Source organism: Streptomyces sp. P6-2-1 (assembly GCF_050613165.1).
In the GTDB taxonomy this organism is placed as follows: domain Bacteria; phylum Actinomycetota; class Actinomycetes; order Streptomycetales; family Streptomycetaceae; genus Streptomyces.
Genome location: NZ_CP192513.1, coordinates 5,217,075 through 5,274,745, shown reverse-complemented (window position 1 = coordinate 5,274,745; position 57,671 = coordinate 5,217,075). Strand labels below are relative to the sequence as shown.

The window sequence follows — 57,671 nt, the reverse complement described above, 5'->3', positions numbered from 1 at the left end:
GATCTCGCCCCGAGCGGCACCGAACAGCTGTGGATCTACGACGTCTACGGCTTCCTGCTCGCCGGGCTCCTCCTCACGATGGGGTCGCTCGGCGACCGCATCGGGCGCCGCAGGCTCCTGCTGTGCGGCGCCACGGCGTTCGGCGCGGCGAGCGCGGCGGCCGCGTACGCGACGACCCCCGAGATGCTCATCGCCGCGCGTGCCGTGCTCGGCGTCGGCGGCGCCACGCTCATGCCCTCGACGATGGGCCTCGTCCGCGTCCTCTTCGAGGACGCGAAGCAGCGGGCCCGCGCGATCGGCGCGTGGACCGCCGTCCTGACGGGCGGTATCGCGCTCGGCTCCGTCGTGAGCGGCGTCCTGGTCGAGCACTACTGGTGGGGCTCCGTCTTCCTCGTGAACCTGCCCGCGATGCTCCTGCTGCTCGTCCTCGCGCCGCTCCTCATCCCCGAGTACCGCGACCCCGACGGCGGGAAGTTCGACCTGCTCAGCGTGCCGCTCTCCCTCGCCGCCGTCCTGCCCCTGGTGTGGGCGCTCAAGGAGATCCCCGGCAACGGGATGCGCCCCTCCTACGCCCTCGCCCTGGCCGCCGGGCTCGGTTTCCTGGTCCTGTTCGTCCGCAGGCAGCGCACCGTCGAGCGGCCGATGGTGCCGCCCGCGCTCCTGAGGGTGCGCGGCTACCGCGGCGCGCTTCTCCTCGGCACGATCGGCGCCTTCGGGATGCTGGGCTCCTCGTTCTTCACGACGCAGTACCTCCAGTCGGTCCTCGGACTCAGCGCCCTCCAGGCCGCGTTGTGGAGCCTCGTGCCCTCGGTCCCGATCGGTGCGGCGGCCCCCGTCGTGACGGCGCTCGTGCAGCGCGGCGTACCGCGCGGACGCGTCGTCGCCTCAGGCTTCGTCCTGAGCGCGAGCGGCATGGCGGTGATGGGGCTGCTGGGCACCGACTCGCTCGCGCTGATCCTGACCGCGGCGGGACTGCTCGCCGTCGGCATCGTGACCGTGCTCTCGCAGCTCACCGACCTCGCGATGGGCGCCGTGCCCGTCGAACGCGCGAGCACCGCGTCGGCGTTGTGGGAGACGGGCCAGGAGTTCGGCGGCGCGCTCGGGCTCGCGACGCTCGGCTCCCTCGCCACGACCGTCTACCGCGCCCGCGTCACCGACGCCGGGCAGGACAACCTCCCGGACAGCGCCCGCGAGACGCTCGGCGGCGCCGTGGCCCACGCGACGCGCATCGGCGGCGAACAGGGCACAGCGCTCCTGCGCACGGCGCGCGACGCCTTCGTCTCCGGGATGCACGTCGCGGCCTGGACGTGCGCCGCGCTCTTCGTCCTCTGCGCGGCGAGCGCCGTCCTCACCCTGCGCGACAAGGACAAGGACAAGGACAGGGACAGGGACAGGGACAGGGACGGGGACACGGGCCAGGCCGCGGGCAGGCACACAGGCAAGGACGCGGACGCCGCCGGGCCCGGCCCCACCCCTGCCCACCCCACGCCCGGCCCCGTCCCCACCGGGACCGCGCCCACCGCTCCCGTACCCCCACAGGCGGCCGCCCCCGCGCCCGTCCCCGCGAAGGCGCTCCCGGACGACGCGTGACCCGCGCCCCCGCGCGCCGCACCGTGCGCGCCCGCGCCCGCCCTTCCCACGCCCTCCCGCCCGGGCCGCACCCGCCCGCACCCCTCCGCCCCCGCCCCCGTACACGCCAAGAGGCCCGCTCCCCCACCGCCGTTCAGGCGGGAGGAAGCGGGCCTCTTCGCGCTCCGCGCGGGACAGCCGCACCCCCCGAGCGCTCCGTGCGGGACAGCCGCACCCCGGCGGGCGCCGTCGCCCCCGCCGGGATCAGATCAGGTTGACCGCACGCGCCGACGTCGCACCCGTCTCCTGCGCGACCTCCGCGAGGACGTCGGCGGGGACCGAGTCGTCGACCGTGAGGACCGCGAGGGCCTCGCCGCCCTCCTCGGCGCGCGAGACCTGCATGCCCGCGATGTTGATGCCCGACTCGCCGAGTACGCGGCCCACGGTGCCGACGACGCCCGGACGGTCGGCGTAGCGCAGTACGACCATGTGGTCGGCGAGGGCGAGGTCGACGGTGTGCTCACCGATGGCGACGATCTTCTGGAGGTGCTTGGGCCCGGCGAGGGTGCCCGAGACCGCGACCTCGCTTCCGTCGCCGAGCGTGCCGCGCACCGTCACGAGGTTGCGGTGGTCGGGGGACTCCGAGCTGGTCGTGAGGCGGACCTCGACGCCGCGCTCCTGCGCGAAGAGCGGCGCGTTGACGTACGACACGGTCTCCGCGACGACGTCCTCGAAGACGCCCTTGAGCGCGGAGAGTTCGAGCACCTTGACGTCGTGCTGCGTGATCTCGCCGTAGACCTCCACGTCGAGACGGACGGCGACCTCGCCCGCGAGCGCGGTGAAGATGCGGCCGAGGCGCTCGGCGAGCGGGAGGCCGGGCTTGACGTCCTCGGCGATGACGCCGCCCTGCACGTTGACCGCGTCGGGAACCAGCTCACCCGCGAGCGCGAGGCGCACGGACTTCGCGACGGCGATACCGGCCTTCTCCTGCGCCTCGTCGGTCGACGCGCCGAGGTGCGGCGTGCACACGACCTGGTCGAACTGGAAGAGCGGCGAGTCGGTGCAGGGCTCCTTGGTGTACACGTCGAGCCCGGCGCCCGCGACGCGGCCCTCCTTGAGCGCGGAGGCGAGCGCCTCCTCGTCGACGATGCCGCCGCGCGCGGCGTTGACGATGCGCACGGAGGGCTTGACCTTGTGGAGCGCCTCGTCGCCGATGAGACCGAGCGTCTCAGGGGTCTTGGGGAGGTGCACGGTGATGAAGTCGGCGACTTCGAGCAGCTCGTCGAGCGTGAGGAGCTTGACGCCCATCTGCGCGGCGCGCGCGGGCTGCACGTACGGGTCGTACGCGACGACCTTCATGCCGAACGCGGACATGCGCTGCGCGACGAGGACGCCGATGCGCCCGAGGCCCACGACGCCGAGGGTCTTCTCGGCCAGCTCGACACCCGTGTACTTCGAGCGCTTCCACTCGCCGCCCTTGAGCGCCTGGCTCGCCTGCGGGATGTTGCGCGCCGTGGCGATGAGGAGGCCGCAGGCCAGCTCGGCCGCCGTCACGATGTTCGACGTGGGGGCGTTGACGACCATGACGCCGGCCTTGGTGGCGGCGGAGACATCGACGTTGTCGAGGCCGACGCCCGCGCGGGCGACGACTTTGAGCTTCGGGGCCGCGGCCACGGCCTCGGCGTCGATCTTCGTCGCGGAGCGGATGAGCACCGCGTCGACGTCGGCGAGTGCCGGGAGGAGCTGGGCCCGGTCGGCGCCTTCGCAGTGGCGGATCTCGAAGTCGGGGCCGAGGGCGTCGACGGTGGCGGGGGAGAGTTCCTCGGCGATCAGTACGACAGGCTTGTCTTGCGCGCTCACGTGTGTCCTCACAAGTCCTATGCGGACGGCCGTCCCGACGGCCGCATGCGGTGGAGGGGGTTCTGGCCGCGTGGAAGACGCACGACACTGTGGGCCTGACGCGTATGGAAGTGCAGTGTAGTGCCGCACCAGGGGGCTCGATCCGCCCGTACGGACGGTTCACCCGTTCGGGATTGGACTACGTGTCCATAGCACGTACGTCCGTTTCGGGTACCCGCCGTGGCCGCTCTCCCCCCGTACGACGACGGGGACCGGTCGCCCGGCCCCCGTCGTCGCGCACCCCGCCCGTACGGCGGGGCGAGGGGCTCAGGCCTCTTCGTCGACCCAGCTCATGAGCTTGCGCAGCTCCTTGCCCGTGGTCTCCAGGAGGTGCTCCTCGTCGGCCTTCTTGTACTCGTTGTACTTGGGCAGGCCCGCCTCGTACTCCTTCATCCAGGTGTTGGCGAAGCTGCCGTCCTGGATCTCGCCGAGGATCTTCTTCATCTCGGCCTTGGTCTGGTCCGTGATGATGCGCGGACCGGAGACGTAGTCGCCCCACTCGGCGGTCTCGGAGATGGACCAGCGCATCTTCTCCAGGCCGCCCTCGTACATGAGGTCCACGATGAGCTTCAGCTCGTGCAGGCACTCGAAGTAGGCGATCTCCGGCTGGTAACCGGCCTCGACGAGGGTCTCGAAGCCCGCCTTGACGAGCGCCGCGGTGCCACCGCACAGCACGGCCTGCTCGCCGAAGAGGTCGGTCTCGGTCTCCTCGGTGAAGGTCGTCTTGATGACGCCCGCGCGGGTGCCGCCGATCGCCTTCGCGTACGAGAGCGCGAGGTCGAAGGCCTTGCCGGTCGCGTCCTGCTCGACGGCCGCGATACACGGAACGCCGCGGCCCTCCTCGTACTGACGGCGCACGAGGTGCCCGGGGCCCTTGGGGGCGACCATGCAGACGTCGACACCGGCCGGGGGCTTGACGAAGCCGAAGCGGATGTTGAAGCCGTGACCGAAGAAGAGGGCGTCGCCGTCGTTGAGGTTGTCCTTGACGGACTCCTCGTAGATCTTGCCCTGGATCGGGTCCGGCACGAGGATCATGATGACGTCGGCCCAGGCGCTCGCCTCGGCGGGGCTCAGGACGGTGAGGCCCTGCTCCTCGGCCTTCGCCTTGGACGTGGAGCCCTCGTGCAGACCGACCCGCACGTCGACGCCCGAGTCGCGCAGCGAGAGCGCGTGGGCGTGCCCCTGGCTGCCGTAACCGAGGACCGCGACCTTCCGGCCCTGGATGATGGACAGGTCTGCGTCGTCGTCGTAGAACAGCTCGGCCACTGGTTTATCTCCTTGTGTGCGGATGGTGCGTCCCACCGTACGGCGGGGTCCGTCTGGTGTGTGCTCGGGTCTCGGGATGCGAACGCCGGCCGGGACCGGCGCGCGCGGCGAGACGGGGTGGTGCGAAGGAGACCTGTGCGCGGGTCACGCGCGGGGGTGCGTCCTGGTGGCTCGCCGTCGTACGGGTGCGGGTCGCGCACTTTCCTTACGGGTACGAAGCCGGGCGAGGCGTCGTGCGGTCGGCACCGGGTGCGGGCCTGACCCCCTGCGCCGCCTCGTGGCCGCCGCGGCGGGTGGCCGCCGCTCAGGCGCTGCGGTCCAGGGCGCGCAGCGAACGGTCGGTGATGGACCGTCCGCCGCGCCCGACGGCGATGGTGCCGGACTGGACGAGTTCCTTGATGCCGAAGGGTTCCAGCATCTTCAGCATGGCCTCCAGCTTGTCGCTGGAGCCGGTCGCCTCGATCGTGACGGCGTCCGGCGAGACGTCCACGGTCTTCGCGCGGAAGAGCTGGACGATCTCGACGACCTGCGAACGGGTCTCGTTGTCGGCCCTGACCTTCACCAGGACCAGCTCCCGGTGGATCGCCGAACCGGGTTCCAGTTCCACGATCTTGAGGACGTTGACCAGCTTGTTGAGCTGCTTGGTGACCTGCTCCAGGGGAAGCTCGTCGACATTCACCACGATGGTGATGCGGGAGATGTCGGGGTGCTCCGTGGTGCCCACGGCGAGCGAGTCGATGTTGAACCCGCGCCGGGAGAAGAGGGAGGTGATGCGGGCGAGGACGCCCGGCTTGTTCTCCACCAGGACGGAGAGCGTGTGCTTGGACATGTTCATGTGCGTTTCTGCTCTTCCGTCTCAGTCGTCGGCGGCGTCGCCGAAGTCGGGGCGGACCCCGAGGGCGGCCATGATGTCGTCGTTGGACGTGCCTGCGGCGACCATCGGCCACACCATCGCGTCCTGGTGGACGATGAAGTCGACGACGACGGGGCGGTCGTTGATGGAGTTCGCCTTGGCGATCACCGCGTCCAGCTCGCTCGCGTCCTCGCAGCGCAGGGCGACGCAGCCCATCGCCTCGGCGAGCTTGACGAAGTCGGGGACGCGCGTGCCCGCGGGCCGGGGCTCGCCGTCGCGCTGGCCGGGCACGGTGCCGTCGGGGCCGCCGGACAGGACCGTGTTCGAGTAGCGCTGGTTGTAGAAGAGGGTCTGCCACTGCCGGACCATGCCGAGGGCGCCGTTGTTGATGATGGCGACCTTGATCGGGATGTTGTTCAGGGCGCAGGTGGTCAGTTCCTGATTGGTCATCTGGAAGCAGCCGTCGCCGTCGATCGCCCACACGGTGCGCCCGGGCTGCCCGGCCTTGGCGCCCATCGCCGCGGGGACCGCGTAGCCCATCGTCCCCGCGCCGCCGGAGTTGAGCCAGGTCGCGGGCTTCTCGTAGTTGATGAAGTGCGCGGCCCACATCTGGTGCTGGCCGACGCCCGCGGTGAAGATCGTGTCCTCGGGCGCGAGGGCGCCGATGCGCTCGATGACGGCCTGCGGCGAGAGGGTGCCGTCGGCGGGCTGCTCGTAGCCGAGCGGGTACGTCTCGCGCCAGCGGTCGAGGTCGGCCCACCACGCGGTCAGATCGGCCTTGCGCCCGGCCGCGTGCTCGCTCTGGACGGCCTGCACCAGGTCGGCGATGACCTCGCGCGCGTCCCCGACGATCGGGACGTCGGCGACGCGGTTCTTGCCGATCTCGGCGGGGTCGATGTCGGCGTGCACGACCTTCGCGAAAGGCGCGAAGCTGTCGAGCTTGCCGGTGACGCGGTCGTCGAAGCGGGCGCCGAGGGCGACGATGAGGTCGGCCTTCTGGAGTGCGGTGACGGCGGTGACGCTGCCGTGCATACCGGGCATCCCGACGTGCTGCGGGTGGCTGTCGGGGAAGGTCCCGAGGGCCATCAGGGTTGTCGTGACGGGGGCGCCGGTCAGCTCGGCGAGGACCTTCAGCTCGGCGGTCGCGCGGGCCTTCTGGACGCCGCCGCCGACGTAGAGCACGGGGCGCTTCGCCGTGGTGATGAGCCGGGCGGCCTCGCGGATCTGCTTGGCGTGCGGCTTCGTCACGGGGCGGTAGCCGGGCAGGTCCTGGGTCGGCGGCCAGCTGAAGGTGGTGTCGGCCTGGAGCGCGTCCTTGGCGATGTCGACGAGGACGGGGCCGGGGCGGCCCGTCGACGCGATGTGGAAGGCCTCGGCGATGGCGTGCGGGATGTCCTCGGCCTTGGTGATGAGGAAGCTGTGCTTCGTGACCGGCATCGTGATGCCGACGATGTCCGCCTCCTGGAAGGCGTCCGTACCGATCGCGGCCGAGGCGACCTGGCCCGTGATGGCGACGAGCGGCACCGAGTCCATGTTGGCGTCGGCGATCGGCGTGACGAGGTTGGTCGCGCCGGGGCCCGAGGTCGCCATGCAGACGCCGACCTTGCCCGTGGCCTGCGCGTAGCCGGTCGCCGCGTGGCCCGCGCCCTGCTCATGGCGCACGAGGACGTGGCGGACACGGGTCGAGTCCATCATCGGGTCGTACGCGGGGAGGATCGTGCCGCCCGGGATGCCGAAGACCGTGTCGGCCCCGACCTCTTCGAGGGAGCGGATGAGGGACTGCGCACCCGTCACGCGCTCGACGTGTCCGGACTGCTGTCCGCCGGAACGGGGCCGCGGCTGCGGATGCGGGGCCCCGGTGGCCTGCTCGGTCATCGGCATTCTCTTCTCAACCTTGAGTTCTCGGTACGGGTGGGCGGGTGCGTTTCGTGGTGGTTCGCGCGGCGGCGGGGACCGGTCCGGCGGGCACCTGTGCAACAAAAAACCCCTCGTGCCGGGTGGCAAGCGAGGGGAGCGCGTCGGTGCGGGTGCCGGAGTTCGTTCTCCGGCTTCAGCCGACGCGCTGTCCAAGTACGAGAATTCGGGTGCGCATGGCAGTGACCCTCCTCCCCGCCCCTGTCAACTGTCAAGCCGGTGGGACACAGATCTCACGATGTGGTCATCAGAGGGGTGGGGGCACGTACCGTCCGAGGCGGCTCCGAGGGGCCCGGGGAGCGGGCAGGGGCGGGGCCGGCCCTGGCGGCGGCACGGGCGTGGCGAAGGCCACGTATCAGGATGCGGACGGGCGGGCGCGCGGGACGCCGCGCAGGCGGAGGGCCGGGTCACCGCGAGGCCGGGAGGCCCCGGCGTCCGGTCACTGCGGAGGCGCGGGCGCCTCGGGGCGTCCGGTCACTGCGGGGGCGCGGGTGCCTCGGGGCGTCCGGTGCCCGCCCCTTCGGCTGCGGTACGGGGCCCGCCGCGCCGCTCGCCCGGCCTCTTGCCCAGGAGCGCGCCGAGCCCCGCTCCAGCGGCCGACACCGCCTCGGTGAGGCCGGGTGGCAGGGCCCCCGGCACGAGGACCACAGGAACCACTGGCGGCCGCGTCCCGGCGCCGGGCCACGTCCGCACGGGCTGCACGAGCCCGAGCCCCGAGGCGGTGAGCGCGGACACGGGAGCGGGCGGGGCGGCCTCGGCCCCGCCGGGACCGGAGCGTGGGACCTCCCCGGCACCGGAGGGCGGGACCCCGCCAGGGCCGGAGCGCCGCGCCTCCCCGGGCCCGGAGGGCGGGGCCCACCCGGAGCCGGACGGCTCGGCCTCCTTGGGACCGGGGTGCGGGAGTTCCCCGGGGCCGGAGGGCTGGACGGGCACGGTCCCGGCGGTGGGGGAAGCGTCGGCGCTCGCCTCGGCCAGCGCCGCGCGCAGCTCCGTCGCCCGCACGGCGATCACGTGGCCGGACGCGCCCTGTCCCGGCGGTGTCCCCCACGGCTCTCCCTGCGCCAGCGCGGCGGCACCCGCGTAGATCCCGCCCGTGTCCTGGGTCTCCTGCCCGGCCACCACCTCGGCGACGGCGGCCTCCCCTGCGGTGACGCCCCCGCCGACGGCGACCGAGCCCGTACCCGTCGGCCCCGCGGCGTGGTCCCGTGCCCCCGCGTCCGGCAGCGCCGCACGCCCCGCGTGGTCGTCCCACGGGGTCCCGCCGAGCCGGGCGGGGGCCTCCGCGAGGAGTTCGGGGAGCGGGTGCGCGGGGCGCTGCGCGCCGGGACGGGCGGCGAGCGAGGTACCGGCGGGGGGCGTGCGGCTCGTGTGGGCGGGCCGGACCTGCACGGGAACGGCGGTGGGGGCGAGGGGCACGGTGCCCGTGTGGTGCGCGGCACCCGGGTGCCGTACGGGACGCGTCGCGAGGGCGGCGGACGAGGTGCGGGCGGCAGCGGCGGCCCGTACCGGCTCGGGCCTGCGGCCGGGCAGAGGGTACGTGCCGTGTGTGAGCGCCCGCCGCAGCCGATGCTCGTCGAGCGGCCCGGAGAAGGCGAGGCCCTGCGCGTGGGTACAGCCGAGGGCCTGGAGAACAGTGACCTGCTCGGCGCGGTCGACGCCTTCGGCGACCGTGTAGAGGCCGAGGTCGGTGGCGATCCGCAGGACTCCGGCGGTGATCTTGTAGTGCCGGGCCGAGTCGACGACGCCGCCGACGAGTCCGCGGTCGAGGGTGAGCGCGTCGACGGGGAGGCGGCGCAGCGCCTCGATCGTGGCGTGCCCCGCGCCGAAGCCGTCGAGCCCGACCCGTACCCCGAGCCTGCGCAGCACGTTGAGCCGCCGCTCCAGCGTGTCGAGCGGGACGCGGGGGTCGTCGAGGCGCAGGGCGATCTGGAGGGCGCCCGAGGGCAGCGCGTAGCGCGTGAGCAGCGCTTCGACGGAGGTGAGCGGGGTGGCCCTGTCGAGCAGGGCGCGGGCCCCGAGCCGTACCGAGACGGGCGTGGTGTGGCCCTCGGCGCGGCGCTCGGCGGCCTGCGCGACGGCCTCGCCGAGCAGCCAGCGGCCGAGCGCTCCCCCGCGTTCCCCGTCGCCGGGGCCGCGCAGGAACTCCTCGGGCGTGAAGAGGATGCCCTGCGCCGAGCGCCAGCGGGCCTCGGCGGTGACGACCTCGACGGCGCCGGTGTGCAGGCACACGACGGGCTGGTGCAGGAGCGCGAACTCGCCCTCGTCGAGCGCGGTGCGCAGCCGTCCGGCGAGCGCGGTACGGCGCACGGCCTCGGTCTGGAGCTGCGGCACGTACAGCTCGACGCGGTCCTTGCCGAGCCCCTTGGCGCGGTACATCGCGAGGTCGGCGTTGCGGAGCAACTCACCGGCGCCGAGCCCGTTCTCGGCGAAGGCGACACCGATCGAAGCGGCGATGCGCACCTCGTGGCCCTCGATGGTGTACGGGAGCGAGAGGGCGACGCGGAGGCGTTCGGCGAGGTCCTTGATCTGCTGCTCGCGCGCGGCGACGTCGCGGTTGCCTTCGCCGACGATGAGTGCGGCGAACTCGTCGCCGCCGAGCCTCGCGGCGGTGTCGCCGGAGCGCACCGACTCGTGGAGCCTGCGCGCCGCCTGGACGAGGAGTTCGTCGCCCGCCTGGTGGCCGATGGAGTCGTTGACGCCCTTGAAGCCGTCGAGGTCGATGAAGAGCACGGCGACCCCGGTGTCGCCGGTGCGGCGGCCCTTGAGCGCGCGGCGCACGCGGCGCGTGAAGAGGGCGCGGTTGGGCAGGTCGGTGAGCGGGTCGTGTTCGGCGTTGTGCTGGAGCTGGGCCTGGAGGCGGACGCGTTCGGTGACGTCGCGGCTGTTGAGGATGAGGCCGCCGTGCAGACGGTTGACGGTGGACTCGACGTTGAGCCAGTCGCCGCAGCCGGACTTGAAGCGGCACTCGATGCGGGTCGTGGGCTCGGAGCCCGGATCGGCGGCGAGGAAGCGGCGGATCTCGTGGACGACCTGGCCGAGGTCCTCGGGGTGGATGAACGAGGCGAGTTCGCAGCCGAGCATGGACTCCGCCTCGCGCCCGTAGACACCGCTGGCCGCCGGGCTCACGTACCGCAGGACCCCGCTCGGCGCGACGATCATGATGACGTCGCTGGAGCCCTGGACGAGCGACCTGAAGTGCTCCTCCTTGTGCGCCAGTTCCTGGGTGAGGGAGATGTTGTCGACGAGCATGATGCCTTGGCGCAGGACGAGGGCCAGCACGACGGTGCAGGCGGTGATGAGGACGACACGGTCGACGCTCGGCGCGTTGACGGCGCTGTAGAGGAGGCCGAGGGTGCAGACGGCGGCGGCGAGGTACGGGGTGAGCGCGGCGAAGGTGCTGGTGCGCGCACGCGTCGCGGGGGGCGTCCTGACGGGTTCCTCGGCGGGAGCGCGCCGGTTGGAGCGGACCCAGGGGGCGTACGCGAGGAGGAGCGAGCCGGCGAACCACCCGGCGTCGAGCAGTTGTCCGGAGCGGTAGCTGTCGCGCAGCAGGGGCGAGGTGAAGAGCGCGTCGCACAGCACGGTGAGGGCGAAGGCGCCGACGGCCGTGTTGATCGCGAAGCGGCCGGCGGCCGAGCGCTTGAAGTGCAGCGCGAGCACCATCGAGACGAGCGCGATGTCGAGGAGCGGGTAGGCGAGCGAGAGCGCGGCGCGGGGCACGCTCTCGCCGCGGAACTGCGTCGTGTGAGCGAGCGCGAGGCTCCAGGAGAGCGTGAGCAGTGAACCGCCGATGAGCCACGAGTCGAGCGCGAGGCAGGCCCAGCCCGCACGCGTGACGGGCCGTTTGGCGAGCACGAGGAGCCCGACGATGGCGGGTGGCGCGAAGAGGAGGAAGAACAGGTCGGCGAGCCCGGGCACCGGGACGCTCTGCTGGAGGACGACCTCGTACCAGCCCCAGACCGCGTTGCCCCCTGCGGCCATCACCGAGGAGAAGGCGAAGAGCAGCCAGGCGGGCCGGAAGCGGGTGCGGCCGCGGCGCGCGTAGAGCACGCAGGAGACGCAGGCGACGAGCCCGGCGAGGCTGAGCCCGAAGTCGCCCATGAAGGCGGCGATCCGGGGGGTGCCCCAGCCGAGCACCGCGCCGGCCGCGTACCCGGCGCAGAGCAGGGCGAGCAGGATCTGGCCGACGAGACCGGGCGCGGGACGCCGGGTCCCGCGCTTCCCCGGGCTCGCACCGCTCCCCGGGCTCGCACCGCTCCCGGGGTCCGCGCTGTTCCCGGGGTCCGTTTCTTCCCCGGGGTGGGCGCCGCGCACGGCCTTGCCCGCGTTCACCGGACCGCTCCCGTGGGCGGGATCAGCACCCGTCCGGTGGGGCGGCAGGAAGCGGTGGGTCCGGGCAGCGGCTCGTGTCCGCCGCGCTGTGTGGGCCGTGCCCCGTACGTGCTCGGCTGCCGTGTCTCAAGGCCCCGCATGCCCCGTCGCCCCCTCGGTGTCCCTGTCTCCGGCGTCCTCGGCCCGGCCGTCCGGCGGCTCGTCCCCGGCACCGTCACCGTCCGCGACGGCACCCCTGCGCCGACGATACACCAGAACCGTCACAGAGCGACATAGTCTCTCTACTCTCTGTGACGATTCAGTTGCGGCGCCTACGGTACGGGGCGGGCCGTGCGCGGTACGTGCCAGTAGCCGGGTCCGCTGGTTCCGTTCCCGGCTCATGGTGGGGCGAAAACCACCCACGGGGGGCCGGAACGGAACAAGCTCGCCCGCACGGGGGCGGCACGGGCGGGAGGGGCGGCCGGGACGCGAGGGGTGTCGCCGCGCCGCCCCCGGGAGGCGGACGAGGTTTCAGCCGCCCGCGGTCAAGACGATGTTGTCGGGTTGTCCGCCCGCCGCGAAGCGGGTGAGCTGGCGGGCCAGGAGCCGCTTCGCGCGGGGTTCGAAGGCGGAGGTCGAGCCGCCGACGTGCGGGCTGACGAGTACGCCGGGCGCGTGCCACAAGGGGTGGCCGGCCGGGAGCGGTTCGGGGTCAGTGACGTCGAGCGCCGCGGTGAGACGCCCCGTACCGACCTCGGCGAGCAGCGCGTCCGTGTCGACGACGGGGCCGCGCGCGACGTTGACGAGCAGCGCGCCGTCCTTGAGGCGCGCGAGGAACCCGGCGTCGACGAGACCGCGGGTCTGTTCGGTCAGCGGCGTCGAGAGGATCACGACATCCGCCTCGGGCAGCAGCGTGGGCAGCGCGGTGAGCGGATGCACGTCACCGCGCTCCGTAGCACGTGCGGAGCGCGCGACGCGCAGGACCCGCGCACACTCGAAGGGCGTGAGCCGGTCCTCGATCGCCGCGCCGATCGATCCGTACCCGACGATGAGCACCGTCCGGTCGGCGAGCGCCGGGTAGAAACCGGACCGCCACTCCTCCACGCGCTGACCCTCGACGAAGCGCGGGATGCCGCGCAGGGAGGCGAGGGTCAGGGCGAGGGCGAGTTCGGCGGTGCTCGCCTCGTGGACGCCGCGCGCGTTGCACAGCACGACGCCCTCGCGCAGCGCCGCGACGGCAGGCGCGACGTTGTCGGTCCCCGCGGAGAGCGTCTGCACGACGCGGAGGTCCGTCATGGCGGGGAGCGGGCGCAACGCGACGTCGGTGCCGCTCAGGTAGGGCACGACGTAGAACACACAGTCGGCGGGGTCGGCGGGGAACGCCTCCTCGCCGTCCCAGCGGCGGTACGTCAGTCCCGACTCCTTCTCGCCGGGAAGGCCCGGGATCTGGTCGGCCGGATAGGGGAGCCACACATCGCCTGTCATGGTCAGGAGGCTAACGACCGCGGGAGGGCCCCGGGGAGGCCGGGGCGGGGCGCGCGCGGCGCTGCGGTTAATTTGGTGCGCGTACGTGCGGCGGGGAGGAAAGACCAGGTGGAGCGCAGGACGGTCGGCTCCGGGGCGCTGCGCGCGGGGGCTGTGGGTCTCGGCTGCATGCCGATGAGCTGGGCCTACACGCGTTCGCAGCGCTCGGGCAGCGAGTCGGAGCGGACGGTGCGGACCGCGCTCGACCACGGGGTGACGCTCTTCGACACGGCCGATATGTACGGGCCCTTCACCAATGAGCTGCTGCTCGCGCGGGCACTCGGCGCGCGACGCGAGGAGGCGCTGCTCGCGACGAAGTGCGGGCTGCTCGTGGGCGACGGGCACCTCGTCGCCAATGGCCGTCCCGACTACGTACGGCGCGCCTGCGACGCCTCGCTGCGCCGCCTGCACACCGACGTCATCGACCTCTACCAACTGCACAGGGCCGACCCCGAGGTCCCGGTCGAGGAGACGTGGGGCGCGATGGCCGAACTCGTCGCCGCGGGGAAGGTCCGCGCGCTCGGGCTGTGCGCGCACGACGCGCGGGCGGTGCGCGAGGCGACGGTACGGGGCGACGCCGTGCGCGGGGGCGCCGCCTCACGCGCGGCCACGTCGCGCGCGGGCGGCGTGACGGTGCGGACGGCGCGGGGCGTGCTCACGGCGCCGCGCGAGGCCCCGTACGCGCCGACGGTGCGGCTCCTGGAGCGGGTGCAGCAGGTCTTTCCCGTGAGCGCGGTGCAGGCCGAGCTGTCGGTGTGGTCGCCCGACGCGCTGCGGGTGCTGCTGCCGTGGTGCGTGGCGCGCGGCGTCGGCTTCCTCGCGGCCCGCCCGCTGGGCAGCGGCTACCTCACGGGGACGCTCACCCCCGGCCAGGGTTTCGAGCCGGACGACGTACGGGCCAGGCACCCGCGTTTCACGGCCGAGATGATGGCCGCCAACCAGCCCGTCGTCGCGGGCCTGCGCCGCGTCGCCGCGCGCCACGGCGCGACGGTCGCCCAGGTCGCTCTGGCCTGGGTACTCGCCGCCGACCCGCGCGTCGTCGCGCTCCCCGGCACGAAGCGCGCCCCCTTCGCCGCCGAGAACGCCGCGGCGGCAGGTCTGCGCCTCGACGAGAGCGACCTGCGCGAGATAGCGGCGCTGCCGCGGGCACGGGAGAGCTGGGACGCGTGGGGGTGACGGGTGACGGGGCGACGGGGCGACAGGTCGGACGGGGGCGGCGTCGCGTCGCGCGGGGGCGGTACGTCGCGCGGGGGCGGTACGTCGCGTAGGCGCCACGTCGCGAGCGTCGCGGGCGGCGCCGCTTCGCGTACGGGAACGTCGCGTACGCCGACGCCCGCACCGTACGGTCGCCCAGCCCGCCCCGTACCGGCGGAGCGGCCCCGCACCGCGCCACGTCGCGTCCCTCCGCGCGACGCGTGTGGCGCGCGACGCCCCGTCGGCCGCCCCGCGCCGTCATGCTGGGAGCCGGCGCGGGAACGCGTCGTGTGGATGTGACCGGGCGAGCCCGACCGAGAGGACCGTTTTCGTGCGAGGCATTCCGTTTACCTGCGCCGCGTTGGCCGCCACCGGGACCCTGCTGCTCGCGGGCTGTTCCTCGGGCTCGGACGGCTCGTGGGACCCGATCCGCAGCGCGTCCCCTTCGGCGACGGGAACAGGGCCCGGGGCGAGCGGCGCCCCCAGGGGCACGGCGTCGGCGAGCGCGTCGGCGGCGCCCGCGAAGGGATCGGTCGATGTGGTGCGTACCGTCGCCGAGGGGCTCAAGGCGCCCTGGGCGCTCGCGCCGCTCCCCGAGGACGGGCTGCTCGTCTCCTCGCGCGACAACGGCCAGATCCTCCACGTGGACACCGGCTCGGGCAAGAAGACCCTCGCGGGAACGGTGCCCGGCGTGGTCCACGAGGGCGAGGGCGGACTGCTCGGGCTCGCGCTGTCGCCCGGCTTCGCGACGGATCACCTGGTCTACGCGTACTTCACGACGGCGTCCGACAACCGCGTCGCGCGGATGCTCTACGACGCGAAGAAGCCGGCGGGGCAGCGGCTCGGCGCGCCGAGCACGGTTCTGCGCGGCATCCCGAAGGGCGTGACGCACAACGGCGGCAGGATCGCCTTCGGCCCCGACGGGATGCTCTACATCGGCACGGGCGAGACCGGCGAGCGCGGGCTCGCCCAGGACCGTGAGTCCCTCGCGGGCAAGATCCTGCGCGTCACCCCCGACGGCGCCCCCGCACGCGGCAACCCCGACCCCGACTCGCCCGTGTGGTCCTGGGGCCACCGCAACGTGCAGGGTTTCGCGTGGGACCCCGGGAAGCACATGTGGGCCTCCGAGTTCGGGCAGGACACGTGGGACGAGCTGAACCTCATCGAGCCGGGCGGCAACTACGGCTGGCCCGACGCCGAGGGCAAGGCGGGCACGTCCGGGTTCACCGATCCGCTGGAGCAGTGGAAGACGGCCGACGCCTCGCCGAGCGGCGTCGCCTGGGCCGAGGGCTCGGTGTGGCTCGCCTCGCTGCGCGGCGAGCGCCTGTGGCGCGTACCGCTCGACGGCACGAAGGCGGTCGCGAAGCCGCAGGCGTTCCTGAAGGGCGAGTACGGCAGGCTGCGCGCCGTCGTCGCGGCGGGCGGCGACAAGCTGTGGCTGCTCACCAACGAGACCGACTCGCGCGGCACCCCGTCCAAGGGCGACGACAAGATCCTGGAACTGCGCGTGAAGTGAGGCGGTACGTGCGAGGTGACCGGTACGTGCGAAGTGGCCGGTACGTGTGAGGTGACCGGCCGCGGGGGCCCGTCGTCGGCCCGCTCAGATCCGCCAGGCGCCCGGGTCCGTCACCGCGCGCGGCTCGGGGGCCGGCGGTTCGAAGGTCTCCTCAGGGGTGTCGTCCGTGGTGGGCGGGACGAGCCCGGCGGCCGTGACGCGGACGGTGACCTTGCCGGAGCGCAGGTCGATGGGGCCGTGCCCGGGATCGCCGTCGCCAGTGTCCTCACGGGTGAGTTCCAGTCGGCTTTGCTCGTCCTCGGTGTGCTTGCGGCCGGGGTTGAAGAGCATGTCGAACGCGCTGAACACGGTGGCCTCCCGCCTCGGGCAGGGTGCCCGTTCTGCCAGCGTAAGCCCGTTCGAGTGAAAGTGTCCGGTAAAGGTGACGCTGCCGTGCGGGGCTACACCTCCTCGCGCTCGGGGAAGAGGCGCAGCCGGTGCGCCACGGCGGCGGCCTCGCCACGGCCTGTGACGCCGAGCTTCGCGAGGATGCGCGAGACATGGACGCTCGCGGTCTTCGGCGAGATGTAGAGGGCCTCGGCGATACGGCGGTTGCTGTGCCCGGAGGCGACGAGGCGCAGCACCTCGCTCTCGCGCGCGGTGAGCCCCAGCGTCTCGGCGGGCGGCGCAGCCGGGGTCGCGGAGGCCCCGGCCACGGGGCGCAGGCGCCCGCGCCTGGCCAGCGCCGCGGCCTCGCGGGCGAGCGGCGCGTACCCGAAGGCGCGCGCCGTCTCACCGACCGGCCCGAGGGCGTGCGCCGCCCGTTCCCGCTCACCCGCCGACAGGAGTGTCTCGGCGAGGCGCAGCGCGCTGTACAGCGTCTCGTAGGGGCGGTCCAGCCCGCGGAACGCCGCGTAGGGCCCCTCCCAGTCGGCGGCGGTGGCGCGGCCCCGCGCCCGGAGCAGCTCGGCACGCAGCAGCTCCGCGTACCCCTGCCACAGCGGCACGGGCGTGGGCACGGAGCGCGCCGCGGCGCTGATGCGGTCCAGGACGGCGTCGCGGCCCGCTTCGGCGGCGGGCAGCCCGCGCGTCGTGGCCTCCAGTCCCGCCGCGGCGACGAGGAGCGGCCACACGTGGCGGTGCGCGTGCGGCGAGAAGCCGCCCTCCAGGGCCTCGTCGAGGAGGGCGCGCCCCGCGGCGACGTCGCGCGCCTCGGTCGCGAGGCCGATGCCGAGGGCGAGCAGCGGGAACCTTCGTTGCGGGGCGTGGCCGTCCGGGGCGGCGAGCGCGCGGAGCGCCTCGTACACCTCGCGCGCCGCGTCCGTGTCGCCCGTGCGCAGCGCGAGTCCGCCGCGCGTGAGGGCGGTGAAGCCCCGTACAACGGCTCCGCCGCCCGGCTGCTCGGCGTGGCGCAAGGCCTCTTCGGCTTCGGCGTGGCGGCCGAGCGAGACGAGGGACTCGGCGGCGTTGGACCAGGTGAAGGCGGCGCTGCCGACGAGTCCGTGGCGCGCGCAGATCACGGCGCCTTCGGCGGCCACGCGGGCGGCTTCCGCGGAGCGCCCGATGCCTTCGAGCACGGAGGGGAGGTTGGAAGCGGCGCGCGCGATGTGGTCGGGGGCCGCGAGCGCGAGGGCGCGCTCCTTCGTCTCGTACAGCTCGGCGAGTCCGCCGTCGATGTCCCCGGCGGCGACGCGCAGGACGCCGCGCGTGATGTGCGCGGAGAGCTGGGTGTCGACGGCGCCGACCATGCGGGCGTAGTCGACGGCGCGTTCGGCGGAGACGAGGCTGTCGGGGCCCGGTTCGTTGACCATCTCCCAGCCCGCGAGGTGCGCGAGGACCTCGGCGTGCACCGCGGAGGGCGGCAGTCCGCGGACGAGTTCCTCGGCGCGGCGCAGCTCCGCGCCGCCGTCGCCGCGGCCGAGGGCGGTGGCGAGGTGCGAGCGCTGGGTCAGGAACCAGGCGGCGCGCAAGGGGTCGGGCTCGTGCTCCAGGAGCCGCAGGGCGTGCCCGACGTGGGTGTACGCGCGCCCGGCCTGGCCGCTCATGCGTCCGGCGGTGGCGGCGTCGGCGAGGAGGTCGAGGGGCGCGGGGGTGCCGGGTTCCGGTTCGGGGACCTGGTCGCGCAGTTCGAGGGCGCGGCCGAGGTGGTGGAGCTGCTCGGCGTACGCGTGCCGGGCGCGGGCGTTCGCGGCGGCGCGGAGGGCGGCGGGCAGGGCCTTGGCGGGCTCGCGCGCGGCGTACCAGTAGCCGGCGAGGCGCGCGTCGAGTTCCTCGCGGCGTACGAGGTGCGGGGCGGACTCGACCGTCTCGGCGTAGCGGCGGTTGAGCGCGGAGCGCTCGCCGGGCAGCAGGTCGTCGCACACGGCCTCGCGGACGAGCGAGTGCCGGAAGCGGTAGCCGTCGCCGTCCGGTGTGGGGCTCAGCAGGTGGGCGCTCGTGGCGGCGCGCAACGCGTCGAGCAGCGCGTCCTCGGGCATCGCACTGACGGCGGCGAGCAAGGGGTGCTCGACGGCGGAGCCGCCCTCGGCGACGAGGCGCAGGACCCGCCGGGCGTCGGAGGGGAGGGCTTCGACGCGGACGAGGAGCAGTTCGCGCAGGTTCTCGCTGAGCCCGGGGCGGTGACCCTCGCGCAGGGACATGGCGAGTTCCTCGACGAAGAACGCGTTGCCGTCGGAGCGCGCGTAGATCTCGTCGACGAGCGTCGCCTCGGGTTCGGCACCGAGTATCCCGGCGAGCTGGCGGCGTACGTCGGCGTGGCCGAGGCGCGCGAGGTCGATACGGCGCACGGCGCGCAGCCGGTCCAGCTCGGCGAGCAGCGGCCGCAGGGGGTGCCGGCGGTGCAGGTCGTCGGAGCGGTACGTGGCGAGGAGGAGCAGGCGGCCCGCGCGCAGGGTGCGCAGGAGGTGCGCGTAGAGGTGGCGCGTCGAGGCGTCCGCCCAGTGCAGGTCTTCGAGCACGAGGACGAGCGGGCGCGCGGCGGAGAGTTCCTCCAGGAGCCGCGTGACGTGGCCGAAGAGGCGCGCGCTGTCCTCGGCGGAGTGCGGGACGGCGGGCGGGCGGAGGGCGGGGCCCGGAGCTGGGGATGGGGCTGGGGCTGGGGCTGGGGCGCTCCCGGGGGCTGGCGGGGTGTCAGGTACGGGCGCGGGCGCGGGCGCGGGCGCGTGGCCGGGCGCGGTGAGCGGCGTGGTCGATGGCGCGGTCGGTGGCGCGGCGGTCTCGGGGAGGAGTCGCGCGAGGTCGGCGCCGATCGCCGCTCCCGCGCGGGCGAACTCCTCGGGCAGCGCGGTGCGCAGCGCGCGCAGGGCCGCGGCGAAGGGCGCGAAGGGCAGCCCGTCGCCGCCCAGTTCGACGCAGCCCCCGACGGCGACGAGTGCCCCGGCGCGCCGCGCCCCGTGCCCGAACTCCTCGACGAGTCGCGTCTTGCCGACACCGGCCTCCCCCGCGAGCACCAGCGCGCGCGGCCCGTGCGCCTCGGGCGCGGACACCTCGCGGAGCGCGGCGGCGAGCACGCCCGACTCGGCGTCCCGCCCCACGAACACCGGGCTGAGCGACTGGTTCTGCACACGCCCGAGCATCGCACAGGGGTACGACAACGCCGCCGCGCCCACGACGCCCCCTCCCCCCGCCGGTCCCCCGCTCACCCCCGCACCCCCGGCACGGCACCCACCCGCAGAACGCGCCGCAGCACCCGTACCACCCCGGCCGCCCGCTCCCCCGACGCGACGTGAGGCGACACAGACGCGACGTCGCACCGCACCGACGCGACGTCAGGCTGCCGCGCCGCGCCGCGAGGCGGAGCCGGCGCGGCGCCGGGCCGCCCGGACACGACGTCAGCCGCCCCGGACGCGCCGTCGCGCCCCGCCGACGCCGCGCCGTACGCCGCCGTCGACGCGACGTCGGGCCGCCCCACCACGCCGCGCCGCCGCGCCCCCCACCCCACGCGACGCCACCCGACACGCAGCCACCCCACGCGACGCCGCGCCGCCCGCCGCGCGTCCCGCGCCAGCACCGCCACGCGCGCCTCCTCGCGCAGTTGCTCCGCCCGCATCCGGTACGTGTCGTAGTCGTATCCCCACATGTGCGCGCCCCCTGGACCGTGTCGCGGCGCTCCTCGCCGCGTCGTGGTGCCAGCCTCCGCGCTGAGGTGGGGGCCTCGCGTCGGGCGTTCGCCCACGTCGTGGCGCGCGGGGGCCTCAGCGCGCGGGACGCGGTGCCTTACGCGCGGGCCCCGCGGGGCTCAGTCCGCCGTTCCCCGTCCTCGCGCGCCTCCCACTCGCGGGCGAGCAGTGCCCAGCCCTCCATGTCGTGCCGCACCCCGTTCCTCGCGGCGCTCTCCCTGAGGACGGCTTCGCGCGTCATCCCGAGGCGGCGTGCGACGGCGGTGCTCGCGGTGTTCCCGGCGGCGGCCCACCACTCGACGCGGTGCATGCCGCGCTCGTGGAAGGCCCAGTCGACGAGTACGCGGCAGGCGCGCGTGACGAGGCCGCGCCCCGTACCGGCGGGTTCGAGCCAGCAGCCGATCTCGCAGACCCCGGTCCTCACGTCGAAGACGCGGAAGAGGACGCCGCCGACGAGCGTGCCGCCGCCCGGCTCCGCGCAGCCGGTCCAGATCCCGTACAGGTAGCCCTCGTCGGCGGCGCGCTTCGTCGCGTACTTGTGCAGCAGTGCGCGCGCGGCGTCCCGCGAGACGACGGCGTCGACGAAACCTATGTACGTGCCGATGAAGTCGCGGCCACGCTCGACGTGGGCGAGGAACTCGGCGGCGTGCCAGGTCTCCAGCGGGCGCAGCTGCGCGCCTTCGGGGCCGAGCGGGATGGCGAACACGGTGCCTCCAGGCTGGGGTGCGGCCCGGTCAGGCCCGTACCCGGTCGTCCTCGTGAGCGGTCGCCTCCTCGCGTCCGCCCTCGTCCGCCGGTCGCGGACCGGGCACGACTCTAGAGACGCCCTCCTCGTCCGACACGGGCTTTTCGATGCTGAGCCGGGGCAGCCACCGGTCCATCCACTGCGGCAGCCACCAGTTCGCGCCGCCCAGCATGTGCATGAGCGCGGGCACGAGCAGGGTGCGCAGGACGAAGGCGTCGAGGGCGACCGCGACGGCGAGCGCGATGCCGAACATCGAGATGACGCGGTCGCCCGAGAGCACGAAGGCGAGGAAGACCGAGATCATGATGACGGCGGCCGAGTTGATGACACGGCTCGTCTCGGCCAGGCCGACGCGCACCGCGCGCCGGTTGTCGCCCGTCTCGCGCCACTCCTCGTACATCCGGCTGACGAGGAAGACCTGGTAGTCCATCGAGAGTCCGAAGAGCACCGCGACCATGATCACCGGGAGGAAGGGCTCGATGGGCCCGGATGCGCCGAGCCCGAGCAGTTCGCTGCCCCAGCCCCACTGGAACATCGCGACGACGACGCCGAAGGCCCCGCCGACGGCGGCGATGTTCATGACAGCGGCCTTGAGCGGGATCGCGAGGGAGCGGAAGGCGAGCAGCAGCAGGACGGAGCCGAGCGCGATGACGACGCCGATGAACATCGGCATCTTCCCCACGATGAGCCGCGCGAAGTCGTCGTACCCGGCCGTGACGCCGCCGACGGCGACGTCGAGCGAAGTGCCGCTCTCGGCGCGCGGCAGGACGTCCTCGCGCAGCCGCTCGACGAGCGCGCTGGTCTGCTTGGACTGCGGCGAGGACGCGGGCACGACGGTGAGGTACGCGGCATCACCGCGCTGGTCGTACGTGACGGGGCTGACCGACGCGACGCCCTGGACGTCGGCGAGGCCGTCCTGGAGCCGGTCGAGCGCGAGCCTGTCCTGCGCCCCGTCGATGTGCGTGACGAGAGTGAGCGGCCCGTTGGCGCCGGGCCCGAAGCCCGAGCCCTCGCGGCCGTCGCCCGCGAGGAGGTCGTACGCCTTGCGCGTCGTGGACGTCGCGGGGTTGTTGCCCTGGTCGGAGGTGCCGAGGTGGAGCGAGAAGGTGGGCAGGGCGAGCAGCGCGACGACGGCGACGGCGCCCGCGCCGAGCAGCCGCGGATGCCGTTCGACGAAGGCCGACCAGCGCGCGGCGAAGCCGCTGGGCGTCTGCGGCCCGGGGCCGCGCTCGGCGAGCCTGCGGCGTTCGCGGCGGCTGAGGGCGCGGGCTCCGGTGTACGAGAGGAGCGCGGGCAGCAGCGTGACGGAGGCCGCGACGGTGAGCAGCACGGTGAGCGCGGCGGCGATCGCGACGCCGTTGAGGAAGGAGAGCCGCAAGATGAGCAGCCCGAGCAGGGCGATGCACACGGTGGCCCCGGCGAAGACGACGGCGCGTCCCGTCGTCGCCGTCGCGTCGACGGCGGCCTTGTCGGGGTCCGTGCCGCGGCGCAGGGCTCTGCGGTGGCGCGTGACGATGAAGAGTGCGTAGTCGATGCCGACGCCGAGCCCTACGAGCATTCCGAGCATGGGCGCGAAGTCGGCGACGGTCATGGCGTGGCCGAGCAGCGTGATGGCGCTGTACGCGGTGCCGACGGCGACGAGCGCGGTGGCGATCGGCAGGAGGCTCGCGAGGAGCGAGCCGAAGGCCAGGAAGAGGACGATCGCGGCGACGCCGACACCGATGGCCTCACTCACGTGCAGCCCTGCGGACTCGGTGGTGGCGACGGCGCTGCCGCCCAGTTCGACCTGGAGGTCGGGGCCGGTGGCGGCCTGCGCGGTGTCGACGACGGCCTGTGCCTGTCCGGCGGGGAGGTCGTCGGCCGGCTTGTCGAAGGTGACGGTGGCGTACGCGGTGTGCCCGTCGGCGCTGATGCCGCCGCCTTCGCCGGTGCCCTGGTAGGGGCCGGTGACGGCAGAGACGCCGGGCAGGTCGGCGAGATCGTCGAGGGTGCGGCCCATCGTCTGCTCGACGGCGGCGGCGCGGACGGACCCCTGGTCGGTGTGCCACACGACGGTGTCGCTGTCGCCCGCGAGCCCGGGGAAGTTCTCCTCCAGGAGGCGCGTCGCGCGCCCGGACTCGGTGCCGGGGGCGTCGTAGTCGTTCGAGTACGCGGAACCGGCGAGCAGCCCGCCCACCGCGGTGCCCGCGAGCACCACGAGCCAGAGAACGACGGTGAGAAGACGGTGCTTGACGCACCAGCGGGCGAGTGCTGCCACGGACGGCTCCCTGGGGGCTTCGTGGACGTGCGGAGGGAGCCAATGGCGCGACGCGCGGAAGCGGACGCCAAGGGGTCAGGCCCCGAAACCGGCCCGGAGCGGGCGGTTCCGGACACTGTGACAGCAAAGATTGATCGTTTGACCCTTTCGTGTGCGGCCTCACAGAGCCTTATTCCCGCCCTACGGGAATTTTTTGGGAACGGCTGGAGGGCGGGGGGTGAGAGAGGTGGGCGCGGGAGGCGAAGGGTGGGAGACGAAGGAGTGGGAGACGAAGAGGGGAGGCGAAGGGGGACGTTCGGGGCGAGGGAGCCGGAGGCAGCGAGAGCCCGTACAGCGCACACCCGTACGCCGAACGCCGTCGAGCGCGCACACCTGTCCATCGAATCTCGCCGAGCGCACACCCGTACACCCAATCTGGTTGAGCGCACACCCGTACACCCAACCGTTGAGCGCACGCCCGTGAACCGAAAGGGGCGGCTCCCCACCTCGCAGTGGGAAACCGCCCCTCGTCACTTCGCGGAGCGCAGGCGTGGCTACTCGCTCACGCCCAGCTTCTCCAGGATGAGTTGCTTGACGCGGGCGGCGTCGGCCTGGCCGCGGGTGGCCTTCATGACGGCGCCGACGAGCGCGCCCGCCGCGGCGACCTTGCCGCCGCGGATCTTGTCGGCGATGGCCGCGTTGCCCGCGATGGCCTCGTCGACGGCGGTGCCGAGCGCGCCGTCATCGGAGACGACCTTGAGGCCACGCTTCTCGACGACGGCATCCGGCTCACCCTCGCCGGCGAGCACACCCTCGATGACCTGACGGGCGAGCTTGTCATTGAGGTCGCCAGCGGCCACGAGCGCGGTGACGCGCGCGACCTGTGCGGGGGTGATGGGCAGCTCGTCGAGCGCACGGCCCGACTCGTTGGCGTGCCGGGCCAGCTCGCCCATCCACCACTTGCGAGCCTGGTCCGCGGGCGCCCCGGCATCGATCGTCGCGACGATCGGGTCGAGGGCACCGGCGTTGAGCATCGACTGCATCTCGTGCGCCCCGACGCCCCACTCCTCGCGAAGGCGGTTGCGACGGGCGAGCGGCAGCTCCGGCAGCTCGCCGCGCAGCTGCTCGACCCACTCCTTCGGCGGGGCGACGGGCACGAGGTCGGGTTCCGGGAAGTACCGGTAGTCCTCCGCGTTGTCCTTGATCCGCCCGGAGGTGGTGGAGCCGTCCTCCTCGTGGAAGTGACGGGTCTCCTGCACGATCGTGCCCCCGGAGGAGAGCACGGCGGCGTGCCGCTGGATCTCGAAGCGGGCGGCACGCTCCACGGAGCGCAGCGAGTTGACGTTCTTCGTCTCGCTGCGCGTCCCGAGCGGCGTGGTGCCGTTGGGGCGCAGCGACAGGTTCACGTCGCAGCGCATCTGCCCCTTGTCCATCCGCGCCTCGGAGACACCGAGGGAGCGGATGACCTCGCGCAGCTCGGCGACGTAGGCGCGGGCGACCTCGGGGGCACGCTCCCCGGCGCCCTCGATCGGCTTGGTGACGATCTCGATGAGGGGGATGCCTGCGCGGTTGTAGTCGAGCAGCGAGTGCGAGGCGCCGTGGATGCGTCCGGTGGCGCCACCGATGTGGAGGGACTTGCCGGTGTCCTCCTCCATGTGGGCGCGCTCGATCTCCACGCGGAAGACGCTGCCGTCCTCCAGCTGCACGTCGAGGTAGCCGTCATAGGCGATGGGCTCGTCGTACTGGGAGGTCTGGAAGTTCTTCGGCATGTCCGGATAGAAGTAGTTCTTCCGGGCGAAGCGGCACCACTCGGCGATCGAGCAGTTGAGCGCGAGACCGATACGGATCGCGGACTCGACGCCGATGGCGTTGACGACGGGGAGTGCCCCGGGCAGGCCGAGGCAGGTGGGACAGGTCTGCGCGTTGGGCTCCGCGCCCTGAGCGGCGGAGCACCCGCAGAACATCTTGGTCCTGGTGCCGAGCTCGACATGGACCTCCAGGCCCATGACGGGGTCGTAGGACGCGAGGGCGTCCTCGTACGGCACCAGGTCAGCGGTGACGGTCACGGTGAAACTTTCCCTCTCAGCCCAGCAGGACGTCGTCGTCACCGAGGCGCTTCAGCTCCCGGTAGAGGATGGCGAGCCCGGTGATGATGCCGGCGCCGGTCACGACCGCGTCGACCAGGCGCAGCTTGTCGCCCTCGTTGCGGGCGCGCTTGACCTGCTTGACGACGTTGATCGCGCCGAAGGCGGTGGTGCCGATCGACACGTACGTGCCGGTCTTGGACTTCTTGAAACCCTTGGCCTTGCTCAGTGCGTTGCTCACAGCGACGGTGCCTCCTCAAGCAGCGGGTGACCCCAGCGTTCCACGAAAGCGGCCTCGACGGCGGCTCCGACCTTGTAGAGACGCTCGTCCTTCATCGCCGGGGCGATGATCTGGAGCCCGACGGGGAGCCCGTCCTCGGGCGCGAGGCCGCAGGGCAGCGACATCGCGGCGTTGCCCGCGAGGTTGGTCGGGATGGTGCAGAGGTCGGCGAGGTACATCGCCATCGGGTCGTCGCTGCGCTCACCGATCGCGAAGGCGGTGGTGGGCGTCGTGGGCGAGACGACGACATCGACCTGCTCGAAGGCGCGCGCGAAGTCCTGCGTGATGAGCGTGCGCACCTTCTGCGCGGAGCCGTAGTACGCGTCGTAGTAGCCGGAGCTGAGCGCGTACGTACCGAGGATGACGCGCCGCTTGACCTCGGGCCCGAAGCCCTCGCCGCGCGTGATCGCGGTGACGTCCTCGGCCGAACGGGTGCCGTCGTCGCCCACGCGCAGCCCGTACCGCATCGCGTCGAAGCGCGCGAGGTTCGAGGAGCACTCGGAGGGGGCGATGAGGTAGTACGCGGAGAGCGCGAGGTCGAAGGACGGGCAGTCCAGCTCGACGATCTCGGCGCCCAGTTCCTTGAGCAGCTCGACGGACTCGTCGAAGCGCTGCACGACACCGGCCTGGTAGCCCTCGCCGCGGAACTGCTTGACGACACCGACGCGCATCCCGGCGACGCTGCCGTTGCGCGCGGCCTCGACGACGGGCGGCACGGGAGCGTCGATGGAGGTGGAGTCGAGCGGGTCGTGGCCGGCGATCACCTCGTGGAGGAGGGCCGCGTCCAGGACCGTACGGGCGCAGGGGCCGCCCTGGTCGAGGGAGCTGGAGAAGGCGACCATGCCGTAGCGCGAGACACCGCCGTAGGTCGGCTTGACGCCGACGGTGCCGGTGACGGCGGCGGGCTGGCGGATGGAGCCGCCGGTGTCGGTGCCGATCGCGAGCGGCGCCTCGAAGGAGGCGAGCGCGGCGCTGGAGCCACCGCCGGAACCGCCGGGGATACGGGTGAGGTCCCAGGGGTTGCCCGTGGGGCCGTAGGCGCTGTTCTCGGTGGAGGAGCCCATCGCGAACTCGTCCATGTTGGTCTTGCCGAGGATGACGACGTCGGCGTCCTTGAGGCGCCGGGTGACGGTCGCGTCGTACGGCGGAATCCAGCCCTCCAGGATCTTCGAGCCGACCGTCGTGGGCACGCCCTCGGTCGTGAAGATGTCCTTGAGCGCGAGCGGTACGCCGGCGAGCGGGCCGAGCTTCTCGCCGCGGGCGCGCTTCTCGTCGACGGCACGGGCCTGCGCGAGCGCGCCCTCGCGGTCGACGTGGAGGAAGGCGTGGACCTTCTCGTCCACGGCCTCGATACGGGCGAGGTGGGCCTCGGTGACCTGCACCGCGGTGAGTTCGCCGGAGGCGATCTTCTCGGCCGTCTCGGCGGCGGTGAGCCTGATGATCTCGGTCATGCCTCCTCCCCGAGGATCTGAGGAACCTTGAATCGCTGCTGCTCCTGCGCGGGGGCTCCGGAGAGTGCCTGCTGCGGGGTGAGCGAGGGTCGGACCTCGTCCGCGCGCATGACATTGGTCAGCGGCAACGGGTGAGAGGTCGGCGGTACGTCCTGGTCGGCGATCTCGGAGACGCGGGCCACCGCGCCGAGAATGTCGTCCAGCTGTCCTGCGAAGTGCTCCAGCTCCTCCGCGGACAGCTCCAGGCGCGCCAGCCGTGCGAGGTGAGCTACCTCCTCGCGCGTAATGCCAGGCATGCGGCGATCCTTCTGGGGTCTCGGTTCATGGACTACGGGGGCAATCCTATGGCCGAGCGGAAGGGCGGTGGGGCGGGGCGGGGGTGGGACGGGGGTGGGACGGGGCTGGGGCGCGGGTGGGACGAGGGTGGGGCGCGGGTGCGGGGAGATGGGGCGGGGGTGGAGGGGGCGGGTGCGGGGGTGGTCTGCGGGGTGCGGGGATGGTCGGCCGGGGGGTGGGGGTGGGGGCCGTACGCGAGGTGAGCGCAGCCCCGGCCCTCGCGGCAGCCCCGCCCGCTCGGGGCAGCCCCCGCCCTCCCAGGGGGGCGCCCCGACACCAGTCTTTCAGCTCCCGCCACCCACCCCGCCCCCATCCCGCGAATCTGTGGATAACTTCGCCGTTCCCGAAAAAGCTCTCACTCTTACAGGTGGCGGGCGTTCCCGGCCCGAAGCACGGACCGCCGGGATGTGCCACTGTGTCCTCAGCGCGAGGACCGGTGCCTCACTCAAGCACCAAGCACGATTGCTCCGTCAGCCTCCACCGCCTGCCGCATGCCGCACGCAGGAGGCGACGAGGGCACCGGTCTCACCCCGCCGCGGTTCCGCCTCCCCGGACCTGCGGCGGGCACGCCGCCCGAGGTTCGAGGCGGTGAGCCGCGCCACGTGCACGCAGCCAGGCGGTGGTCTCCTCCGGGGGCATCGCGGCCGAGACCAGCCAGCCCTGGACCGCGTCACAGCCGAGGTCTCGCAGCCTCTCCCACGTCTCGTCGTCCTCGACGCCCTCGGCGACGACGACGAGACCCAGGGAGTGGGCGAGATCCACGGTGCACCGCACGATCTCGGCATCCTCGGTGTCGATGGCGAGGCGGGCGACGAACGAGCGATCGATCTTCAGCTCGCTCACGGGGAGGCGGCGCAGGTGGACAAGGGAGGAGTAGCCCGTGCCGAAGTCGTCGAGGGACATCTTCACGCCGTGCCCGGTGAGGCCGGCGAGGGTGTCGGCCGCGCGCTGGGGATCTTCGAGGAGTACGTGCTCGGTGATCTCCAGCTGAAGGGCGCCCGGCGGGACGCCGTGCCGCGCGAGGCGTCCCGCGACGGCCCCCGCGAAGCCCGGGGTGTGGACGTCACGGGGAGAGACGTTCACCGCGACAGGGACGTAGAGCCCCTGCGCGCGCCACCGCGCGACCTGCGCGAGCGCGGTCTCAAGCACGTACTCCGTGAGGTACGGCATGAGACCGCTGCTCTCGGCGATGGCGATGAACTCGTCCGGAGGGACCTTCCCCCGCTCCGGGTGCACCCAGCGCACAAGCGCCTCCAGGCCGGCGACTTCGCCGTCGAAACGAACCTTCGGCTGGTAGTGCAGCTCGACATCGCCAGTGTCGAGCGCACGGCGCAGGTCACCGAGGAGGCCCAGCCGGTCGGGGGTGTTGGAGTCGCGCTTGGACTCGTACACCTCGACACCGCTGCGGTCCCGCTTGGCCTGGTACATCGCCACGTCGGCGCGGCGCAGCAGCCCTTCGGCGTCGAGCGCGTGGTCGGGGAAGACGGCGACTCCGGCGCTGGCCTCCAGGACGAGGGTCAGTCCGTCGAGGTCGAGGGGGGAGCCGAGATCGCCGACGAGGCGGCGGGCGAGGCGCTGCGCGGAGGTGGTCGAGTCGGCAGCAGGAAGGAGTATCGCGAACTCGTCCCCTCCGAGCCGGGCGGCCTCCGCCTCGCGGGGCAGGGAGACCCGCAGCCGTTCGGCGACCTGGAGAAGGAGGCGGTCGCCCGCGAGGTGGCCGAGGGTGTCGTTGACGGAGCGGAAACGATCGAGGTCGATCAGGAGCAGCGCGGTCCTGCCGCCCTCTCGTTCGGCGGCGTCGAGCGCGGTCCAGATGCGTTCGAGGAGCCACTGTCGGTTGGGCAGTCCCGTGAGGGGATCGCGCAGTTGCTCCTCGGCCCGGGCGTGCGCCATCCACAGCGAGGTGTCGAGAGCGTAGAGGGGAATGGCGAACAGGGGCAGCAGTACGGGCTGGTAGGCGGCGACGACGCAGATGAGGGGGGCGATACCGAGCAGAGCGACCGCGACGAGGAACTGCCGGTTCACCGCGGTACGGGTGGCGGTGGGCAGGCGCGGGACCCGGGGGGTGTGGAGCAGCCACAGCAGGACGCGTGTGACCAGCAGGTAGGCGAGGCCCGTGAGGAGGAGTTCGGGGACGGTGTAGAGGTCCCAGCGCTCGGGGCGCCAGGGCTGCTCGACGCTCGGCATGACTCCGCACGCGGCCAGGGCGAGGGCCCCGGCGACGGTGCCGAGGATGTCGACGGCACCGTGCAGGATGCCGCGTCGCCAGCGACGCCGGCGGGCCAGTCCGACGAGGACGACGACGGTGAGGCTCACGAGGACGGCGGGCAGCCAGCCGTACAGGAGCAGGACGGCGAGGGTGAGCGCGGCGCCCGAGCCCGTGCCGCCCCACCAGCGGTCCCTGCCGAGGGCGACGAGGTGCCCGACGATGAGGCCGGTGAGCACGGCGAGGGACCAGCCGTCGACACCGCCGGGGAAGAGCCCGTGCCGGGTGCCGAGGGCGCGGACGACCCCCGTGCCGAGGAGCGCGGCGGCGAGCGCCACGACGGCGGCGGGCAGCGCGGGCAGCACCCGCCCGGACGGCACCCCAGCCCGCTGAGGCAGCGCGCTGTCCCCGTACCCGCCCCCGGCACCGCCGCCCGTGACACTCGTGCGGGCGCCTCCGGGTATGCCCCCGTACGCAGCCGGCTCTCCGCCCTCCCCCCGGCTCGCCCGGGCCTTGGCCCCACGCGGGCCGCGCTTCGCCCGTGGCGTGACGGCCCCGCCCTCCCGCGTTTCGGCCCCGAGCCCGCCTTCACCGGGCCCGGTCCCCCGCGCCGCAGCCTCACGCCCACGCGCCGCGGCCTCAGACCCACGCCCACGCGCCGCGGCTTCGGGCCCGGACGCCACGGCCTCAGACCCGCGGGCCACGGCCTCGCGCCCACGTACCGCCGGTTCGGGCGCGCGCGGCTGCGACTCGGGCGCGTGCGCCGCTGTTTCGGCTCCGCGCGACGACGGCTCCGTCCCTCGGTCGTCCCCGGCGCCGGCGCCGAGTGCCTGGCTCGCCGGGCGCATCAGGGGGCCCGCGCTCGCGATGGACGAGGCGGGGCGGTGCGGGAGGGAGGGGCGGGGAGCGGGGGACTCGGGTGGGTCGGGGATCACGGTGGGGGTGGGGGGCTCGGGGTGTGGGGGCGGGGGGGTGCGCGTGGGGGGCAGGGGGCCCCGTCCGGCGAGCGCACGCAGTCTTCGCAGGGCTTGGCGCGTCCGCTGCCGCAGCCTGGAGACTGGGGCGACGCTCTCGGTCGGTTCCATTCCCGTCCCTCTCACCACCGGCGGTACCCGTACCCCGGCCCGAAGCCTTCGGTGCGGAGCCCTCGTTCCGGCCTCACGGGCGGAGACGGCGGGCGCGCCAGTCCACACTAGGCCGCGAAGGGCCTCCTGGGGCAGGCGTAGCACGGGGTTGCCCGAATGCGCCCCGGCCTTACGGATGCGTCTGGTATGTGCCGAAGGCGCGGACCGTCACCCGTGCTCCGAGGCGCACCGGCCACCCGGCGAGGCGCCGGTCAACCGCCCGTCGGGCACCGCCCGTTCCCGTACGAGCGGCCCCGCGCACACCCTACGAGCGCCCCGGCGCACGGCCCTTTCCGCGCCCCCGGCCCGCCCGTCCCACCCCGCCCCGCCGCCGCGCTCCGCCCCGCCGCGCGCCCGGGAACTCCCCCGCTCCTCCCCCGCCGACGGAGCGCACCCCGCCCCAGCGGCCGCCTACTCCTCCGGCTCCCCCTGCCCCTCCGCCTCCGTCTTCTCCTTCTGCTTCTTCTTCTCCTCGTTCTCCGCCGTCTCCTCCGCCGGCCTGACCGCCGCCTCGGTGGCCGCCTCTGGTCCCTCCTCCAGAAGGATCGCGAAACCGTTCTCCTCCAGGACAGGGACCTTCAGCGACAGCGCCTTGTCGTACTTGGAGCCGGGGTTGTCGCCGACCACGACGAACGAGGTCTTCTTCGAGACCGAGCCGGTCACTTTCGCGCCACGCGACTGGAGCGCTTCCTTCGCCGCGTCGCGGGTCCAGCGCTCCAGGGTGCCCGTGACGACGACGGTGAGTCCTTCGAGGGGGCGCGGGCCCGTGTCGGTCTCGGACTCGGCGGCCTCCATGCGGACGCCCGCCGCCTTCCACTTGCGGAGGATCTCGCGGTGCCACTCCTCCTCGTACCACTGCTTGAGCGAGGCGGCGATGGTCGGGCCCACGCCCTCGGTCTCGGCGAGTTCGCTCTCCTCGGCCGCGAAGATCCGGTCGATGGAGCGGAATTCGCGGGCGAGCGCCGCGGCGGCGACGGGGCCGACGTGGCGGATGGAGAGGCCCGTGAGGATCTGGGCGAGGGGGCGCTGCTTGGCGGCCTCGATGTTCTCCAGCATGGAGAGCGTGTTCTTCTTCGCGACGCCCTCCTTGTTGGCGAAGAAGGTGACGATCTTCTCCTCGCCGCTCGCCGGGTCGCGCTTGGGCAGTCCCGAGTCCTGGTCGAGGACGTACGAGCGGATCGGGAGCAGTTCCTCGGCGGTGAGGTCGAAGAGGTCGCCCTCGTCCCGTACGGGGGGTTCGCTCGGCTCCAACGGCTGGGTGAGGGCGGTGGCGGCGACGTACCCGAGGTGTTCGATGTCGAGGCTCTTGCGGCCCGCGAGGTAGAAGATCCGCTCGCGCAACTGGGCGGGACAGGAGCGCGCGTTGGGGCACCGCAGGTCGATGTCGCCCTCCTTCATCGCGCGCAGCGGCGTCCCGCACTCGGGGCACTCGGCCGGCATGACGAAGGCACGCTCGCTGCCGTCGCGCAGGTCGACGACGGGCCCGAGGATCTCGGGGATGACGTCGCCCGCCTTGCGGAGCACGACGGTGTCGCCGATGAGGACGCCCTTCGCCTTGACGACGTCCTGGTTGTGCAGTGTCGCGAACTCGACCTCGCTGCCCGCGACGACGATGGGCTCGACGACGGCGTACGGCGTGACACGCCCGGTACGGCCCACTCCCACCCGGATGTCGACGAGCTTGGTGTTGACCTCCTCGGGCGGGAACTTCCACGCGGTGGCCCAGCGCGGGGCGCGCGAGGTGGAGCCGAGGCGGCCCTGAAGCGGGATCTCGTCGAGCTTGACGACGACTCCGTCGATCTCGTGCTCGACGGAGTGCCGGTGCTCGCCGTAGTAGCGGATGAAGGAGCGCACGCCGTCGAGCGAGTCGACGACCTTGTTGTGCTTGGCGGTGGGCAGGCCCCACTCGTGGAGCAGGTCGTAGGCGTGCGAGAGGCGGTCGATCGTGAAGCCCTCGCGGGCGCCGATGCCGTGCACGACCATGTGGAGCGGGCGGGTCGCTGTGACCTTGGGGTCCTTCTGGCGGAGCGAACCGGCCGCCGCGTTGCGCGGGTTGGCGAAGGGCTTCTCGCCCGCGTCGACGAGGCGGGCGTTGAGCGCCTCGAAGTCCTCCATCGGGAAGTAGACCTCGCCGCGCACCTCGACAAGTTCCGGAACGCGGTCCCCCGCGAGCTGTTCGGGGATGTCCGCGATGGTGCGTACGTTGGGGGTGATGTCCTCGCCGACGCGGCCGTCGCCGCGCGTCGCCGCGCGCGTGAGCCGCCCGTTCTCGTAGGTGAGGTTGACGGCGAGACCGTCGACCTTCAGCTCGCACAGGTAGTGGTAGCCGGGCGCGCCGATCTCCTTGGCGAGCCGTTCGGCCCAGGCGGCGAGGCCCTCGTCGTCGAAGACGTTGTCGAGCGAGAGCATGCGTTCGCGGTGCTCGACGGAGGCGAAGGGCGTGAACTGCTGGTAGTCGCCCGCGACTTTCTGGGTGGGCGAGTCGGGCGTACGGAGCTGGGGGTGCTCCTCCTCCAGCGCGGTCAGCCGGCGCAGCAGCTCGTCGAACTGGGCGTCGCTGACGACGGGCTGGTCGTTGACGTAGTAGCGGTAGCGGTGCTCGTCGACCTCGCGGGCGATGCGGTCGTGCTCCTCGCGCACCTCGGCGGGCACGGCGGCCTCGGCCCCCGCGCCGCCGGTCTCCGCGTCGACGGGCCCTGCGCCCTCCGCCCCGGTGCTGTCCTGCGTCTTCTCGCCTGCCATCGTCCGTCCTCCCGTATCCCCGTGCCTGCCCGTGGTCACTTCGGTCCCGTCGCCCCGGTCGTCACTCCGGGTGGTCCGCGAGCGAGCGTGCGGCGCGGACGCAGTGCGCCATCGCGGCGCGGGCGTACGCGGGCGAGGCCCCCGCGAGCCCGCAGCTCGGCGTGATCACCACGGAACGCGGGAGAATCGCCGGTGAGAGCCCCATCCTGCGCCACAACGACCTGACCCCCATGACGCTACCGGCAGGGTCCGACAATGCCGTGTCGCTGCCGGGCACGACACCCGCGAAGAGTCGCGTCCCCGCCTCGACGGCCTCTCCGACCGCCTCGTCATCACGTTCGGTGAGCAGCGAGAAGTCGAAGGAGAGGGCGTCCGCCCCGGCCCTGCGCAGGAGCGCGAAGGGGACGTGCGGGGCGCAGGAGTGGACGACGGTGGGGCCCTCGGTGACGGCGAGGACGTCGCGCAGGGTCGATTCGACGAGCTGGCGGTCGGGGGCGCGGTGGGTGCGGTAGCCGCTGGCGGTGGGAACGGTGCCGGTGAGGACGGCGGTGAGCGAGGGTTCGTCGAGTTGGAGGACGACGGTGGCGGCGGGGACACGGCGGCGGACGTCGGCGAGGTGCGCGCGCAGTCCCTCGGTGAGCGAGGCGGCGAGGTCGCGTACGGCGCCGGGGTCGGAGAGGGCGGCCTCGCCGCCGCGCAGCTCCAGCGAGGCGGCGAGCGTCCACGGGCCCACGGCCTGCACCTTGACGAGCCCGTCGTGGCCCTGCGTGAACTCCTCCAGCGCGTCGAGGTCCTCGCCGAGCCAGGAACGCGCGCGCCGGGTGTCGCGTCCCGGCCGGTCGCTGACGCGCCAGCCGCTCGGTTCGAGGTGGGCCCAGATCTCGGCGAGGAGCCCTGTGGTGCGGCCGATCATGTCCGCGCCGGGGCCCCGCGCGGGCAGCTCGGCGAGGTACGGGAAGTCCTCGAAGGAGCCGGTCGCCGCGCGGGCGGCCTCGCGGGCGTCGGTTCCGGGCAGCGAGCCGATCGCGGTGGCGGGGGGCCAGGTGAGGGAGGGCGTTGGTGCGGTCACGCGGTAAGCGTAGGCGGGGCCGCGGGGTGCGGGTGTACGGGGCCGAGCGGCGTCCCGGTACGGTGCGCCCCGCGCGGGACGGCTCCGGCGCGAACCGGAGCGACGAGACGGCCGACCGCGGGCGAACCGGTTCGCACGGACGACAGACATCCCGCGAACCGGTTCCGGGGGCCCGGCGCTCCCTCTGCGGCCCGGCGGCCCCTCGGCGGCCTCCCGCGGACCGGTTCCGCCGTACCGCCGCTCCGCGCGAACCCGTTCCGCCATGACGCCGCCCCGCGCGAACCGGTTCCGCGCCCCGGCCGCCCGGACCCCGCGCCGGTTCAGCCGCCGGGCCGCACCATCAGGTCGGTCACCACCGCGTCCCTCGGCAGGTCGAGCGCCGTGAGGACGGTCGTGGCGACGGACTCCGGGTCCATCCACGCGGTGGCGTCGTACTCCTTGCCCTCCTGCCGGTGCACCTTCGCCTGCATGGGCGAGGTGGTGCGGCCGGGGTAGACGGTGGTGACGCGGACGCCGTTCTCCTTCTCCTCGCCGCGCAGGGAGTCGGCGAGGGCCTTGAGACCGTGCTTGGACGCGGCGTAGGCGGCCCACTGGGGGCTCGCGGAGAGCCCGGCGCCCGAGTTGACGAAGAGGACCTGGCCGCGCACGGTGCGCAGCTGCGGCAGGAAGAGGCGGGTCAGCTCGGCGGGGGCGAGGAGGTTGACGTCGATCTGCTGCCGCCAGGAGGGGAGGGACAGCTCGCCGACGGTGCCGAGGTCGACGACGCCGGCGATGTGGAGGAGCGCGTCGACCCGCTCGGGCAGGGTCTGGTGCGAGAAGGCCCAGGAGAGGCGGTCGGGTTCGGCGAGGTCGCCGACGAGGGTCCCGGCGCCGGGGAGGGCGGCGGCGAGTTCCTTCGCGCGGCCCGCGTCGCGGGCGAGGAGGACGAGGTCATCGCCTCGCGCGTGGAGGCGGCGGGCCACGGCGGCCCCGATTCCGGAGCCGGCCCCGGTGATCACGTACGTACTCATACGGCCATGATCGCACCGGGGCCCGCCCCGCCGACCGGGCCGCCCGCCCCGGGCCCGCGGCCGGTCACTCGGCCGTCGTCGTCACGCGCTCCAGGTAGTCCATCGCCGTCTCCGGGTCGTCCGTGAAGTACATGAGGTCGTTGACGGGGACGGGCAGGAAGCCCTCCGCCTGCATGCGCTCGAACTGGCGGCGCAGTCCGTCGTAGAACCCCTCGGTGTTGAGGACGACGACGGGCTTGCTGTGCATCCCGTGCTTCTTCATCTCCACGACTTCGGTGACCTCGTCGAGCGTGCCCGCACCGCCGACGAGGACGACGATCGCGTCGGAGCGGCCGAGGAGTTCGGCCTTGCGCTCGGCGAGGTCCTTCGTGACGAGCATCGTGTCGAGGCCCTTGCGCGCCTTGTGGGCGAGGAACTCGACAGAGACGCCGAGGAGTTCGCCCCCGCTCTCCGCGACGCCGTCCGCGACGACCTTCATGAGCCCCGTGTCCGAGCCGCCCCACACGAGCGTGTGGCCGCGACGGCCGATGAGTTCCGCGAAGGCGCGGGCGGGGCGGGTGTAGCGCTCGTCGAGATCGGCGGCGGACAGGAAGACGCAGATGTTCATGCCGCAACGGTACGGCGCGGGCGGCGCCCCGTCGCGCGCACCCCGGCCCGACACCCGCGGCGCCGCACCCCGGGAACAGACCCCGCGCCGGGGAAGCTGACACAGGACAGCAGGACCGAGCACCACGGGACTGACCACCGCAGGACGCACCACCACAGCACCGCAGCACCGCAGCACGCAGCACGCAGCACCACAGGACAGAGCAACGAGCCCGAGTGAAAGGACCCCGGTCATGGCCGGACACACGATCACGGTCGACCCCGGCACGGAGCACGTGCGGGTCGTGCATGACGGCGAACTCCTCGCCGAGAGCCGCCGCCCCCTCGTACTGCGCGAGACGGGCTGCCCCGTGCGGTACTACCTCCCGCCGGAGGACGTGCGCACCGCGCTGCTCGTCCCCTCCGACACGAGGACGCACTGCCCGTTCAAGGGCGACGCCTCGTACTGGTCGCTCCCCGACGCCCCCGACCTGGTCTGGGCGTACGAGGAGCCGAAGGCGGAGGTGGCGGCGATCAAGGGCCACTACTGCTTCTACGGGACGGAGGTCCTGGCGGACTGACCCGGCCCGCCCCGCGGCGGCGGCCGGGACCCCGTCCCGGCCGCCGTCAGCGCACCCCCGCGGTCGCCCCCGGCTTCCGCGTCGTCGCGATGGTCGCCGAGCCGACGACCCGGGTCCCGTCGTAGAGCACGACGGCCTGCCCGGGCGCGACGCCCCGCACCGGCGCGTCGAACTCGACCCGCAGTTCCTCGCCCGCCAGCTCCGCGCGCACCTCGCACTCGCCGCCGTGGGCGCGCAACTGCGCGGTGTAGCGGCCCGCCGTGAGCGGCGCCGTGCCGCACCAGCGGGGGCGTACGGCGGTGAGCGAGGCGACGTCGAGCGACTCGCGCGGACCCACGGTGACCGTGTTGTCCACGGGCGAGATGTCGAGCACGTAGCGCGGCTTGCCGTCCGCGGCCGGGTGGCCGATGCGCAGGCCCTTGCGCTGGCCGATGGTGAACCCGTACGCGCCCTGGTGCGTGCCGACGCGCGTACCGCTCTCGTCGACGATGTCGCCCTCCGCCGTGCCGAGGCGCGAGGCGAGGAAGCCCTGGGTGTCGCCGTCGGCGATGAAGCAGATGTCGTGGCTGTCGGGCTTCTTGGCGACGGCGAGGCCGCGCCGTTCGGCCTCGGCGCGGATCTCGTCCTTGGTCGTCTCGGTGTCGCCGAGCGGGAACATGGCGTGCGCGAGCTGGCGGTCGTCGAGTACGCCGAGCACGTACGACTGGTCCTTGGCCATGTCGCTCGCGCGGTGCAGCTCGCGGGTGCCGTCGGGGTGGGTCAGGACGCGCGCGTAGTGGCCCGTGCAGACGGCGTCGAAGCCGAGGGCGAGCGCCTTGTCGAGGAGCGCGGCGAACTTGATCTTCTCGTTGCAGCGCAGGCAGGGGTTCGGGGTCCGGCCGGCCTCGTACTCCGCGACGAAGTCGTCGACGACGTCCTCGCGGAAGCGTTCGGCGAGGTCCCAGACGTAGAAGGGGATACCGATGACGTCGGCGGCGCGGCGGGCGTCGCGCGAGTCCTCGATGGTGCAGCAGCCGCGGGCGCCGGTGCGGAAGGACTGCGGGTTGGCGGAGAGCGCGAGGTGCACTCCGGTCACGTCGTGCCCCGCCTCGGCGGCGCGGGCGGCGGCGACGGCGGAGTCGACGCCGCCGGACATCGCGGCGAGCACCTTGAGAGGGCGCGGGGAGGTCTCAGTCATAGCCCCTCCAGAGTACGTGCCGTGCGGGGCGCGGTTCGCGCGGGTTTTCGCGAGCCCCCAGGGGCGGGGAACACCGTCCCGCGTACGACCGTTGGAAGCTGCATGGAAGGAACACCGGGTCGCGGACACGGGCCCCGCCTGCCGGACGGCGGCGGGCGGCTCGGCAGGCGTGCGCTGCTCGTCGGCGGCGCGGCTGCGGCCGTGGGCGCGGGGGTGCTCGCGCGCGACGAGCTGCGGCACCTGTGGTGGCGTGCGCCGGGGGTCGAGCGGTCGCGCGTGGCGGGGGCCGTGGACCAGCCGGGCGTGGAGTGGGTCGCGGCGTCGGAGGCGAACTGGCGGCGCGCCGACCGGCCGGGGGACTACGGCGTGGACCGCGTCGTGATCCATGTCGTGCAGGGCAGCTACCCGGTGGCGCTCAAGGTCTTCAAGGACCCGGCGCACGGCGCGGCGGCGCACTACGTCGTGCGCAAGGACGGTCACATCGCGCAGACGATCCGCGAGCTGGACGTCGCGTACCACGCGGGCAACAGGAGCTTCAACGAGCGCAGCATCGGCATCGAGCACGAGGGCTGGGTGGACCGCCCGCAGGACTTCACCGACGCGATGCTGCGCGCCTCGGCCCGCCTGACGGCCTCGATCTGCGCGCGCTACGACTTCCCGCCCGACCGCGAGCACATCATCGGCCACGTCGAGGTCCCGGGCTCGGACCACACCGACCCGGGCACGTTCTGGCCGTGGGACACGTACATGCGCCTGGTGCGCCGGGCGCGCACGGAGGTGGAGGGGACGAAGGCGGCGGCCCGGAGGGTCTGAGAGAGCGGTGGTTCCCGGCGGGGGCCGGTACGGGGCCTGCGCGGCAGCACGGGGCCTGCGCGGCAGCACGGGGCCTGCGCGGCGGTACGGGGCGGGGCGCCCGGCCTGGTGCGCGGGCCTGCCGCCGTGGGCGGAGCCGCGGGCCGAGCGGGTCCGCGGGTCCGCTCGGCGGAAGGCGGGGAAGGCGGTCGCGGAACGAAGGCCCCGGATACGCTCCCCGCATGATCGCCACCTTGCAGACCCAGGTGCTCAACTGCCCCGAGCCGCACGACCTGGCCGCCTTCTACGCGCGGCTGCTCGGCGGCGAGGTGGACAGGCCCGATCCCCGCTGGGTCCCCGACGCGGACTCGGCGACACTGCACCTGCCGGGCGGGGCGGTCCTCTCCTTCCAGCGCGATCCCCACTTCCGCGCCCCCACCTGGCCGGACCCCGCCGTCCCGCTCCAGAGCCACCTGGACCTCGGCGTGTCCGATCTCGACGCGGCGGAGCGGATCGCCCTGGCCGCGGGCGCCCGCCGCCTGCCCACCGCGCCCGCGGTCAAGGGCTGGCGCGTCTACGCGGACCCGGCGGGTCACGTCTTCTGCCTGGTGCACGAGAGCGCGTGACGCGCGGGCCCGTCCGGCGCCCGTCGCGGCGCGGGCGCGGGCGGCAGGGAGCCTGCGGGGCGGGGCTCGGCCTCAGCTCGGCCCGGCCGTGCGGCGGGGCTCCGCCTCAGCTCAGCCCGGCCGTGCGGGCGCGTGCCACGACGGGGCCTATCGCCTCGGCGACCGCGTCGATGTCGGCCTCGGTGGTCGTGTGGCCGAGCGAGAAGCGGAGGGTGCCGCGGGCGAGGTCGGGGTCGGAGCCCGTGGCGAGCAGGACGTGGCTGGGCTGCGCGATCCCTGCGGTGCACGCGGAGCCCGTCGAGCACTCGATGCCCTGCGCGTCGAGCAGCAGGAGGAGCGAGTCGCCCTCGCAGCCGGGGAAGGAGAAGTGCGCGTTCGCGGGGAGCCTGTGGACCGGGTCGCCGCCGAGCACCGCGTCGGGCACGGCGTCCCGTACCGCCGTGACGAGCCGGTCGCGCAGCGCGCCGATCTCGCGGGCGAACTCCTCCTGACGTGCGGCGGCGATCCGGCCGGCGACGGCGAAGGAGGCGATGGCGGGCACGTCGAGCGTCCCTGAGCGCACGTGCCGCTCCTGGCCGCCGCCGTGCAGTACGGGCACGGGGGTCAGGGCGCGGCTCAACAGCAGCGCGCCGATGCCGTAGGGGCCGCCGATCTTGTGGCCGCTCACGGTCGCGGCCGCGAGCCCCGAAGCGGCGAAGTCGAGGGGGATCTGCCCGAAGGCCTGGACCGCGTCGGCGTGCAGCGGGACGCCGTACTCGGCGGCGACCGCGGCGAGTTCGGCGACGGGCTGGATCGTGCCGATCTCGTTGTTGGCCCACATGACCGTGGCGAGCGCGACCGAGTCGGGCTCGCGCGCGATCGCCTCGCGCAGCGCCTCGGGTGCGACGCGCCCGTAGCCGTCGACGGGCAGGTACTCGACGCGGGCGCCCTCGTGGGTGCCGAGCCAGTCGACGGCGTCGAGCACCGCGTGGTGCTCGACGGGGCTGGCGAGGACGCGGTCGCGGCGCGGGTCCTCGGCGCGGCGGGCCCAGTACAGGCCCTTGACGGCGAGGTTGTCGGCCTCGGTGCCGCCCGCGGTGAGGACGACCTCGCTGGGGCGGGCGCCGAGCGCGTCGGCGAGCGTCTCGCGGGACTCCTCGACGACGCGGCGGGCGCGGCGGCCCGAGGCGTGCAGCGAGGAGGCGTTGCCGACGGCGGTGAGCTGGGCGTTCAGCGCCTCGACGGCCTCGGGGAGCATCGGGGTCGTCGCTGCGTGATCGAGGTAGGCCATCATGGTGGCTTCGATTCTACGAGCCGTACGGGGCCCCTCGGGCCGCGCCCGCCGCGCCGCCGCTCACATGCTCCAGGAGAGCGTCGCGTCCGCGGCCGCGAGGGCGAAGAAGACGACGAGGTCGGCGATCCCGAGGCCGAGGCCGAGCAGGGCCCGCCCGCGCCGCGTGGTCCCCCGCCACAGCGCGAGACCCGCGAGGACGAGCGCGACGGGGCCGAGGACGACATTGAGCACGAGGAGACCGAGGAGCCCGAGCACGAAGGCGGCGACGGCCATGCCGTCGGCGTCGCGGGTGCGCGCGGAGGACCGCGGGGCGGGCTGCGGGGCAGGCTGCGCGGCGGGCTCGGGGCGCCGGGGACGCGCGACGCGCGCGAGGCGTACGGGGTGCACGGTGTGGTGGGGGCGGCTTTCCGGGGCGAGGAGCTTCATGGGTACCTCCAGGTGGTGGCTCGGCGTGCGCGGGGACTCAGCGGTGTGCCGCCCCGTGGGCGCGGTGGCGTTCCCGTACCGCGAAGACCACGAGCCAGGCGCCGATCGCGGCTGCCACGAGGAGCGAGGCGGCGACCGGGAGATGGGCGACGGCGCCGAGCAGGACGCCGAGCAGAAGCAGGGCCGCGACGAGGAAGAGCATCCGAACCTCCTTAAGGGCCGGTGAACATCTGTAAGTACAAGTGTTCACTGACTGCCCAGTCTACACATCCGGGCGCTTGGGAATTCCGGCGAACAGTTGTTGACTGGATGGCATGGATCACACCGACGCCCCCGCACCCGTCGGCCCCGCGCCCCTCGGCCCCGCACGCACCGACGAGGCGCCCGCGCCGCACAGCAGGGCCGCACAGAAGGAACGCACGCGCAGGGCCCTCCTGGACGCCGCGCTCGGCCTCCTCGCCGAGCAGAGCCTCAGCGGCCTCGGGCTGCGCGAGGTGACACGCGCGGCCGGGATCGCGCCGACCGCCTTCTACCGGCACTTCCGCGACATCCCTGATCTCGGCGTCGCCCTCGTCGACGAGACCCTCGGCAGCCTCCACCAGGTCGTGCGCGCACTGCTCGCGGCCGGGGCGAGCGCCGAGGACCGCATCGCCGACGCCGTCGCCCTCATCGCCGCCCACGTGCGCGCGTACCCGGCGCACGTGCGCTTCATCGCGCGCGAGCGGCACGGCGGCGTACGGGCGGTGCGCGAGGCGACCGACCGGGAGCTGCGCAACTTCTCGTACGAGGTGGCCGAGGGGCTCGCCGCGCAGCCGGAGTCGACCGGCTGGACCGTCGGCGACATCCAGATGCTCGCCGAGCTGTACGTGGATCTGCTCCTGCTCACCGCGACCTCGCTCCTGGAGACGGAGCCCGGCACGGAGGCGGAGCGCGCGGTACTCACGGGCGCGGAGCGCAAGCTCCGGGTGGTGGCACTGGGGCGGCGCCACTGGCGCGAAGACCGCCAGGACCGCCAGGACCGCCAGGACCGCCAGAACGGCGGCCTGACCCCTTGACCTCATTGACCTCAAGTCCGGTTGAGGTCGCAGACTGTGCCGTATGCCACGCTTCTCCGCACTCCTCGTCCCAGGCGCCGGCACCGTTCTCTTCAGCGAATGGCGCACCGGCACCATCGCGCGCGCCCGCGCCGCCGCCGACGCGCTCCTGGCGGAGTGGCGGGCGAGCCCGCCGGTCCCCGCCCGCCTCGCGCAGGACGTCTTCCTCGCGGACGACGGCTCGGGGCTGCTCTTCCTCGCCCAGTGGACGAGCGATGAGGCGCACCTCGCGTGGGCACGAGCCCACCGCGCGACGACCGTGAGCCGGGTGGACACGCGCGTTCCCGGCATCGAGCGCCCCGGCCTCAACAGGACCCGGCCCCCGCGCGCCACGGTGTACGACGCCGAGCGGCCCGCCGAGGTGTTCGCGCTGGCCGTGGGGCCCGCGGAGACGACCGGGCGGCCCGCCCCCGCTCCCGGGCTCCTCGGCGCGCACGTCCACCTGACGCGCGACGGCGCGCGCGCCTTCGTCGTCACCGAGTGGGCGGACGCCGCCTCCCACGCCGCCTCCCACGCGGCGAGCGGCGGGGCGGCCGGGAGGCGGTTCACGCCGTACGGCAGCCACCGCTGAGAGCGCTCAGCCGGGCACCGGCGTGTCGAGGAGCTGAGCGGCGAGTTCCTCGACGCGCTGGTGCCAGGCGGCCTGCGCGGCGGCGACGGCGGGTTCCGGGAGCGGGGGGCAGGAGTGGCTGAGCAGGAGCCGGGCGCCGTGCCCCGTACCCGGCAGGAGTTCCCAACGGGTGCGGCCGAGGGGGCTCCAGGCGTATTCGAGCAGGCGCGGGGGGCACAACTCGGTGATCTCGCCCGCCGGGGTGCCGACCGTGCCGAAGCCGTCGGGCGCGCGCTCGCCGCGGCGGGGGCGCGCGCCGCGCGTGAGCAGGGACCAGACCTCGTCGACGGGACGGACCAGCTGGCGCTCCAGGCGGATCGTCAGGCTCTCGGGGCCCTCGTCGACCGTCGAGTCCGCGAGGCCGAGGAGGCCGACGTACACCTCGTGGAGCGCCCCTTCCGCGTCGCCCGCGTGGTCGGGTTCCTCGCCGTCGAGCACCTGGGCGAGCGCGGTGAGGCACGTGTGCCATCCCGCCGCGTAGCTCGCGGCGCCCCTGTGGTCGTCGAAGACGTGGCGCAGGCCCAGCAGACAGGGCGCGGTGTCCGCGTCGGCCGCTCCTGCCGCGCGGTCGGGGCGCAGCGACCAGTGCAGTTCGTGCTCGGCCCACGTGTAGCCGAGTGACCACGGCGGTACGGCGCGCAGCACCTCGCCGCCGCCGGTCGCCGCGCCCGGGAGGCGGAAGCGGACGGGGCTCGAAGGGCGGGGGCGCAGTTGGACCTCGGCCGGCATCCAGCGGGCGGTGAGGGCGGCCTCGGTGAGGGCGGCCCAGACGCGGCGCGCGGGGTGCGGGAGGCGACGGCGCAGGGTCAGGACCGATCTGCCGTGCTCGTCGCGCGTGAGGGTGTCGGCACGCGGCTGCATACGGGACTCCCGGGGCCGGTGGCGTCTGCGGAGGGCCGTTCCCGGCCGCTCGCGGCAACCGTACGAGAGTGGGGGGCGGGGCGCGCGGGGGGTCGGGCCGTACGGGGCCCGGGCGCCCCCCGCGCGGGCGGGAGCCTCAGCCCGGCTGGACGACCCGGGCGAGCTGGCGGGACTGGGCCACGAGGCGGTCCGCGCTGTCCCAGACCTCGGCGTCCTCCTCCAGGAAGCCGTGCGCCAGGTTGCGCGTGGTGATGGCGACGCGGAGCGGGCCTGGGGCGGGGCGGTGGCGGACGTGGACGGTGAGTTCGACGGTGGGCATCCAGCCCATGAGGCCGAGGTCGAAGGCGGTGGGCGGCAGCGCGTCCACGGCGAGCAGGAGCGAGAGCGGGTCCGCGTCGCGGCCGTCGGCGAGGCCGAACCAGGCACGCGCCTCGCCCTTGCCGGACGGCTGGCCGACCGCCCAGCCGATCGTGGCCGGGTCGAGCTTGAGGAGCAGGCGCTCCGTGATCGCGTTCGAGCCCGGTACGACCTTGCCCTCGGGGGCGTCCGAGGTCCCGAGGCACTGCTCGACGGGCGGCAGCACGGGGGGCTTCGCGCTGGTGCGCACCTCCGGGTCGAGGGCGTCGAGGTCCCCGTACGAGGCGAGGACGCGCAGCCGCTCGACGGGGGCGCCCTGCGCGTCGTACTGCACCAGCGAGGCCTGCCCGGTGGAGAGGGTGCGCCCGGTGCGGACCGTCTCGGTGCGGATCTCGGCGGGCCCGGGGCGCGAGGCGGTGAGGTAGTGCGCCGTGATGGAGAAGGGGTCGCTGTGCGGGAGTTCTTCGCCGAGCGCGCGCCCGACGAGGGCGAGGAGGTAGCCGCCGTTGACGGCGTTGATGATGGTCCAGCCCTCGGAGAGGGTCGCGTCGAAGACGCCGGGACCACGCCGGCTCACGGCCGTGTCGCGGTCGAACTCGCTGTTCCCGATGCTCGCCGGGGCGGTTGCCTGTGCCATGCGCAGAGCCTAACGGCAGAATGCTACTGAGCGGTAGCTTTTCCTGGTGCGGGGAGCGTGGTCCCGCTCACGCGACGGGCGGCCCCGTGCCCGTACCTTCCACGGGCCAGGGCGGCCCCGTGCCCGTGCCTCCCACGGGCCAGGGCGGCCCCGGGCCCGTACCGGCCCTCATTCCTCGACCTCCACCGCGGCGCTGCGCCGGTTCCAGGCGCGGGGCGCGCGCCAGTCGTAGCGCAGCGCGAGCATCCGGACGACGAAGGCCGTGAGGATCGCGCCCGCCGTGGAGAAGGCGTTGAGGACGTCGAAGCGGATGCACAGCGCCGTGATCGCCGCGCCCGCCATCGCGGGCACGGCGTACAGCGAACGGTCCCAGCGCAGCAGCGAGGGCACGTCGTTGGCGAGGACGTCGCGCAGCAGGCCGCCGCCGACCGCCGTCGCGAGGCCGAGCACGGCGGAGGAGACGTAGCCGAGCCCGTAGCTGAACGCCTTGACCGTGCCCGTCGCGCAGAAGAGCCCGAGCCCGGCCGCGTCGAAGAGCGCGATGCCCCCGTTGATCCGCTCCACCTGCGGGTGGAGGAAGAAGACCAGGAGCGCGGCGAGGAGCGGCATCCCGAAGTAGCCGAGGTCCTGGAAGGCGGCGGGCGGGACCGCGCCGATGACGAGATCGCGCAGCACGCCGCCGCCGATCGCGGTCACCTCGGCGAGAACGACGATGCCGAAGACGTCGAAGTTCTTGCGGACCGCGAGCAGCGCCCCCGAGATGGCGAAGACGAAGATGCCGACGAGGTCGAGGGTGTGCTGCACGCCCGGCGAGAAGAGTTCATGGACCACCCGGACATTCTGCCGGGTGGTCCACGGCTCACTTCTCTTCCGGACCGGCCTCGTCGGGCGCGGCGGCGTCGGGCGCGGCGTCGGCGGCATCCGCCGCGGGCGCGGACTCGGCCTTGGCCTCGGCCTCGGCCTCGGGAGCAGCGGGCTCGGCCTCGGGAGCGGGCTCGGCCTTCGCCTCGGGGACGGCCTTGGCTTCGGGAGCCTCGGGAGCGTCCTCCGCCTCCGCCTCCGCCTCCGCCTTCGCCTCGGTCAGGGTCACCGTTCCGCCCTGTTCCCCGAGTGGCGCGTCGCCCGGGAGCTGGTCCGGGCCGTGCTCCGGGTGGTGGCAGGCGACCTTCTGGCCCGTGCCGAGCTGGATGAGCGGGGGCTCGATGGTGGCGCAGGAGGCGGTGGCCTTCCAGCAGCGCGTGTGGAAGCGGCAGCCGGAGGGGGGCGCGATCGGTGAGGGCACGTCGCCGTGCAGGAGCCGCCTGTTGGCGTGCCCCTTGCGGCGCGGGTCGGGGACCGGCACGGCCGACAGGAGCGCCGAGGTGTACGGGTGCCCGGGCGTCTCGTAGAGCGTCTTGCGGTCCGCCAGCTCCACGATCTTGCCGAGGTACATGACCGCGATCCGGTCCGAGACGTGCCGGATGACCGAGAGGTCGTGGGCGATGATCACGTACGTGAGGCCCAGCTCGTCCTGGAGGTCGTCGAGGAGGTTGACGACCTGCGCCTGGATCGAGACGTCGAGCGCGGAGACCGGCTCGTCGGCGACGACGAGCTTCGGCTTGAGGGCGAGCGCGCGGGCGATGCCGATGCGCTGCCGCTGGCCGCCGGAGAACTCGTGCGGGTAGCGGTTGTAGTGCTCCGGGTTGAGGCCCACGCGTTCGAGGAGAGCCTGTACCTCGGCCTTGACCCCGCCCTCGGGCTTGACGCCCTGGAGCCGGAAGGGCGCCCCGACGATCGTGCCGATCGTGTGCCGCGGATTGAGCGAGGAGTACGGGTCCTGGAAGATCATCTGGACATCGCGGCGCATCTTGCGCATCGCGCCCGCCGACAGGTGCGTGATGTCCCTGCCCTCGAACTCGACGCTGCCGCCGGTGGGTTCGAGGAGTCGTGTGATGAGCCTGCCCATCGTGGACTTGCCGCAGCCGGACTCGCCGACGACGCCGAGCGTCTCGCCCGCGCGGACCTCGAAGGAGAGGCCGTCGACGGCGCGCACCGCGCCGACCTGTCGCTTGAAGAGGCCCTTGCGGATGGGGAAGTGCTTCTGGAGGCCCTCGACCCGCAGCAGCGTGTCCCCCGCGGCGACCTGCTGCGCCGCTTCCTCGGTCTTCGCCCCCGCGGCGGCACCGGGCGCGGTGTCCTGCGTGCTCTGCTTGCTCTGCGCGGGAATCCCCGCGCCCTTGGGGTCGTCGCTCACAGCTTCGGCGCAATCTCTTCGGTCCAGATCCGCTCGCGCTGCTCCTTGCTGAGGTGGCAGGCGGCCCAGTGGGCGTCGCCGACCTGGGCCAGCTCGGGCCGTACGGTGCGGGTCAGGTTGTCCTTGGGGAGGTCCGCGTACGGGCAGCGCGGGTTGAAGGCGCAGCCGTCGGGGATGTTGATGAGCGAGGGCGGGGAGCCCTTCACGGGGATGAGCCGCTCGGTCTCCTCGCGGTCGATGCGCGGCATCGAGCCGAGCAGGCCCCACGTGTAGGGGTGGCGGGGCGCGTAGAAGACCTCGTCCACGGGCCCGCGTTCCACGCAGCGGCCGCCGTACATGACCAGGATGTCGTCGGAGAGTTCGGCGACGACGCCGAGGTCGTGCGTGATGACGATGACGGCGGAGCCGAATTCCTTCTGGAGATCGCGGATGAGGTCGAGGATCTGGGCCTGGACCGTCACGTCGAGCGCGGTGGTCGGCTCGTCGGCGATGAGGAGTTCGGGATTGTTGACCAGCGCCATCGCGATCATGACGCGCTGGCGCATACCGCCGGAGAACTCGTGGGCGTAGGAGTCGACGCGCTTGTCGGGCTGCGGGATGCCGACGCGGTCGAGCATCTCGATCGCCCGCTTGCGCGCGGTCTTCTTGTCCACCTTGTGGTGGATGCGGTACGCCTCGATGATCTGCTTGCCGACCGTGTAGTACGGGTGCAGCGAGGACAGCGGGTCCTGGAAGATCATCGCCATGTCGCGGCCGCGCAGGGCCCGGACCCTGTCGGGGTCCGCGGTGAGCAGTTCCTCGCCGTCGAGCCAGATCTCGCCGGAGATGCGGGGCTTGCGCTTGCCGTACTGGCCGGTCGTGTGCAGGCCCATGATGCCGAGCGAGGTGACCGACTTGCCGGAGCCGGACTCGCCGACGATGCCGAGCGTCTTGCCCTTCTCCAGCGTGAAGCTGAGCCCGTCGACGGACTTGACGAGCCCGTCGTCGGTGGGGAACTGGACGCGCAGGTCACGGACTTCGAGGAAGGCGCGGGGTGCGACGCCGCTCTGTGCGGCGGTGACCTCGCCGGTGCCGGGCTGTGTGGTGCCGGCGGACTGGGTCGTCATGCGAGCCTCACTCGGGGGTCGATCGCGGCGTACAGGAGATCCACCAGAAGGTTGGCGAGGATGACGGCGAGCGAGGTGATGAGCACGACGCCGGTGATGACCGGGAGGTCGCGCTCGTTGATCGCCTTGAGCACGGCCTGGCCGAGTCCGGGGAGGCTGTAGGTGGTCTCGGTGAGGATGGCGCCACCGATCATGGCGCCGAGGTCCATGCCGAGCATGGTGAGGATCGGGGTCATCGTGGAGCGCATCGCGTGCTTGCCGATGACCTTCGTCTCCTTGAGGCCCTTGGCGCGCGCGGTGCGGATGTAGTCCTCGCCCAGCACGTCGAGCATCGTGGCCCGGGTTATTCGGGCGTACATCGCCGCGTAGAGGAAGGCGAGGGTGACCCAGGGCAGGATCAGCCCGCTGGCCCAGCCCGTGACGCTCTCCTCGATGGGCACGTACTTGGGGTCGAACCAGCCGAGGCCGAAGTGGAAGATCGCGGCGGCGAGCATACCGGTGAAGTAGATGGGCAGCGAGACGCCGGAGAGAGCGATGAGCATCGCGCCGCGGTCCCAGACGGAGCCGCGCTTGAGAGCCGAGAGGACACCGGCCGCGACACCGAAGACGACCCACAGCACGGCGCCGCCGACGGCGAGCGAGACGGTGACCGGCAGCCGGTCGGTGAGCTGCGGCCAGATGGCCTGCTCGCTGCGGAAGGAGTATCCGAAGCAGGGGGCCGCGCAGTGCGTCACCTCGCCACCGCCGGAGTAGGTGCGGCCGGCGACGATGCCTTTGAAGAAGTCCCAGATCTGGACGAAGATCGGCTGGTCGAGTTGCAGCTTCTCCCGGACGGCGTCGAGCGCCGCCTGGTCGGACTGCTTGCCCACGTACATCGTCGCGGGGTCGACTCCGGTCCACTTCGGTATGAGGAAGAAGATGCCGAAGACCACCAACATGATGACCACCAGCATCACGATGACGGCGAACAGCCGCCTGATGAGGTATGCGAGCACTGCTTCCGGCCCGGCCGCGGTCCGCGGGCCACCGGGAGGTCGTCCCGGTGGCCCGCGGTCACGCCGTCGTGGCCTTCACCTGCCTTTCGTGCAGTACGGCGGGTGTGCCGACGGTCGTGGTGTTACTTGACGCCGAGGTTGACGAAGTCGTACATGCCCGAGTAGCCGTTCGTGCTGTAGACGTTGGCCAGCCGCGAGGAGCGGAAGTTGATGAACTTCTCGAAGACGAAGGGCAGGTAGTAACCGCCCTCCATGACCTTGTGGTTGAGGTCGGTCGCGAGCTGTTCCTTCTTCGCCTTGTCCAGCTCGTTGTTGAACTTGTCGAAGTCGGCGTTGATCGCCTTGTCGTCGATCAGCGCGTAGTTGTTGTTGCCGTTGTCCAGCGTGAAGCGCGAGTCCCACAGCGGCTGGCCGTAACCGGCGACCGACGGGAAGTCGGGGCCCCAACCCATGATGATGATGCCGTAGTTCTTGGAGTTGACGACCTTCGGGTTACCGATGATGCCCGCGGTCTGCGCGCCGTCGTACTGGTCGATCTCGGTCTGGATGCCGATCTTCTTCAGCGAGGCCTGGAGCGAGGTGGCGGTGGCGACCTCGACCGGCTTGTTGTTGCGCACCGCGATGGTGGTCTTGAAACCGTTCGGCTTGCCGCAGGCCTTCAGCTCTTCCTTGGCCTTGGCGGTGTTCGGCGCGCCGTCGTTGGCGGCCATGCCGTACGGGTCGTACTTCTGGCCCTCGGCGCCGGGAACGGCGGGCGGCAGCATGTTGGTGCCGATGTCGCCACCGGCCTGCGGGCCGCCACGCGCCGTCTGGAGCGACTTGTGGTCGGCGCCGTAGAGGACCGCCTTGCGGCAGTGGATGTTGTCGAAGGGCTTCACGCTCTGCGGGAACACCGCGTAACGGATGTACCCCGAGACGGGGTTGTCGATGTTGTCCTTGTGCTCCTTGAGGGCCTTGGCGCGGCCCTGCGGGGAGAGACCCGTCTGGTTCAGGTCGAGGTCGAACTCACCGTTGAGCAGACGGTTGTCCATGTCGTCCGCGTTGGTGAAGAACGTGATCGTGATCTTGTCGGGGAGCGCCTTGCGGATCGGGTCCGAGGCCTGCTTCCACTCGGTGTTGCGCACGAGCGTGAGCGACTTGGCGGGCTTGTACGACTCGAACTTGTACGGGCCCGAGGAGAAGGGGTGCAGCCCGTACTTGGACTTCGTGTCCTTGTCCTGGCGCACCGGCGAGGACGACGTCATCGCGAGCATTTCCTCGAAGTCGGAGTTCCGCTTCGGGAGCTTGAAGACGATGGTCTGGTCGTCCGGCGTCTGGATGGCCTTCAGGCCCGCCTTGGACGTGTCCTTGTACGGGCCCTTGTACTTGCCGTCCGGGTCGAGCACGTTCTTGATGTAGACGGGGCCGCCGGAGAGGACGTCCTGCGCCCACTGGCGCTCGATGCCGTACTTGACGTCCTGCGAGGTGATCGGCTTGCCGTCCTCCCACGTGACACCCTCGCGCAGGTGGTACGTGTAGGTCTTGCCGTCCGCGGAGATCTCGGCCTTGTCCTTGGCGAGGTCGGGGACCACCTCGGCACCCTTGGCACCGGGCTCGGTCGCGTTGGTCACCAGCTGGCGGCTGTAGTAGCGCATGAAGTTCCACGCCATGCCGTAGTAACCACGCGTGGTGTCCCAGGAGTCGGCGTCCTGCACGGACGCGAACTTCAGGGTGCCGCCCTTCTTGGTGGACGGGTTGGCGACCTTGTTGTTGGCCGCGTCGAAACCGGCCGCCTTGGCGCCACTGCCACTGCCACCGCTGCCGTTGCCGTCGTCGGAGTCGCCTCCGCCGCAGGCGGCGACGGACAGCAGCGCCGCGATCGCCGCGGTCGCCGCGAGGGCCTGCTTGCGCCGCCCGGTCGAGTGGGTCTTCACGATCTGGGTTCCTCCGTGTCGTTGACGCCCCGCGGGCGCGGGAGTCGTGGATTGGGCGATTAGCGGGAGCCCCGGGGGTCCAGCGCGTCCCGCACGCCGTCGCCGAGGAGATTGAAGGAGAGGACGGTCACGAAGATCGCCACACCGGGCACGACCATGTACATCGGGTCGGTCTCGTAGTAACTCAGCGCGCTGGAGAGCATCTGCCCCCAGGAGGACGACGGCGGCTTCACGCCGACCCCGAGGAAGCTCAGCGCGGCCTCGTTGAGGATGTTCGTGGGGATCATCATCGTCGTGTAGACGATGATCGGCGCCACGAGATTGGGCATCAGTTCCTTGAAGATGATGTGGCTCTTGCCCGCGCCGAGGCTCGTCGCCGCCTCGACGTACTCCCGTTCGCGCAGGCTCAGGGTCTGCGCGCGCACGACGCGGCCGACGTTGGGCCAGCCGAAGAAGCCGATGACGAGGATCATCACGAAGACGCGGACGCTCGTCCCGGACATCCCCAGCATGTCGTTGGGCATCACCGAGACCAGCGCGATGATGAAGAGCAGCTGCGGGAAGGAGAGCAGCGCGTCCATCACACGGCTGATGACCGCGTCGACCCAACCGCCGAAGTAGCCGGCGAGTACACCGAGGACGGTGCCGAGCGCGACGGCGACGAGGGCCGAGAGGAAGCCGACGAGGAGCGAGATCCGCGCGCCGTAGAGGATGCGCGCGAAGATGTCACGCCCGTTGACGGGTTCGACACCGAGCCAGTGCTCGCCGCTGGCCCCGCCGAAGGAGCCCTTGGGTGTCGAGAACAGCGGGTCGATGAGGTTCTCGTGGTACGAGTCCGGGTCCTGCCCGTAGAGGTGGGCGAGGAGCGGCGCGAAGATCGCCACGAGGACCAGTACGGCGACGATCACCCCGCCCGACAGGGCGAGTTTGTCGCGCTTCAGACGCTCCCAGGCGATTCTGCCGAGAGAACGGCCCTGCACTTTCTCCTTGGGCATGCCGGCCTTGAGATCGGCGGCTGAGGGTGCCATCTCCGCCGGCTCATGCAGTGGTGCCGTCATCGTGCCAGCGACCCCTCTCAACCGGCGGTGGCCGGCCCACACTTGCCGCCCGAAGCGGCCTGTCGAACTGTCGTACGCGGGAACGGTCCGTCCCTGAGCACGGAAGTCTTCATCCCGCCCGCACACGGCGGCCAGACCCTCCGGCCAAAGGTTGCGCAACCGTGATCCGTATTCGGTTTCACCGTTATCCGCAAAGCGGTCAACGCAACCCGAACAGACGGGAGTTACTTCGTTCGATGACGGCAAAGCGCACGCATGCACCACCTGCGCCAATATGGGATATCGACACGGAATAGCCCCAGCGCACCCGCCAACTCGTCCACATGGTGGACAAGTTGGGGGTGGAGTCCGTCAAGTGGGCTGGAGAAAGGCGGCACATGGGGTACGGGGGGCATGTGGGGCACGGCTCATAGGGGGTGCGGGGGTGTTGCGGGGGCGAGTGGGGGTGAGTGGGGCGGGTGGGGGCGGGTGGGGCATGTGGGGCGAGAGGGGGTGGGAGGGGGTGGGAGGGGCAAGAAGGGGTGGATGTGCGTATGACTACCTGGGGAGGGCATTACCGTCTCGGCGGCGTAATTCCATCTTGGGGGCGTAGCCCGCCTCGGGGCGCAATACCGCCACGGGGGTGCATTACCACCTCGGGGTGATTTCGGGGATGCCCTGTGGATAAGGGGCCGTCATGCGGAAATCGCCTCACTCGGAGGAGTGAGGCGATTGATGGGAAGTGCGGAGTTGTCCACAGATTTTGGTGGTGGGGGCGGGGAGGGGGGTGGGGTGGGGGAGGATGGTATTGGGGTCGCCCCCCGGGAGGGAGGGGGCTGTCCTCTGGTGCCCATGCGGGACGCCCGCCCCCGCCTTCAGCCCTGCGGCCCCGCGTACGGCGGCGGATACCCGTACCCCTGCCCGGGAACCTGCCCCTGCCCCGGCACCTGCCCCTGCCCCTGCCCGGGAAGCTGTCCGGGAAGCGCCCCCGCGCCCTGCCCCGGCGCGTGCGCCTCCCGCGTGTAGAACGGCCGGGTGCGCTCGCGCAGCCACTGGGCGAGGGGGTCGTGCGGGTCCATGAGCGAGACCGCCGTGACCGTGAGGTCCTCGGGGAGGGCCGCCGAGGCGAGGCGGAGCATCGTGTGCGCAGCCTCGACGGACTGCGGGCCCTCGTCGTAGAGGTCCAGCCCGAGAGCGAGGCACGGCAGTCCCGCGGTCGGCTGCACCCAGGCGCGGTGCAGGCCGCGGACGACGGTCGTGCGGTGCGCCTGTTGCGTGAGCAGCGCGTAGAACTGCGGGAGTTCGATGGTCGGTTCGGTGAGCCGCAGCGGTCCGGCCGGCTGGGTCGCGGGACCGAGTGCGACGCGGCGCAGGTCGGCCCAGGGGATGCCGATGCCGCCGCCCGGCGCGTGCGGGTTGAGCCACAGGCCGCGGTGCGAGGGGTAGAGGGCCGCCGCCACCGCCTCACCGCGCTCCACGGCCTGGGCGCGGCTCCAGCCGCTCGCGGCGAGTTCGCCCGCCGAGGTGACGCAGGGCGCGTACGCCTGCCCGGCCACGTCCATGACCCCGTACCGCGCCTCGGGCGAGCCCGGGGCGCCGGAGAAGAGGAGCATGTGGACGCTGCTCGTGGCGAGGGCGTGCAACAGCGCCTCGTAGGAGTCGAAGCGGCCGGGTACGACCTGCCGCAACGCCTCTTCGAGGTACTCCCCCGTCCCCGGCCGCGTGCGGCCCGGGATCTCGCCCCCGGCCGCCGTGCCCGACGCACTCACCTGTGATCGCCCCTTCGTCGTGAATCGACCGCCCCACCGTACTGGCCCCCGTCCGGCAGCGCGGGGCCGCGCCGCGCGCGAGCTTCCGGCGAAGCCGCGCGCGACCTCCCATCAAACCAGCTCGCCCCGCGCGCCCGCCCCGCGAAGGCCGCGCCCGCTCAGTGGCCCGCCGCCGCGTGGAAGGGCCGTACCCGGGCGCGCAGCCAGTCGGCGACCGGGTCCTGGGCCACGTCGAGGAGGATCAGGTTGACCGGCCAGGCGACGGGGACCCTGCCGAGCGCGCGCCCGAGCGCGTCGAGCACCGCCTCGCCGCCCGCGGGGTCGCTCAGCTCGACGCCCACGAAGAGCGAGGGCGGCTGGTCCTCGACCTCCGCGAGGCAGCGGCGCGCGGTCCGTACGAGCCCGGTCGCCGCGAACTCCTCGGCGGCGGCGCTCAGGAAGTCCACCGGGTCCACCTGCCAGTCCGGTTCGCGCAGCCGTACCCGGCCGCCGCCCCCCGGCCCGTCGAGCACGGTGCGGCCCGCGCGGCACAGTTCGGCGACCGCGGGCGGCGGGAGGGGCACGGTGACGGTGCCCTCGGGGTTGAGGAGGATGCCGAGCTGCGCGGGCAGTCCGCGCGCGAAGTCGATCGCCGCCACCTCGGCGAAGGGCGTGTACGTGCCCATGACGGCGAGCAGTTGCTCGCGCGAGCTGAAGACCGGCACGTACGCCTGCCCGTCCAGCTCGACGGCCGGGAGGTCGAGCGCCATGCTCTCGGGTCCGCCGCCCTTGGGCAGCGGCACCCATATCGTGCCGCGCCCGAGCGTCTCCACGATGCGCCCGCCCGCGCCCGGCACGCCGAGCGAGGCGACGAGCACCCGCTCCAGTTCGTTGCCCGGCCATCCTCCGTACGGCGCGGTCTCGGCCGTCGTCTGCGCCGGAACGTTCATCCGCTTCCCACCCTGGCCCGCGGGCACCTGACCCGCTGTCGTTCACCGGGCCGCCGCTGCGCGCGGGGCCGCTGTCGTTCGCTGCTTGCGGGCGCAGCGTAGCGCGCGCCGCCGTCGGCGGGCCCGGGGTCCGCCCGGCTCAGCCGTGCGGGGTCCGCCCGGCTCAGCGGTGCCGGGTCCGCCCGGCTCAGCCGTCCACCGCCCCGCGCGGGGCGGGCAGCGTTCCCGTTTCGCCTCGCGGTACGAAGTCGAGGCCCGCCAGTGCCGTCGCCGCCTCGCGGTCGAGCAGGACGAGGCGCGCGCAGCCGCGCGGGAGCAGGCCGCGCGCGGCACGGGCGCGCAGCCTGCCTGCGGCTCTGCGGTGGCGAGCGAAGGCGTAGCGGCTCACCTCGCGTCCCCGTGTGCGCTGCCCGGCGCGGGCGAGCGGTGGCGGGACGTCGAGGAAGAGCAGGTGGAAGCGGGTGCCGCGGCGTCGCGCGGCGAGGGCGAGCAGGGCCCGTACGAAGGGCAGCGTGCCGCAGTCGTGCACGAGGAGGCTCTCGTGCGGGGCGAGCGCGGCGCGCAGCAGGACGCGGTAGTGGTCGAGCCTGACGAGCGGCCGGTACAGGGCGTAGGGGAGGGCGGGCAGCCTGGCCGCCCAGCGCTCGCGGGTCTCCTGCGAGTCGAGGGTGCGGGCGGCCGCGAGGCGGGTGAGGAGCGTGGATTTGCCGCTCCCGGGGAGCCCCGAGACGGCCACGAGGTCGCCTTCGGCGAACCGTAGGCGCCGGGGGGCGTACGGGGCGCTTCCGCGCAGGTCCAGGATGCGGGGCGCGGCGGGGTGCGCGGGCGTGTTCCCCGCGCGCGGGGCGGCTCCCCCGGCGCCGCCGTACGGCGCGGGCTGCCGCGCGTCACCATGCGAGGCAGCCGGCCGTGCGTCACCGGGCGGGGCGGCCAGCCGCGTATCGCCGTACGGCGCGGCCCGCCGCGTGTCGTCGCCGTACGGGGTGGTCTCCCGTGCGCCGTCCCCCGGAAGGGTCTCCCGTGTGTCGCTGTACGGGGCCGCTCCCCGTGCGCCGCTCCCGGGCCCCGGTCCCCCGTTCCCCGCCGTCGTGCTCCGGCCACGCTCCGTGCCTGTCCGCTGCCGCATCGCGCATCCTCCCCCGTGCTCGCGGTCCGCCCGCAGCACCCTCTCCAGAGTAAAGAGAAGGTAATGCGGGTTACCGGGACAGTGCCCCGCGCGGGCGGCGGGGAACCCCGGCGTGACGTACCTCGCCGCCGGGTGCCGGGATGCCCCTTCTGTCGCCCGGGGCGGCGTGCGATGATGGCGGCGATCCACCGCGTTTCCACAGCTCGACCGCTTCGCGGCTCGACTGTTGACAACCTCATACCGGCCGCTTGAATCCGCGCGGGAGAGTCCCGGGAGCCGCACAGCCGCTCCGGGGCGCCGAAGGAGCAAGTCCCTCCCTTGAATCTCTCAGGCCCCGATACCGCGCGGGCGAGGCACATCTGAAAAGCGGGCCGGGCGACCGGTCCCACCCACGGTGCAAGTCCGCCCGCCGCGCGCGGGTCATGACGAACCTCTCAGGTCCCGATGACAGATGGGGAGGAAACCCCTCGCCCGTCTCGTCCCTGGGAGCCGACCGCATGAGTGACACGCCCGACACGCCCGCCGCCCCCCTCCGCAAGACCGCGCTCGACGCCGCGCACCGCGCGCTCGGGGCGACGATGACCGATTTCGCCGGCTGGGACATGCCGCTGCGCTACGGCAGCGAGCGCGAGGAGCACACGGCGGTGCGCGAGCGCGCCGGGCTCTTCGACCTCTCCCACATGGGCGAGATCACCATCAGCGGTCCGCAGGCCGTCGACCTGCTCGACTACGCGCTCGTCGGCAACATCGGCTCCGTGAAGGAGGGCCGCGCCCGCTACACGATGATCTGCCGTGCGGACGGCGGCATCCTCGACGACCTCATCGTGTACCGCACCGCGGCGGACACGTACCTCGTCGTCGCCAACGCCTCCAACGCGCAGATCGTCCTCGACGCGCTGCGTGAGCGCGCCGCCGGTTTCGACGCCGAGGTGCGCGACGACAGGGACGCGTACGCGCTGCTCGCCGTGCAGGGCCCCGCGGCCGCGCGCGTCCTCGCGAGGATCACCGACGCGGACCTCGACGGGCTCAAGTACTACGCGGGTCTGCCGGGCTCCGTCGGCGGCGTCGACGTCATGATCGCGCGCACGGGCTACACGGGCGAGGACGGTTTCGAGCTGTTCTGCGCCCCGGCCGACGCGCCGAAGCTGTGGGGCGCGCTCTTCGCCGCCGGGACCGGATTCGGCATGGTGCCGTGCGGGCTCGCGTGCCGCGACACGCTGCGCCTCGAAGCCGGGATGCCGCTGTACGGGCACGAGCTGAGCACCTCGCTCACGCCCTTCGACGCGGGCCTCGGGCGCGTCGTGAAGTTCGAGAAGACGTCGAACGAAGGCCGTTTCGTGGGCCGCGAGGCGCTTGAGGCCGCTGCCGAGAAGGCCGCGAGCACCCCGCCCCGCAAGCTCGTCGGGCTGATCGCCGCGGGCCGTCGCGTGCCGCGGGCCGGGTACGCGGTCGTCGCGGGCGGGCAGGTCGTCGGCGAGGTCACCTCGGGTGCCCCGTCCCCGACGCTCGGCAAGCCGGTCGCGATGGCCTACGTGGACGCCGCGCACGCCGCGCCGGGCACGGAGGGCGTCGGCGTCGACATCCGGGGCAAGCACGAGCCGTACGAGGTCGTGGCGCTGCCCTTCTACAAGCGGCAGAAGTAGCGCCGGCGGGAGACCGGTGCGGGCGCGCGCACGTGTCGTGCCGCCGCCCGGCCCGGTACCCGCACCGGTGGGCCTGGCGGGCCCCGTTGTCCGCCCGCTGCCGCCTCACACCTCCCCCCTTTCCCCACCACTCCCCCGCGTACAGGAGAATTCAGGCCATGAGCAACCCCACGAACCTGCGGTACAGCAAAGAGCACGAGTGGCTGTCGCCCGCCGAGGACGGCGTCTCGACCATCGGCATCACGGCGTACGCCGCCGGTCAGCTCGGTGACGTCGTCTACGCGCAGCTCCCCGAGGTCGGCGACAGCGTCGAGGCCGGTGAGACCTGTGGCGAGCTGGAGTCGACGAAGTCGGTGAGCGACCTGTACTCGCCCGTCAACGGTGAGGTCACCGAGGTCAACGCGGACGTCGTCGAGGACCCCTCGCTGGTCAACTCGGCCCCCTTCGAGGGCGGCTGGCTCTTCAAGGTGCGCGT

At 73.2% G+C, this 57,671-nt stretch carries 44 protein-coding genes and 2 riboswitches (2 of these 46 cut by a window edge); of the genes, 10 read left to right on the top strand and 34 right to left on the bottom strand.

Translation table 11 applies throughout. The annotated features are described in order from the left end of the window. A protein-coding gene (locus ACQYWQ_RS22560; RefSeq protein WP_431037020.1) for an MFS transporter crosses the window boundary here: on the top strand, positions 1–1,590 show its 3' portion. It extends 156 nt beyond the left edge of the window; 1,590 of the gene's 1,746 nt are visible here — the last part of the coding sequence; the start codon falls outside the window, past its left edge; the stop codon is at positions 1,588–1,590. Between the two features lie 243 nt (positions 1,591–1,833). On the opposite strand, the gene serA is transcribed toward ACQYWQ_RS22560, so the two are convergent. From serA to ACQYWQ_RS22530, 6 genes are all read right to left on the bottom strand, one after another. Continuing rightward, a complete protein-coding gene (serA, locus tag ACQYWQ_RS22555) occupies positions 1,834–3,429 on the bottom strand; it encodes a phosphoglycerate dehydrogenase (protein WP_431037018.1) in 1,596 nt (531 codons plus the stop codon). Positions 3,430–3,735: 306 nt separating this feature from the next. Beyond that, entirely contained in the window at positions 3,736–4,734 is a 999-nt protein-coding gene (ilvC, locus tag ACQYWQ_RS22550) for a ketol-acid reductoisomerase (protein ID WP_431037016.1), read from the bottom strand. A 304-nt stretch (positions 4,735–5,038) separates the two neighbouring features. Next, a complete protein-coding gene (gene ilvN / locus ACQYWQ_RS22545) occupies positions 5,039–5,563 on the bottom strand; it encodes an acetolactate synthase small subunit (protein ID WP_431039298.1) in 525 nt (174 codons plus the stop codon). Positions 5,564–5,590: 27 nt separating this feature from the next. Beyond that, positions 5,591–7,462 carry an acetolactate synthase large subunit gene (locus ACQYWQ_RS22540; RefSeq protein ID WP_431037014.1) on the bottom strand — a complete coding sequence of 624 codons (1,872 nt, stop codon included), beginning with the start codon at positions 7,460–7,462 and terminating at the stop codon, positions 5,591–5,593. 513 nt (positions 7,463–7,975) lie between these two features. Continuing rightward, positions 7,976–11,833 (bottom strand): EAL domain-containing protein, encoded by a 3,858-nt coding sequence (locus ACQYWQ_RS22535; protein WP_431037012.1) that lies wholly within the window; start codon positions 11,831–11,833, stop codon positions 7,976–7,978. A gap of 510 nt (positions 11,834–12,343) precedes the next feature. Then, complete coding sequence (locus tag ACQYWQ_RS22530) at positions 12,344–13,297, bottom strand: 2-hydroxyacid dehydrogenase (protein ID WP_431037010.1); 954 nt, start codon at positions 13,295–13,297, stop codon at positions 12,344–12,346. A 108-nt stretch (positions 13,298–13,405) separates the two neighbouring features. Here ACQYWQ_RS22530 and ACQYWQ_RS22525 point away from each other — a divergent pair, with 108 nt between their 5' ends. Both ACQYWQ_RS22525 and ACQYWQ_RS22520 read left to right on the top strand, forming a co-directional pair. Then, positions 13,406–14,512 carry an aldo/keto reductase gene (locus ACQYWQ_RS22525; protein ID WP_431037008.1) on the top strand — a complete coding sequence of 369 codons (1,107 nt, stop codon included), beginning with the start codon at positions 13,406–13,408 and terminating at the stop codon, positions 14,510–14,512. 349 nt (positions 14,513–14,861) lie between these two features. Then, positions 14,862–16,046 carry a PQQ-dependent sugar dehydrogenase gene (locus tag ACQYWQ_RS22520; RefSeq protein WP_431037006.1) on the top strand — a complete coding sequence of 395 codons (1,185 nt, stop codon included), beginning with the start codon at positions 14,862–14,864 and terminating at the stop codon, positions 16,044–16,046. 84 nt (positions 16,047–16,130) lie between these two features. On the opposite strand, the gene ACQYWQ_RS22515 is transcribed toward ACQYWQ_RS22520, so the two are convergent. The 13 genes from ACQYWQ_RS22515 to ACQYWQ_RS22455 form a co-directional block, all read right to left on the bottom strand. Further along, complete coding sequence (locus ACQYWQ_RS22515) at positions 16,131–16,394, bottom strand: DUF6191 domain-containing protein (protein WP_431037004.1); 264 nt, start codon at positions 16,392–16,394, stop codon at positions 16,131–16,133. A gap of 92 nt (positions 16,395–16,486) precedes the next feature. Further along, entirely contained in the window at positions 16,487–19,600 is a 3,114-nt protein-coding gene (locus ACQYWQ_RS22510; RefSeq protein WP_431037002.1) for a helix-turn-helix transcriptional regulator, read from the bottom strand. Between the two features lie 640 nt (positions 19,601–20,240). Continuing rightward, positions 20,241–20,849 (bottom strand): GNAT family N-acetyltransferase, encoded by a 609-nt coding sequence (locus tag ACQYWQ_RS22505; protein ID WP_431037000.1) that lies wholly within the window; start codon positions 20,847–20,849, stop codon positions 20,241–20,243. A 28-nt stretch (positions 20,850–20,877) separates the two neighbouring features. Next, a complete protein-coding gene (locus ACQYWQ_RS22500; protein ID WP_431036998.1) occupies positions 20,878–23,145 on the bottom strand; it encodes an MMPL family transporter in 2,268 nt (755 codons plus the stop codon). Between the two features lie 533 nt (positions 23,146–23,678). Continuing rightward, a complete protein-coding gene (gene gatB / locus ACQYWQ_RS22495; protein WP_431036996.1) occupies positions 23,679–25,190 on the bottom strand; it encodes an Asp-tRNA(Asn)/Glu-tRNA(Gln) amidotransferase subunit GatB in 1,512 nt (503 codons plus the stop codon). A gap of 16 nt (positions 25,191–25,206) precedes the next feature. Continuing rightward, positions 25,207–25,449, bottom strand: a complete 243-nt coding sequence (locus tag ACQYWQ_RS22490) for a hypothetical protein (protein ID WP_431036994.1) — start codon at positions 25,447–25,449, stop codon at positions 25,207–25,209. After that, positions 25,446–26,939, bottom strand: coding sequence for an Asp-tRNA(Asn)/Glu-tRNA(Gln) amidotransferase subunit GatA (gatA, locus tag ACQYWQ_RS22485; protein WP_431036992.1), 1,494 nt, complete (start codon positions 26,937–26,939; stop codon positions 25,446–25,448). The genes ACQYWQ_RS22490 and gatA overlap by 4 nt, the downstream gene beginning before the upstream one ends. Next, positions 26,936–27,235, bottom strand: a complete 300-nt coding sequence (gatC, locus tag ACQYWQ_RS22480; RefSeq protein WP_431036990.1) for an Asp-tRNA(Asn)/Glu-tRNA(Gln) amidotransferase subunit GatC — start codon at positions 27,233–27,235, stop codon at positions 26,936–26,938. The genes gatA and gatC overlap by 4 nt, the downstream gene beginning before the upstream one ends. Positions 27,236–27,800: 565 nt before the next feature. Beyond that, positions 27,801–29,861 carry a putative bifunctional diguanylate cyclase/phosphodiesterase gene (locus ACQYWQ_RS22475; protein ID WP_431036988.1) on the bottom strand — a complete coding sequence of 687 codons (2,061 nt, stop codon included), beginning with the start codon at positions 29,859–29,861 and terminating at the stop codon, positions 27,801–27,803. Positions 29,862–31,016: 1,155 nt separating this feature from the next. Further along, a complete protein-coding gene (ligA, locus tag ACQYWQ_RS22470) occupies positions 31,017–33,347 on the bottom strand; it encodes an NAD-dependent DNA ligase LigA (RefSeq protein WP_431036986.1) in 2,331 nt (776 codons plus the stop codon). Positions 33,348–33,408: 61 nt separating this feature from the next. Beyond that, complete coding sequence (locus ACQYWQ_RS22465; RefSeq protein WP_431036984.1) at positions 33,409–34,416, bottom strand: methionine synthase; 1,008 nt, start codon at positions 34,414–34,416, stop codon at positions 33,409–33,411. 320 nt (positions 34,417–34,736) lie between these two features. Continuing rightward, positions 34,737–35,426 (bottom strand): SDR family oxidoreductase, encoded by a 690-nt coding sequence (locus tag ACQYWQ_RS22460; RefSeq protein WP_431036982.1) that lies wholly within the window; start codon positions 35,424–35,426, stop codon positions 34,737–34,739. A 64-nt stretch (positions 35,427–35,490) separates the two neighbouring features. Next, on the bottom strand, positions 35,491–36,033 hold the full coding sequence (locus tag ACQYWQ_RS22455; protein WP_431036980.1) for a TIGR00730 family Rossman fold protein: 543 nt from the start codon (positions 36,031–36,033) through the stop codon (positions 35,491–35,493). Positions 36,034–36,265: 232 nt separating this feature from the next. On the opposite strand from ACQYWQ_RS22455, the gene ACQYWQ_RS22450 reads away from it, so the two are divergent. Next, complete coding sequence (locus ACQYWQ_RS22450) at positions 36,266–36,592, top strand: DUF427 domain-containing protein (RefSeq protein WP_431036978.1); 327 nt, start codon at positions 36,266–36,268, stop codon at positions 36,590–36,592. A gap of 46 nt (positions 36,593–36,638) precedes the next feature. Here the strand turns inward: ACQYWQ_RS22450 and mnmA are convergent, their stop codons facing one another. Beyond that, positions 36,639–37,769, bottom strand: a complete 1,131-nt coding sequence (gene mnmA / locus ACQYWQ_RS22445) for a tRNA 2-thiouridine(34) synthase MnmA (RefSeq protein WP_431036976.1) — start codon at positions 37,767–37,769, stop codon at positions 36,639–36,641. A gap of 102 nt (positions 37,770–37,871) precedes the next feature. Between mnmA and ACQYWQ_RS22440 the strand changes: the two genes are divergently transcribed. Both ACQYWQ_RS22440 and ACQYWQ_RS22435 read left to right on the top strand, forming a co-directional pair. Then, positions 37,872–38,582 carry an N-acetylmuramoyl-L-alanine amidase gene (locus ACQYWQ_RS22440; protein ID WP_431036974.1) on the top strand — a complete coding sequence of 237 codons (711 nt, stop codon included), beginning with the start codon at positions 37,872–37,874 and terminating at the stop codon, positions 38,580–38,582. A gap of 221 nt (positions 38,583–38,803) precedes the next feature. Beyond that, on the top strand, positions 38,804–39,187 hold the full coding sequence (locus tag ACQYWQ_RS22435; protein WP_431036972.1) for a VOC family protein: 384 nt from the start codon (positions 38,804–38,806) through the stop codon (positions 39,185–39,187). A 106-nt stretch (positions 39,188–39,293) separates the two neighbouring features. Here ACQYWQ_RS22435 and ACQYWQ_RS22430 read toward each other — a convergent pair whose 3' ends face one another. From ACQYWQ_RS22430 to ACQYWQ_RS22420, 3 genes are all read right to left on the bottom strand, one after another. After that, positions 39,294–40,457: a cysteine desulfurase family protein gene (locus tag ACQYWQ_RS22430; RefSeq protein WP_431039297.1), complete on the bottom strand. Its 1,164-nt coding sequence runs from the start codon at positions 40,455–40,457 to the stop codon at positions 39,294–39,296. A gap of 63 nt (positions 40,458–40,520) precedes the next feature. Then, positions 40,521–40,733 carry a DUF4190 domain-containing protein gene (locus ACQYWQ_RS22425; protein WP_431039296.1) on the bottom strand — a complete coding sequence of 71 codons (213 nt, stop codon included), beginning with the start codon at positions 40,731–40,733 and terminating at the stop codon, positions 40,521–40,523. 190 nt (positions 40,734–40,923) lie between these two features. Continuing rightward, on the bottom strand, positions 40,924–41,088 hold the full coding sequence (locus ACQYWQ_RS22420) for a hypothetical protein (RefSeq protein ID WP_431036970.1): 165 nt from the start codon (positions 41,086–41,088) through the stop codon (positions 40,924–40,926). A gap of 112 nt (positions 41,089–41,200) precedes the next feature. Between ACQYWQ_RS22420 and ACQYWQ_RS22415 the strand changes: the two genes are divergently transcribed. Continuing rightward, positions 41,201–41,941, top strand: a complete 741-nt coding sequence (locus ACQYWQ_RS22415; protein WP_431036968.1) for a TetR family transcriptional regulator — start codon at positions 41,201–41,203, stop codon at positions 41,939–41,941. A 43-nt stretch (positions 41,942–41,984) separates the two neighbouring features. Beyond that, positions 41,985–42,551: an antibiotic biosynthesis monooxygenase gene (locus tag ACQYWQ_RS22410; protein ID WP_431036966.1), complete on the top strand. Its 567-nt coding sequence runs from the start codon at positions 41,985–41,987 to the stop codon at positions 42,549–42,551. A gap of 6 nt (positions 42,552–42,557) precedes the next feature. On the opposite strand, the gene ACQYWQ_RS22405 is transcribed toward ACQYWQ_RS22410, so the two are convergent. The 11 genes from ACQYWQ_RS22405 to ACQYWQ_RS22355 all read right to left on the bottom strand — a co-directional run bounded on the left by ACQYWQ_RS22405 (position 42,558) and on the right by ACQYWQ_RS22355 (position 55,361). Next, positions 42,558–43,451 carry an SRPBCC domain-containing protein gene (locus ACQYWQ_RS22405; protein ID WP_431036964.1) on the bottom strand — a complete coding sequence of 298 codons (894 nt, stop codon included), beginning with the start codon at positions 43,449–43,451 and terminating at the stop codon, positions 42,558–42,560. Between the two features lie 136 nt (positions 43,452–43,587). Further along, positions 43,588–44,445 (bottom strand): thioesterase family protein, encoded by an 858-nt coding sequence (locus ACQYWQ_RS22400; protein ID WP_431036961.1) that lies wholly within the window; start codon positions 44,443–44,445, stop codon positions 43,588–43,590. Between the two features lie 168 nt (positions 44,446–44,613). Continuing rightward, complete coding sequence (locus tag ACQYWQ_RS22395; protein WP_431036959.1) at positions 44,614–45,276, bottom strand: trimeric intracellular cation channel family protein; 663 nt, start codon at positions 45,274–45,276, stop codon at positions 44,614–44,616. 28 nt (positions 45,277–45,304) lie between these two features. After that, the gene (locus ACQYWQ_RS22390) at positions 45,305–46,678 is read right to left on the bottom strand and encodes an ABC transporter ATP-binding protein (protein WP_431036957.1); all 1,374 of its coding nucleotides are present in this window, start codon (positions 46,676–46,678) and stop codon (positions 45,305–45,307) included. Beyond that, complete coding sequence (locus ACQYWQ_RS22385) at positions 46,675–47,784, bottom strand: ABC transporter ATP-binding protein (RefSeq protein WP_431036955.1); 1,110 nt, start codon at positions 47,782–47,784, stop codon at positions 46,675–46,677. The genes ACQYWQ_RS22390 and ACQYWQ_RS22385 overlap by 4 nt, the downstream gene beginning before the upstream one ends. Continuing rightward, a complete protein-coding gene (locus ACQYWQ_RS22380; RefSeq protein ID WP_431036953.1) occupies positions 47,781–48,779 on the bottom strand; it encodes an ABC transporter permease in 999 nt (332 codons plus the stop codon). The genes ACQYWQ_RS22385 and ACQYWQ_RS22380 overlap by 4 nt, the downstream gene beginning before the upstream one ends. A 122-nt stretch (positions 48,780–48,901) precedes the next feature. Beyond that, positions 48,902–50,692 carry an ABC transporter substrate-binding protein gene (locus ACQYWQ_RS22375; protein WP_431036951.1) on the bottom strand — a complete coding sequence of 597 codons (1,791 nt, stop codon included), beginning with the start codon at positions 50,690–50,692 and terminating at the stop codon, positions 48,902–48,904. A gap of 59 nt (positions 50,693–50,751) precedes the next feature. Then, entirely contained in the window at positions 50,752–51,750 is a 999-nt protein-coding gene (locus tag ACQYWQ_RS22370) for an ABC transporter permease (RefSeq protein ID WP_431036948.1), read from the bottom strand. 854 nt (positions 51,751–52,604) lie between these two features. Continuing rightward, positions 52,605–53,498, bottom strand: a complete 894-nt coding sequence (locus ACQYWQ_RS22365; protein WP_431036946.1) for an enhanced serine sensitivity protein SseB C-terminal domain-containing protein — start codon at positions 53,496–53,498, stop codon at positions 52,605–52,607. 158 nt (positions 53,499–53,656) lie between these two features. After that, on the bottom strand, positions 53,657–54,427 hold the full coding sequence (locus ACQYWQ_RS22360) for an enhanced serine sensitivity protein SseB (RefSeq protein WP_431036944.1): 771 nt from the start codon (positions 54,425–54,427) through the stop codon (positions 53,657–53,659). A 187-nt stretch (positions 54,428–54,614) separates the two neighbouring features. Then, entirely contained in the window at positions 54,615–55,361 is a 747-nt protein-coding gene (locus ACQYWQ_RS22355) for an AAA family ATPase (protein ID WP_431039295.1), read from the bottom strand. Positions 55,362–55,802: 441 nt separating this feature from the next. Further along, positions 55,803–55,906, top strand: a riboswitch (glycine riboswitch). Then, positions 55,907–56,014, top strand: a riboswitch (glycine riboswitch). It abuts the riboswitch before it with no gap. A 36-nt stretch (positions 56,015–56,050) separates the two neighbouring features. Here ACQYWQ_RS22355 and gcvT point away from each other — a divergent pair. Both gcvT and gcvH read left to right on the top strand, forming a co-directional pair. After that, on the top strand, positions 56,051–57,196 hold the full coding sequence (gcvT, locus tag ACQYWQ_RS22350; RefSeq protein ID WP_431036942.1) for a glycine cleavage system aminomethyltransferase GcvT: 1,146 nt from the start codon (positions 56,051–56,053) through the stop codon (positions 57,194–57,196). A 158-nt stretch (positions 57,197–57,354) separates the two neighbouring features. Further along, positions 57,355–57,671 carry the 5' portion of a glycine cleavage system protein GcvH gene (gene gcvH / locus ACQYWQ_RS22345; protein WP_431036940.1) on the top strand. The gene runs 67 nt beyond the window's last position, so only the first 317 of its 384 coding nucleotides appear in the window; it begins with the start codon at positions 57,355–57,357; its stop codon lies off the right edge, out of view.

Excerpts from the sequence above, each read along its gene's own strand:
- ilvN (WP_431039298.1), bottom strand. The coding sequence starts at position 5,563 with ATGTCCAAGCACACGCTCTCCGTCCTGGTGGAGAACAAGCCGGGCGTC.
- ACQYWQ_RS22540 (WP_431037014.1), bottom strand. The coding sequence starts at position 7,462 with ATGACCGAGCAGGCCACCGGGGCCCCGCATCCGCAGCCGCGGCCCCGT.
- ACQYWQ_RS22530 (WP_431037010.1), bottom strand. The coding sequence starts at position 13,297 with ATGACAGGCGATGTGTGGCTCCCCTATCCGGCCGACCAGATCCCGGGC.
- ACQYWQ_RS22510 (WP_431037002.1), bottom strand. The coding sequence starts at position 19,600 with ATGCTCGGGCGTGTGCAGAACCAGTCGCTCAGCCCGGTGTTCGTGGGG.
- gatA (WP_431036992.1), bottom strand. The coding sequence starts at position 26,939 with ATGACCGAGATCATCAGGCTCACCGCCGCCGAGACGGCCGAGAAGATC.
- gatC (WP_431036990.1), bottom strand. The coding sequence starts at position 27,235 with ATGCCTGGCATTACGCGCGAGGAGGTAGCTCACCTCGCACGGCTGGCG.
- ligA (WP_431036986.1), bottom strand. The coding sequence starts at position 33,347 with ATGGCAGGCGAGAAGACGCAGGACAGCACCGGGGCGGAGGGCGCAGGG.
- ACQYWQ_RS22460 (WP_431036982.1), bottom strand. The coding sequence starts at position 35,426 with ATGAGTACGTACGTGATCACCGGGGCCGGCTCCGGAATCGGGGCCGCC.
- ACQYWQ_RS22455 (WP_431036980.1), bottom strand. The coding sequence starts at position 36,033 with ATGAACATCTGCGTCTTCCTGTCCGCCGCCGATCTCGACGAGCGCTAC.
- ACQYWQ_RS22450 (WP_431036978.1), top strand. The coding sequence starts at position 36,266 with ATGGCCGGACACACGATCACGGTCGACCCCGGCACGGAGCACGTGCGG.
- mnmA (WP_431036976.1), bottom strand. The coding sequence starts at position 37,769 with ATGACTGAGACCTCCCCGCGCCCTCTCAAGGTGCTCGCCGCGATGTCC.
- ACQYWQ_RS22440 (WP_431036974.1), top strand. The coding sequence starts at position 37,872 with ATGGAAGGAACACCGGGTCGCGGACACGGGCCCCGCCTGCCGGACGGC.
- ACQYWQ_RS22435 (WP_431036972.1), top strand. The coding sequence starts at position 38,804 with ATGATCGCCACCTTGCAGACCCAGGTGCTCAACTGCCCCGAGCCGCAC.
- ACQYWQ_RS22430 (WP_431039297.1), bottom strand. The coding sequence starts at position 40,457 with ATGGCCTACCTCGATCACGCAGCGACGACCCCGATGCTCCCCGAGGCC.
- ACQYWQ_RS22425 (WP_431039296.1), bottom strand. The coding sequence starts at position 40,733 with ATGGCCGTCGCCGCCTTCGTGCTCGGGCTCCTCGGTCTCCTCGTGCTC.
- ACQYWQ_RS22420 (WP_431036970.1), bottom strand. The coding sequence starts at position 41,088 with ATGCTCTTCCTCGTCGCGGCCCTGCTTCTGCTCGGCGTCCTGCTCGGC.
- ACQYWQ_RS22415 (WP_431036968.1), top strand. The coding sequence starts at position 41,201 with ATGGATCACACCGACGCCCCCGCACCCGTCGGCCCCGCGCCCCTCGGC.
- ACQYWQ_RS22410 (WP_431036966.1), top strand. The coding sequence starts at position 41,985 with ATGCCACGCTTCTCCGCACTCCTCGTCCCAGGCGCCGGCACCGTTCTC.
- ACQYWQ_RS22405 (WP_431036964.1), bottom strand. The coding sequence starts at position 43,451 with ATGCAGCCGCGTGCCGACACCCTCACGCGCGACGAGCACGGCAGATCG.
- ACQYWQ_RS22400 (WP_431036961.1), bottom strand. The coding sequence starts at position 44,445 with ATGGCACAGGCAACCGCCCCGGCGAGCATCGGGAACAGCGAGTTCGAC.
- ACQYWQ_RS22385 (WP_431036955.1), bottom strand. The coding sequence starts at position 47,784 with ATGACGACCCAGTCCGCCGGCACCACACAGCCCGGCACCGGCGAGGTC.
- ACQYWQ_RS22370 (WP_431036948.1), bottom strand. The coding sequence starts at position 51,750 with ATGACGGCACCACTGCATGAGCCGGCGGAGATGGCACCCTCAGCCGCC.
- ACQYWQ_RS22360 (WP_431036944.1), bottom strand. The coding sequence starts at position 54,427 with ATGAACGTTCCGGCGCAGACGACGGCCGAGACCGCGCCGTACGGAGGA.
- gcvT (WP_431036942.1), top strand. The coding sequence starts at position 56,051 with ATGAGTGACACGCCCGACACGCCCGCCGCCCCCCTCCGCAAGACCGCG.